Origin of the sequence: Micromonospora sp. NBC_00389, assembly GCF_036059255.1 — a bacterium.
Classification (GTDB): domain Bacteria; phylum Actinomycetota; class Actinomycetes; order Mycobacteriales; family Micromonosporaceae; genus Micromonospora.
On record NZ_CP107947.1, the window covers coordinates 1,761,038 to 1,817,699 of the forward strand.

Here is a 56,662-nt window from a genome sequence, read left to right on the forward strand (position 1 = left end):
CCGGTCGGGGTCACCCCGGTGGCCGGCGGCGACGTGCTGCGCGGCCACCGCGACGTGCACGGTGGGCCGGCCGCGGCGGGTGGTGGAGGCGTCCATCACGTCGTCGTGCACGAGCGCGAAGGTGTGCAGCAACTCCAGCGCGGCCAACGCGGGCAGCACCGGTGGCAGCGGTTCGGTGCCGCCGACCGCCCCGCGCCAGCCCCAGTAGGCGAAGGTGGGCCGGATCCGCTTGCCGCCGGCCAGGACGGCCTCCCGCGCGGCGGCCGCGAAGCCGCCCATCGCTGCGTCGATCTCGGCGAGCGAGTCGACCTCGGCGGCGAGGAAGGTGGTCAGGGTGTCGTTCACCGCAGTGGTCAGTTCCTGGGTGTACGCGGCCAGCACGGCGCGGACCGGATCGTCCCTGTCGCCCGGCCGGGTCGGCGCCAGGCGGATCGCGTTCCCCGCAACTGCGTCGTTGGCCATGCGGCCGAGCGTACCCTAGGCTACGAGTTGCGTCGATTGGTGCGTCGATAACCGAGGAGGCCCGGTGGACACTGATCTCACAGCTGCCTATGACCGGTGCCGTGAGGTACACAGACGTCACGGCCGCACCTACTATCTCGCCACCAGGCTGCTCCCCGCGTGGAAACGGCGACACGTACACGCCCTCTACGGGTTCACCCGGTACGCCGACGAGATCGTCGATCGCACCGAGGCCCTGCCGCCGCCCGAGCGGGCCGCCCGGCTCGACGACTGGGCCAGCCGGTTCATGGCCGGTCTGCACGGCGCGCCGGTCGACGACCCGCTGCTGCCGGCCGTGCTGCACACGATCGCCATCTTCGATCTCGACCGGGACGACTTTGCGTCGTTTCTGAAGAGCATGGCGATGGACCTGACCGTCACGGCCTATCCGACGTACGAGCACCTGCTCGACTACATGGAGGGCTCGGCGGCGGTCATCGGCACCATGATGCTGCCGATCCTGGGCAGCTCCGACCCGGCGGCGGCCCGGGAACCCGCCCGGCAGCTCGGCTTCGCCTTCCAGCTCACCAACTTCATCCGGGACGTCGCCGAGGATCTCGACCGGGGCCGCACCTACCTGCCGGACGAGGACCTGGCGAAGTTCGGCGTCACCCGCGACGAGCTGGCCAAGGCCCGTGCCCGGGGGCGTGGTACGCCCGGGACCCGCGAGCTGATCGAGTACGAGGTGACCCGGGCGCAGGCGCACTACGCCGCCGCCGCGCCGGGCATCACCATGCTCGCGCCAGCCTCGCAGGCCTGCATGCGCACGGCGTACGCGCTCTACGGCGGCATCCTGGACGAGGTGGCGGCGCAGGACTACGACGTCTTCGCCCGGCGGGCCCTGGTGCCGCAGCGGCGACGGATGGCGGTGGCCGCCCGCGCCCTGCTCACCTCGACCGGTACCCCGGTCACCGTCCCCGGACCGAGGCTCCACCCCGCGGCCCGGTGACCGCGAGCACCGCGGCGGGTCAGAGCACCGAGTGCAGCGCCTCGACCAGCTCGTCCACCCGGTCGTGCTCGGCCAGCCGGCCGGTCGCGTACGCGAAGGTGTAGCCCCGCTCTGGGTCGGCCCACGCGCTGCTGCCGCCGAGGCCGCCCATGCCCCAGCTGCCGTCCGGCTCCCACTGCATGCCCAGCGTCCACCGGGTCTGACGGTCCAGCAACAGATCCGGCCCGTCGTACTGGACCCGGGTCGCCTCCGCCACCAGCTCCTGGCTGAACAGCCGGATGCCGTCCAGGACACCACCGGCCAGCAGGCCGGCGTAGAGCCGGGCCAGGCCGGACGCGGTGGCGTGCAGGTTGACCGCCGGCACCTCGGCACCCCGCCAGAGCGGACTGTTCAGCACGGCCAGGTCCTGCCCGCCGGCCGGGTTGCCCATGGCCCGGGCCCGGAGTGAGCCCGGCTCGCCGAGTACGCGGGTGGGCCACTGCGGGTCGCCGTACCGCAGGTCCGCGCAGCGCCGTTGGTCCGCCTCCGACAGCCCGAAGCCGAGGTCGAGCCGCCACCGGCCGGCGATCTCCTCGGCCAGGAACCGGCCCACCGACCGGCCGTCCATCCGGCGGACCAGCTCGCCCACCAGATGCCCGTACGTCCAGGCGTGCTCCCCGGCCACCGAACCCGGCACCCACTCGGGATCGGCGGCGGCCAGGTCACCGGTGAGCAGCGCCCAGTCGGCGATCGCGGTGGACGGCCGGGGCACCGGGAAGGCCGGCAGCCCGGCGGTGTGCGACAACACCTGACGCACGGTGGCCGGGGTCTGGAACTCCGGCCAGTACCGGGTGACCGGCGCGTCGAGGTCGACCCGACCCCGGTCCACCAGCATGAGCAGGCAGAGTGCCGCCACCGGCTTGCCGACCGAGTAGACGTTGACCAGCGTGTCCGGCCGCCACGCGTCGTCGCTGGTCGGTGCGCCGGATCCGGCGTTGGTGCGGGAGCCGCCGATCAGGTCGACCACCGGGTGTCCGTCGTACCAGATGGTCAGGCTGGCACCGGTCTCCCGGCCGCTGGCGAGCAGGTCGTGGAAGCAGTCCCGGACCGGGGCGAAGCGTGCGTGCATCCGGTCACCGTAGGTGGAACGGTCCGGGAGCGCGTCGACTTTTCCCCGGACCCCGGTGGTCGGTGCGGGGCCGCTGGGGGATGCTGTCCAGGTGGCGGAGCCGGAGCTGGTGGATGTGGTCGTGGTCGGGCTCGGCGTTGGCGGCGAGGAGGTGGCCGGGCGGCTCGCCGAGGCCGGCCTGAATGTCGTCGGCATCGAGCGGGACCTGGTCGGCGGGGAGTGCCCGTACTGGGGCTGCATCCCGAGCAAGATGATGATCAGGGCGGCCAACGCGCTCGCCGAGGCGCGCCGGGTCGACGGGCTGGCCGGGACGGCACAGGTCCAGCCGGACTGGGCGCCGGTCGCGAAGCGGATCCGCGAGGAGGCCACCGACACCTGGGACGACACGGTCGCGGTGCGCCGGTTCACCGATCGGGGCGGCCGGTTCGTCCGGGGCAGCGGCCGGCTCGACGGGCCGGGTCGGGTCCGGGTCGGCGACCAGGTGTTCCAGGCCCGACACGGAATCGTCCTGGGCACCGGCACCCGCCCCTCGGTGCCGCCGATCGCCGGGCTGGCCGACACTCCGTACTGGACCAACCACCAGGCGATCGAGGTCGAGCAGCTGCCGGAGTCGCTGCTGGTGCTCGGCGGCGGCGCGATCGGGTTGGAGCTGGCCCAGGTCTTCGCCCGGTTCGGGGTCCGGATCACCGTGGTGGAGGCGCTGGACCGGGTGCTGGCCCTCGAAGAGCCGGAGGCGTCCGAGGTGGCCGCCGCGGCGCTGCGCGCCGACGGCGTGGAGATCCACACCGGGGTACGCGCCGAGCGGGTCGAGCACGACGGCAGCCGGTTCACCCTGCACGGCGCCGGTGGGGCGGAGTTCACCGCCGACCGGCTGCTGGTGGTGACCGGGCGGCGGGCCCACCTCGACGAGTTGGGGCTCGACACGGTGGGCCTGGACGCCGCCCAGCGCTACCTGCCGGTGGACGACCGGTTGCGCGTCTCCGATGGCATCTGGGCGGTCGGTGACGTGACCGGCGAAGGCGCCTTCACCCACATCGCCATGTACCAGGCGGGCATCGTGATCGCCGACGTGCTCGCCAACGCCCGGCAGGCGAAGGCGGGGCCGGACGCCAGCGGGACCGCGAGCGTGGTCGGCGGCGCGATGGGCGCGGCCAGCTCGTTGGGTGCCAGCGGGTCGAGCGGATCGGCCGGCAGCGTCCCGCGCGCCGACTACCGCGCGCTGCCCCGGGTGACCTTCACCGACCCGGAGGTCGGCGCGGTCGGGCTGACCGAGGGGCAGGCCCGGGAGCGCGGCATCAACGTGCAGGTCGGTTTCACCAAGCTCGGCAGCTCGACCCGGGGCTGGATCCACCGGGTCGGCGACGAGGGGTTCATCAAGCTGATCGCGGACGCCGACCAGGGTGTGCTGATCGGCGCGACGTCGGTCGGCCCGGCCGGCGGCGAGGTGCTCTCCGCGCTGGTGGTGGCGGTGCACGCGGCGGTGCCACTGAGCCAGCTCCGGCACATGATCTACGCCTATCCGACCTTCCACCGGGCCATCGAGGACGCGCTACGCGACCTGTCCTGACGGTGCCGGTCCACCGTCGTCGGGACGGCCGGCGGCGGACAGCGCACGGCAAGGATGAAGCAAACGGTCGGCACGTGGCTGTTCATTTCTTTCATTCTGATGACGTACGATTGCGGCCGTGACCAAGCGGTTGACTGAAGTTGCCAAGAAGGCGGGCGTCAGCGAGGCCACCGTCAGCCGGGTGCTCAACGGTCGGGACGGGGTCTCCGAGGCGACCCGGACGGCCGTGCTGACCGCGCTGGACGTGCTCGGCTACGAGCGGCCGACCAAGCTGCGCGGCGAGCGTGCCCGGCTGGTCGGGCTGGTGCTGCCCGAGTTGCAGAACCCGATCTTCCCGGCGCTCGCCGAGGTGGTCACCGGCTCGCTCGCCCAACGTGGTTTCACACCGGCGCTCTGCGCCCGCACCATCGGTGGCGTCTCCGAGATGGATTACGTGGAGATGCTCCTCGACCATCAGGTCTCCGGGGTCATCTTCGCCGGTGGCTCGTACGCGCTCGCCGACGCCCGGCACGACCACTACCGGCGGCTGACCGACCGGGGCCTGCCGGTGGTGCTGGTCAACGCGGGTGTGGACGAGTTGGGCTTCCCCCGGGTCTCCACCGACGACGCGGTGGCGGTGGAGCAGGCGTACGGGCACCTGCGCTCGCTCGGGCACGACCGGATCGGGATGGTGCTCGGCCCGGAGGGGCACGTGCCGTCCCGGCGCAAGCTGGATGCGATGGTCCAGGCCGCGGGCTGGGGCGACGACACGGAGTACGTCGAGCGCTCCAGCTTCTCCATGGAAGGGGCGCGGGTCGCCGCGACCAAGTTGGTCGAGCGGGGCGTCACCGGCATCATCTGCGCCAGCGATGTGCTGGCCCTGGGCACCATCCGGGCCGCCCGGCGGCTGGGTCGTGCGGTGCCGACCGATGTGTCCGTGGTGGGCTTCGACGACTCCGCGTTCATGACCTGCACCGACCCGCCGTTGACCACCGTGCGGCAGCCGATCGAGACGATGGGGCAGGCCGCGGTGGACCTGCTGGTCACCCAGATCGAGGGGGCCGGCGTGCTGCACGACGAGTTGCTGTTCGAGCCCGAGCTGGTGGTGCGTGGTTCCACCGCGCCCGCCCCCGGCCGCTGACCAGCGAGCTGGACACCGACTGACCGTCCCGGCCCCGGAGGGTCGCCTCCGTAGGTTCCGCTGAAACGACGCTTCGGCCGTCGACCGCCTCTCGCGGTCGACGGCCTTTTCGTCCTTGCCGGAACCGCGCAACGCCGGCCTGATCGGGCGTTCGTCCATAAGGGCTGAAAAGCCAACATCCCGGGCCTGTTTCACGATCTTGTCGTTATTTGCCGTTAGGAAGTCGTGTCCTTTCACAACCGCATCGATACCTTGCCGAAATGAGTCGGCCTCGTTACAGTGACTCCACTCACACCTGGCTCCGACGCAGCTACTGGGCGTCAGGTCGTATCACCGCAGATCACGAACGTCATGGAGACACCCGTTCCCGAAGGGATGGACAGATGTCCGTACCGCAATACCGAAAGGCTGCGGCGTTAGCGCTCGTGGCCGGCCTGGGGTTCAGCCTCACGGCGTGCTCCACGAAGAGCGACGACAAGGACACCAACGCAGGCGGCAAGGTCACCATCACGGTGGACTGCCAGCCGGTCGGCGCTCAGAAAGAGCTGCTGAAGAACTGGAACGACGACGTCGCCGAGTTCCAGCGGCAGAACCCCGACATCATCATCAAGAGCGTGAGCGTCGGCGAGCAGTGCAACAACCCGCCGGACTTCACCGCCCGCCTCGCCGGCGGCACCGTGACCGACGTGTTCTACGGGTACATGACCGATCTCCAGCAGGTGCTCGACTCCGGTCAGGCGATGGACATCTCCTCGTTGGCCAACAAGGACACAATCCCTACCTGGGACAGCGTCGACCCGGCACTCAAGGAGGTCTTCACCGACGGCGGCAAGCTCTACGCCGTCCCGGTGAAGAACTACTCGATGGGCCTGGTCTACAACAAGGTCCTGTTCCAGCAGGCCGGGCTCGACGTGAACAACCCGCCCAAGACCTGGGCCGAGGTCCGGGCCGCCGCCAAGAAGATCTCCGCGCTCGGCAACGGCATCGCCGGCTATTCCGAGTACAGCGCCGGCAACACCGGCGGCTGGCACTTCACCTCCCTGCTCTACTCGCAGGGCGGCCAGGTGCTGACCCCCGACGGCAAGAAGGCCGACTTCAACAACGCGGCGGGCAAGCAGGTCCTGCAGAACCTCAAGGACATGCGGTACGGCGACAACAGCATGGGCGTCCGGCAACTGCTGCAGTGGGGCGACCTGCTGACCAACGCGGGTGCGGGCAAGGTCGGCATGTTCATCGGCGCGCCCGACTCCACGCAGGCGATCGTCAGCCAGTTCCAGGGCAAGTTCCAGGACTGGGCGATGAGCCCGCTGCCCGGCCAGGACGGCGCGGCGAAGGGCACGCTCGGTGGTGGCGAGGGTTACTTCTTCAAGAAGGACCTCACTCCCGAGCAGGTCAAGGCCGGTCTGAAGTGGATCGCGTACCAGAAGCTGACGCCGGGCAAGGGCCAGTTCGACTACGTCCGGGCCAAGCCGCAGAACTACCCGGTCGGTCTGCCCCAGCCGCTGCTCTTCGCCAACGGCAGCGCGGCGCAGAAGCAGGAGCTCGAGCTGCGTAAGGCGAACGCGAACGTCGACACCGCGAACTTCGCGCTCTTCGAGGCGACCCCGGTAACGATCAAGGGTGAGCCGCGCAACGCGCAGGCGGTCTACGCGGTGCTCGACGCCGCGATGTCCGGTGTGCTGACGAACCCGAACGCGAACATCGACGCGCTGCTCAAGACGGCCGAAGAGAAGGTCAACCAGCTCCTCGCTGCCGAGAGCTGATCCGATGCTGTGGGGGCCGGTGCGCCGGCCCCCACAGCATTCGCGCCGCATCGTCCGGTCACTGAATCACCCAGGAGTTGCCTTGGCGATCACCACCGTCCCGGCCGCCAGAACACCGGGGCGCCCCACGTCCTCGTACCCGGGGCCGCAGCGTACGAGCCTCGGCCGCAAGGTACGGGACAACCTCACCGGTCACGCGTTCCTGATCGGGGCGGTGCTCTGCTTCGTTGTCTTCTCCTGGTATCCGATGATCCGCGGCATCGTGATGAGCTTCCAGCGCACCCGACGGGGCGAGACCACCTGGGTGGGCTGGGACAACTACTCCCGCATCATCGCCGACCCCAGCTTCTGGCCCGCCTGGCAGAACACGCTCTACTTCACCGTGCTCGCACTCGTGCTCGGGTACGCGGTGCCGTTCTTCGTGGCGATCCTGCTCAACGAGTTCCGGCACGCCAAGGGGTACCTGCGAATCCTGGTCTACCTGCCGGTGATGCTGCCACCAGCCTCGGCGCTCTTCCTCTTCAAGTTCTACGCGTACGACCCCAGCGAGGCGGGCCTCTTCAACGCCATCCTCAAGGCACTGCACCTGCCCACCTCGCAGTGGATGCAGTCCCCCGAGATGACGATGCCGGCGATGGTGATCGCGTCGACCTGGATGAACATGGGCGGCGCCGTGCTCATCTACCTGGCGGCGCTGCAGAACATCCCCGGCGAGCTCTACGAGGCGGCCGAGCTCGACGGTGCCGGCATCTGGCGGCGGATCGTCAACGTGACGATCCCGCAGACCCGGCTGATCCTCGCGCTCCTGGCGATGCTGCAGATCGTCGCCACGATGCAGCTCTTCATCGAACCGCTGATCCTCGCCAACGGTGCGGGCGCGGAGGACTCCGCGACCTCGGTGGCGTACCTCATCTACCAGCACGGATTCTTCCAGAACGACCTCAACGGCGCTGCGGCGCTCGGCGTGATCATGCTCGTGGTGCTGGCCGGCTTCTCCGCCGCCTACCTGCGTCTGAGCGCGAAACAGGACTAGGACGGGACGAGGAATGGCACAGGACTCCGGGACCCGGACCCTTATCTCGCACGCCCAGCTCAGCCGCGGGCGCGGCAAGGTCATCTACTGGACGCTGCTCGCCGTCGTCGTCGCGGGCTTCACACTCGTCTTCCTCGGGCCGCTCTACTGGATGGTCACCGGCGCGCTCAAGTCCGGCCAGGAGATCGCGCAGACCCCACCCTCGCTGTTCCCGCAGGATCCCGAGCCGCAGAACTACATCGATGCGTGGAACAACCTGGACCTCGCCAAACTGCTGTTCAACACGTTCTACTACGCGACGGGCGCGGTGCTGTTCCAACTCGTCTTCGACACCGCTGCGGCGTACTCGCTGTCCAAGCTTCGACCGATGTTCGGCAACGTGATCCTCGCCCTGATGCTGGGCACGCTGATGATTCCGGCGATGGTCCTCATCGTCCCGCAGTACGTGACCGTGATCGACCTGCCGATCCTGCACATCAACCTGCTCGACTCACCGTTTGCGATCTGGCTGCCGCTGGTCGCGAACGCGTTCAACATCTTCCTGCTGAAACGGTTCTTCGACTCGATTCCCGAGGAGTTGATGGCCGCAGCCCTGATGGACGGGGCGACGTCACTGCGCACGCTGTGGTCGATCATCCTGCCGCTGTCGCGACCCATCCTCGGCGTCGTCTCGATCTTCGCCGTGACGGCGGTCTGGAAGGACTTCCTCTGGCCGAAGCTGGTCATGCCGTCGCCCGAGACCCGGACGGTCAGCGTCGGCATCTACGCCTTCTCGGGTGGTACGCCCATGAACGTGGTGATCGCCGCGTCGGTCATCGCCGCGATCCCGACCGTCATCATCTTCCTGATCTTCCAGCGGAACATCATGTCCGGTCTGACCTCGGGCAGCCTCAAGGGATAGCCGGCAGCGTAACCTCCCGCGGCGAACAACGACTGTTCGCCCGACACATATCTAGGTCCGGCGAACCCGCCGACGTACTGACCCAGAAAGCAGGTGCTCGTGTCCACAGCAGACAGCGGTCCGTGGTGGCGTGGAGCGGTGATCTACCAGGTGTACCCACGTAGCTTCGCCGACGGCAATGGCGACGGCATCGGCGACATCGCCGGCATCCGGTCCCGGCTGAATCACCTGTCCGCGCTCGGCGTCGACGCGATCTGGTTCAGCCCCTGGTACCCCTCGCCGATGGCCGACGCTGGCTACGACGTGTCCGACTACCGCGACATCGACCCGGTCTTCGGCACCCTCGCCGAGGCGGAGGCGTTGATCGCGGAGGCACACGTGCTCGGCATCCGGACCATCGTCGACGTGGTGCCGAACCACTGCTCCGACGCGCACCCCTGGTTCCAGGCGGCACTCGCCGGCGGGCCCGGCGCGCCCGAGCGGGACCTGTTCTGGTTCCGGCCCGGCCGGGGCCCGAACGGCGACCAGCGGCCCACCGACTGGGTCGGCGAGTTCGGCGGCGAGACCTGGACCCGGACCACCAACCCGGACGGCACGCCCGGCGACTGGTACCTGCACCTGTTCGCCCCCGAACAGCCGGACTTCAACTGGGACCACCCCACGGTGCGGGCCGAATTCGAGGACATTCTGCGGTTCTGGTTCGACCGAGGGGTGGACGGCATCCGGATCGACTCGGCCGGGCTGCTGGTCAAGGACGGGACGCTGCCCGAGACCGTGCCGGGCCGGCCGCACCCGTTCCGCGACCTCGACGGGGTGCACGACATCTACCGCGCGTGGCGGCGGGTCGCCGACGAGTACCCCGGCGACCGGGCACTGATCGGCGAGGTGTGGATGCCGGACCGGCAGCGGTTCGCCAACTACCTGCGCCCGGACGAACTGCACGCGGCGTTCAACTTCGACTTCCTCGGCTGCGCCTGGGACGCCTCCGCCCTGCGCGAGAGCATCGACGGGACGCTGAGCGCGCACGCGCCGGTCGGCGCGCCGGCCACCTGGGTGCTCTCCAACCACGACGTCACCCGGCACGTCACCCGCTACGGCCGAGCGGACACCACGTTCAGCTTCGCCGCCAAGCGCGAGGGGACCCCCACCGACCTGGAGCTGGGCACCCGCCGGGCCCGGGCCGCCGCGCTGCTCTCGCTGTCACTGCCCGGCGCCGCCTACGTCTACCAGGGCGAGGAGCTGGGCCTCTACGAGGTCGAGGACATTCCGTTCGCGCTGCGCCAGGACCCGATGTGGGAACGCTCCGGCCGGGTCGACCCCGGTCGCGACGGCTGTCGGGTGCCGCTGCCCTGGGCCGGTGACGAGCCGCCGTTCGGGTTCAGCCCCGCCGGCGCCGCAGCGCCCTGGCTGCCCCAGCCGGCCGACTGGAAGGACCGGACGGCCCGGGCGCAGACCGGCGACGCGGCCTCGATGCTGGAGCTGTACCGGGCGGCGATCGCGATCCGGCGGGCCGAACCGGCGCTCGGCGACGGCGACCTGAGCTGGCTGCCCGCCCCGGACGGGGTGCTCGCCTTCAGCCGCGGCGGTGGGTTCCGCTGCCTCGTCAACCTCGCCGACTCGTCGGTCCCGCTGCCCGCCGAGGGGGAGTTGCTGCTGGCCAGCGGGCCGCTCGATGACGGTCTGCTGCCACCGGACACCGCCGTCTGGCTGCGTACCCCAGAGCCGGCGGAGGGGCCCGGCCTGGCCTGACCTGATCGCCGTGGAGCCGGCGGCCCGTCCCGGTCGCCGGCACCGAGCACCCACCCCGGCCCAGCGTGGGCCGTCGGAGGAAGGAGGAAAGAGGGGGGACCCGCCACGCCGCACGGATACGGGGGGACCTGGCCTGCCTGACGAAAGGGAGAGCGCAGCTCATGGCCAACCACACCACCGGCACCGCGCACCACCTCCGACACCCGACCCGGGCAGGGTTGGCCGCCATCGCCGCCACCCTGCTCGTCGCGACCTCGGTGACCGCCCTCGCGGTCACCGGCACCGCAACCCCAGCCTCGGCGGCCGGGCTGTCCCCCTTCGACATTCCCGGCCGGGGCGCCACCGTCCCGTTCGTCGAGCAGGAGGCGGAGAAGGCCGCCCACAACGGCACGAAGATCGGCCCGGACCGGCGCTACGGCACGCTGCCGTCCGAGGCGTCCGGCCGGGAGGCGGTCACCCTCGACTCCGTCGGCGAGTACGTCGAGTTCACCCTCACCGCCCCGGCCAACGCGGTCACCTTCCGGCACAGCCTGCCCGACAGCCCGGCCGGCACGGGCCGGGACGCCGCCATCGACCTGCGGGCCAACGGAACGCTGCTGAAGTCGGTCCCGGTGACCTCGAGGTACGGCTGGTACTACGGCGGCTACCCGTTCAACAACAACCCGGGCGACACCAACCCGCACCACTTCTACGACGAGACCCGGGCGATGTTCGGCAGCACCTACCCGGCCGGCACGAAGGTCCGGTTGCAGGTCTCCTCGACCGCCCAGTCGCCCACCTTCACCATCGACCTGGCCGACTTCGAGCTGGTCGGCGGGCCGATCGACAAGCCCGCCGGTGCGCTCGACGTGGTCACCGACTTCGGCGCCGACCCGAGCGGCGCGACCGACTCGACCGCGAAGTTCCAGGCGGCGGTCGACGCCGGTAAGGCCCAGGGCCGGGTGGTCTGGATCCCGACCGGCACCTTCACCCTCTGGGACCACGTGGTGGTCGACGGGGTGACCCTGCGCGGCGCCGGCCCGTGGTATTCGGTGCTCGGCGGCCGGCACCCCACCGACCGTAAGCGGGCCGCCGGCATCTACGGCAAGTACGTCCCCGGTGGTGGCTACACGGGCGGCGTCCGCCCGCACGAGGCCGGTGGTCCGAGCCGGAACGTCACGCTGCGGGACTTCGCCATCATCGGCGACATCCGGGAACGGGTGGACGACGACCAGGTCAACGCGCTGGGCGGGGCGATGACCAACTCGGTGGTGGACAACCTCTGGCTGGAGAACACCAAGGTCGGGGCGTGGATGGACGGCCCGATGGACAACTTCACCATCCGCAACAGCCGGATCCTGGACCAGACCGCCGACGGGGTGAACTTCCACACCGGCGTGACCAACTCGACGGTGACCAACACCTTCGTCCGCAACACCGGCGACGACGCGCTGGCGATGTGGGCGCAGAACGTGCCGAACGTCAACAACTCCTTCACGCACAACACCATCGGCGTGACCCTGCTGGCGAACCACCTGGTCAGCTACGGCGGCCGGGACATCAAGATCACCGACAACGTGACGGCCGACTCGCTGACCAACGGCGGTGGCATCCACGTCGCCAACCGCTACCCCGGCGTGCAGGGCGCCACCGGCGTCCAGGGCACCTGGACGATCGCCCGGAACACATTGATCCGCAACGGCAACTCGGACTACAACTGGAACTTCGGCGTCGGGGCGATCTGGTTCTCCGCGCTCAACGAGGCGTTCCTGCAGCCCACCATCAACATCACCGACACCGACATCCTGGACAGCTCGTACGCCGCCCTGCACTGGATCGAGGGCCAGACCAGCGGGATCAACCTGAACAACGTGCGGATCGACGGCGCCGGCACGTACGCGCTCCAGGTGCAGGCGCCCAGCCAGGTGTCGTTCACCAACGTGCGAGCCACCGGCATCGCGCAGAGCAACCCGATCCACAACTGCGTGGGCGGCGGCTTCCAGATCACCCAGGGCGCCGGCAACTCCGGCTGGTACACCCCGACCCCGTACTGCGGCCCGTGGCCGGACCCACAGTGGGGCGGCGGACCCACCACCCCGCCACCAACCACCCCACCGCCGACCACCCCGCCACCCACCACCCCGCCACCCACCACCCCACCCCCGACCGGGGGGAACCTGGCGCTGAACCGGCCGGCGACCGCCACCAGCACCAACCAGAGCTACAGCGCGGCCAACGCGGTGGACGGCAACGCGGCCACCTACTGGGAGAGCGCCAACAACGCCTTCCCGCAGACCGTGACCGTCGACCTGGGCTCAGCCCGGTCGGTCGACCGGGTGGTGCTCAAGCTGCCCGCCGGCTGGGAGCGGCGTACCGAGACCCTGTCGGTGCTCGGCTCCACCGACGGGTCGTCGTACGCCACCCTGGCGGCGTCCGCCGGTCGGGTCTTCGACCCCGGCGCGGGCAACACCGTCTCGATCGGCCTGCCCGCCGGTGACCGTCGCTTCATCCGCGTCACCGTCACCGGCAACACCGGCTGGCCGGCCGCCCAGCTCTCCGAGGTCGAGGTGTACGGCGGCACGCCCACCACCCCGCCGCCCACCACACCACCGACTACCACCCCGCCCCCGACCACACCACCGCCCACCGGCAACCTGGCGGCCGGGCGGCCGGTCACCGAGACCAGCCACTCCGACGTGTACGCCGCGCCGAACGTGGTGGACGGCAACCCCAGCACCTACTGGGAGAGCGCCAACAACGCGTTCCCGCAGTCGCTGACCGTGGATCTGGGCGCCAACCGGACGGTTTCCCGGGTCGTGCTGAAGCTGCCGCCGCCGTCGGCCTGGCAGACCCGCACCCAGACGCTGTCGGTGCTCGGCTCCACCAACGGGTCGTCGTTCACCACCCTGAAGGCGTCCGCCGGCTACACCTTCAACCCGGCCACCGGCAACACCGCCACCGTGACATTCGCGGCGACCAGTCAGCGGTACCTGCGGCTGACCGTCACCGGCAACAGCGGCTGGCCGGCCGGTCAGCTCAGCGAGTTCGAGGTCTATTCCAGCTAGGCCGGGCAGCCCCCTCCCGTCCGGGGCGGGGGCCACCCGGTCGGGCGGCCCGGCGCAGCGCAGCCCCGGGCCGGTCTGATCCCCCGTCTTGTCCACCGCACCGTCCCCCACCTGTCGCGGTACGACGGGCGTACCCCTGCACCCGTCGCCGGGCAACGCACCCACACCCCACCCCCGAAAGAGGTGTAGCGACGCCATGTCCAGATTCGGTACCAGACGAGGCACCCCGCCGACCGGCGCGCCCGATCCCACTCGCCGAACCACCCGTACCGGCCACCGACGGCTGCTCGCCGGCGTACTCGCCGGGCTGCTCCTGACCGCCGTGCCGGCCGTGACCCCCGCGACCGCCGCACCGGCGGCGGACCCCTCCGCAGCCGCCGCCCGCGCCGCCCTGCTCGCCGGGCTCTCCGCCACCATGACCGCCAGCAGCCACAACCAGAACTACGTGGCGAGCAACGCCAACGACGGCAACGCCGACACCTACTGGGAGAGCGCCAACAACGCGTTCCCGCAGTGGATCCAGGCCGACCTGGGCGCCACGGTCAGCGTGGACCGAGTGGTGCTCAAGCTGCCGCCGCCGTCGGCCTGGCAGACCCGCACCCAGACGCTGTCCGTGCTCGGCTCCACCAACGGCTCGTCGTTCACCACCCTGAAGGCGTCCGCCGGCTACACCTTCAACCCGGCCACCGGCAACACCGCCACCGTCAGCTTCACCGCGGCCAGCACCCGCTACGTGCGGGTGCAGGTCACCGGCAACACCGGCTGGCCGGCCGCCCAGTTCTCCGAGGTCGAGGTCTACGGCGCCGTCGGCAGCCCCGACACCCAGGCCCCCAGCGTCCCCGGCAACCTGGCGTACACCCAGCCCGCCAGCGGGCAGATCCGGCTCACCTGGTCCGCGTCCACCGACAACGTCGGCGTGACCGGGTACGACGTCTACGCCAACGGCGGACTGCGCGGCAGCGTCAACGGCTCGACGCTGACGTACACCGACAGCCAGCCGGACAGCGCCACCGTCTCGTACTACGTCCGGGCCAAGGACGCGGCCGGCAACCAGTCGGCGAACAGCAACACCGTGACCCGGACCGGCACCGGCAACCCGCCGACCGGCACCAACCTGGCGATCGGCAAGCCGATCACCGCCTCCGGGTACGTGCACACGTTCGTGGCCACCAACGCCAACGACAACAACGTGGCCACCTACTGGGAGGGCAACGGCAACCCGAGCACGCTGACCGTGCAGCTCGGCGCGAACGCCAGCCTCAGCCAGATCGTGCTGAAGCTGAACCCGGACTCGGCCTGGGGTGCGCGTACCCAGAACATCACCGTGCTCGGCCGGGACCAGGGCTCCTCGACCTTCACCACCCTGGTCGGTGCCGCGAACTACAGCTTCAACCCGGCCAGCGGCAACACGGTGACCATCCCGGTCTCCGGTGCGGCGGCCGACGTACGGCTCTCGATCGCCTCGAACACCGGTGCCCCCGCCGGGCAGGTGGCCGAGTTCCAGGTCTTCGGCACCCCGGCGCCGAACCCGGACCTGACCGTCACCGGCATGTCGTTCAGCCCGTCCGCGCCGGTCGAGACGAGCACCATCACGCTCTCGGCGACCGTGCGTAACGCCGGCTCGGCGGCCTCCGGCGCGACCAACGTCAACTTCTATCTGGGCTCCACCCGGGTCGGGACCGCGTCGGTCGGCGGCCTCGCGGCCGGCGCCTCGACCACCGTCAACGCCAACATCGGCACGCGTGACTCGGGCAGCTACCCGCTCAGCGCGAAGGTCGACGAGTCGAACACCGTCGTCGAGCAGGACGACACCAACAACAGCTACACCAACCCCAGCCCGCTGGTGGTCGGCGCGGTCGCCAGCTCCGACCTGGTCGCCTCCGCGGTCGACTGGTCGCCGGGCAACCCGCAGCCCGGCAGCACGGTGACCTTCTCCGTATCGATCCGCAACGCCGGCAACGTCGCCTCGGCGTCCGGTGCGCACGGCATCACCCTGACCGTGCTCAACGAATCCGGCACCGTGGTCCGTACCCTGACCGGCTCCCACTCCGGCGTGATCAACGCCGGCGCGACGGTCGGCCCGATCAACCTGGGCACCTGGACCGCCGCGAACGGGAAGTACACCGTCCGGGTGGTGCTCGCCGTCGACGGCAACGAACTGCCGGTCAAGCAGACCAACAACACCAGTGACCGCCCGCTCTTCGTGGGGCGCGGCGCCAACCTCGGCTACGACATGTACGAGGCCGAGGACGGCACGACCGGTGGTGGGGCCGGGCAGGTCGGGCCGAACCGGGACATCGGCAACCTCGGCGGCGAGGCGTCCGGACGTCGGGCGGTGACACTGAACAGCACCGGCTCGTACGTCGAGTGGACCACCCGGGCGGCGACCAACACCCTGGTCACCCGCTTCTCGATCCCGGACTCGGCCGGCGGCGGAGGCATCGACTCGACACTGAACATCTACGTCAACGGCACCCTGCACAAGCCGATCAACCTGACCTCCAAGCACATCTGGCTCTACGGAGCCGAGGCCAGCCCGAGTGACTCGCCGAGCGCCGGCCCGCCCCGGCACCTGTACGACGAAGCGAACGTCATGTTGAACTCGACCATCCCGGCCGGCAGCAGGATCCGGTTGCAGAAGGACCCGGCCAACACCACCACGTACGCGATCGACTTCATCAACCTGGAGCTGGTCGCACCCCGGGCCAACCCGGACCCGGCCCGGTACCGGGTGCCGACCGGCTTCAGCCACCAGGACGTCCAGAACGCGCTGGACGCGGTCCGGATGGACACCACCGGAAACCTGATCGGCGTCTACCTGCCGGCCGGCACCTACGAGACCGCGCAGAAGCTCCAGGTGTACGGCAAGCCGATCACGGTGGTCGGCGCGGGCATGTGGTACACCCGCTTCCAGACGCCGACCGGCCAGCAGAACACCGACGCGGGCTTCCGGGTGGAGTCCTCGGCCAGCGGGTCGTCCTTCTCGCACCTGGCCTTCTTCGGCAACTACACCAACCGCATCGACGGGCCGGGCAAGGTCTGGGGTGAGCTGAAGGACGTCGACAACATGACCCTGGACAGCGTCTGGGTCGAGCACACCGTCTGTGCGTACTGGGGGGTGAGCGTCAGCGGGCTGACCATCCGTAACAGCCGCTTCCGCAACACCTTCGCCGATGGCGTGAACCTGACCAACGGCAGCACCAACAACCTGATCACCAACACCGAGGGGCGGTCGAACGGCGATGACGCCTTCGCTCTCTTCTCGGCCACCGACCAGGGTGCGTCGACCTCCAACAACGGCAACGTGTTCGAGAACCTCTCGGCCACGCTGACCTGGCGGGCGGCCGGGCTGGCGGTCTACGGCGGCTACAACAACATCTTCCGCAACCTGTACATCGCGGACATGTTGACGTACTCGGGGGTCACCATCAGCTCGCTGGACTTCGGCTACCCGTTCATCGGGTTCGGGGCCAGCCCGCCGACCCAGTTCCAGAACATCTCGCTGATCCGGGCCGGTGGGCACTTCTGGGGATCGCAGACGTTCCCCGCGATCTGGGTCTTCTCCGCCTCGAAGGAGTTCCGCGGTATCCGGGTGTCCGACGTGGACATCGTCGATCCGACGTACACCGGGATCATGTTCCAGACCAAGTACAACGGGTCGCAGCCGGAGAACCCGATCACGGACACGGTCTTCACCAATGTCTCGATCAGCGGCGTTCGCAAGAGCGGTGACGCGTTCGACGCGAAGTCGGGCTACGCGATCTGGGCCAACGAGATGCCGGAACCCGGTCAGGGCCCGGCGGTCGGCTCGGTCACCTTCAACAACCTGCGACTGACCAACAACTACCAGGACATCCGCAACACCACGTCGACCTTCACCATCAACCGCAACTGATCTCGTCGGTAGCCGATGCCGCCGGGAGGCTCACCCCTCCCGGCGGCATCGCGCCGTGCCGGCCCTCGCCGCCGGCGAACCGGGCCGCACCGGCGGCCGCGTCGGCGGCCAGCGAGTCCATCCCGTACGCCAACTCGGTCGCCAGGGCCTCCGGCTCGGGCCGGCCCGCGCCGGCCAGCATCGCCGCCCGGTCGTTGCGCAGGCAGGTCTGTGGATGCCGGGCGATCTCCGCGGCCAGTTCCTCGGCTGCGGCCCGCGCCTGGCCGGGCGGCACCAGCCGGTTGACCAACCCCATCGTGTACGCCTCATCCGCCGGCACCGGCCGGCCGGTGAGGATCAGGTCCAGTGCGCGGCTCTCACCGATCAGTCGGGGCAGCCGGACCGTGCCACCGTCGATCAGCGGCACCCCCCAGCGGCGGCAGAACACCCCGAGCGTCGCGTCGGACTCGGCGACCCGCAGGTCGCACCAGAGCGCCAACTCCAGCCCGCCGGCCACCGCGTACCCGGAGATCGCCGCGATCACCGGCTTGCCCAACGTCATCCGGGTCGGACCCATCGGGCCGTCCCCCTCCGGCTCGACCCGGTTGCCGCTCGGGGTGCCGATCGCCTTGAGATCGGCACCGGCGCAGAACGTGCCGCCGGCTCCCCAGAGCACGGCCACCGCCGCGTCCGGGTCGGCGTCGAAGGCCCGAAAGGCGTCGGCCAACGCCCGAGCGGTCGGCCCGTCGACCGCGTTCCTGGCCGCCGGCCGATCCAGCACCACCGTGGTCACCGGCCCGGCGCGCTCCACCCGTACACCCATCGGCCCAGCATGCCCGCCGCGCTCCGCCGGGACAATCCTCGTCGATCTTGCACGTTTCGCTACGGGTTTAGTCACCGTCGACCGGTTTGCGACCGCGTTCGCCGGGAAGTCGGTACAGGTGCGAGCGCTATTGACGAAAGTTGAGCAGGCATCCCGGCTGGACCGGGCAGGTGACCGCCTGCAGCGGGTGGTCCTCGGCACGCTGCGTCCGCGGCGGCTGCGGGACCTGCTGCACGGGGTGACGCTGGGGCACCCGCTGCATCCGGCGATGGTGCAGGTGCCGCTCGGTTCCTGGACGAGCGCCGCGGTGCTGGACCTGATGCCCGGGCAGCACCGGCCTGCCACCATGCTCGTCGGCCTGGGCACCGTCAGCGCGTTGCCGGCGGCGGTCGCCGGGCTGAACGACTGGGCGGCGCTCTCCCGGGACCAGCGCCGGGTCGGCCTGGTGCACGCCGCGGCGAACACTGTCGGCGTGACGCTCTACGCCGGCTCGCTGGCCGCGCGGCTCGCCGGCCGGCACGGCGTCGGTCGTGCCCTCGGATATCTCGGGCTCTCCGCCGTGAGCCTCGGCGCGTACGTCGGCGGTCACCTGGCGTACAAGCAGGGGGCGCAGGTCAACCAGAGCATCTCCGAGCTGCACCGGATGAGCGAGGGCTGGCATTCGCTGACCGAGATGGCGGCGCTGCCGCAACGCACGCTGGTCACCCGGGAGGTGGACGACGTCTCGGTGATCCTCTACCGGCACGGTGAGGAGGTCACCGTGATGCTGGAGCGCTGCCCGCACCAGAGCGGGCCACTCGGCGAGGGCGACGTGCAGGAGATCGACGGCCACGCCTGCGTGGTCTGTCCGTGGCACGGCAGCGCGTTCCGGCTCAACGGCGGCGAGGTCGTGCAGGGGCCGTCCGGCAGCGACCAGCAGATCCTGCCCACCCGGATCCAGAACGGCGTGTTGCAGACCCGACTGCCCTGACATCCGCGCGAACGGTCGTCGGCCCGGTCGCCCTGGCTTGAGCGCGCCCCACCACCGACGCTCCGCGTCGCCAGGCCCGCGGCGTTTCAGGCGCGGCCGGCCACTGACGCCGCGTGCTGTGGGGTGGGTGGGTGTTGTTGAGCGTGGCGCGCCACCGACGGCACCGGCCGTCGGGTGGGTGGGCGATTGAGCGCGGCCTACCGCCGATGCTCCGCTCGGCGGGTGCGCGGCGCGCGTGGCCTTACCGCTGAGGCTCCAAGCCGCCAGGACATGTTGCTTCCGGCGACCGCCCGCCGCACGGACCTCCCCGCCCGCTCGCTCGCCGCCCGCCCGCGTCCGCTGCAAGGTCGCGCTCGATCCAGGATGTAGTGGTCTCGTTCGCGGCCGAGGCCACTACAACCAGGATCGAGCACGATCTTGGCGGCGAATGGCGATGTGAGCGCGGCGGTGTGAGCCGGGTGGGGTCAGGAGCGGGGTGGACCGGCCAGGTCGGGGACCGGGCGACGGGTGCGGTCGGCCCGGCGGCGTAGAGCCTCGGCTGCCGGGCGGGCCAGCAGCGGGGTGGCCAGCACGGCGACCAGGGCGCCGAACAGCACGCCCGCGGCCACGTCGTGCGGGTAGTGCACGCCCACGAAGACCCGGGAGAAGGCGGCCAGCGCGGCCAGCGGCAGCGCGACCAGTCCGAACCGGCGGGACAGCAGCAGCGTGGTGACCGCCAGCGCACCCGCCAGAGTGGCGTGGTTGCTGGGGAACGACCAGTCGCCCGGGGGTGGGCAGGCACCCGCGATGATCGCCGAGCCAATCGTCCGGCACGGGCGATCCTCGTCCACCACCGTCTTGATCCACTCGCTGCCCGCGTACGCCAGGAGGGTCGGCACCGGCGCGACCAGGGCGAGCGCCCGGTCGCGCTGGCCGCCGGACAGGCGGCTCAGCGCGGCCATCAGCAGCAGCGCGCCGAGCAACAGGATCACCCCCTCGGTGGCGTGCCCGACGAACCACTGCACCGGTTGCGGGCTGTCGGCCGCGACGTCGACGACGTCGCGGTACCACTCGGCGCTGATCTCCGGAACGTCCACGTTGCCGGTTTCCACCATGAATCACCTCACCAAATGTTCATACCCCGTTCATCTGGGAGAAAGCGTAGAAAGCGGCACTGGGTAGCGCAGGAGACGAAGGTCGGGACCGCCTCCCGACCTTCGTCCAGTGATCACACAGTCGGCTCTGCTTGTCTGATCAGGGACGTCAATGAGGGTGTGCCGTGCGGGATACCGGGCAGCCACGTCAGCCGCGTACGAGTGCCAGCCACGGTGAGCAGTTGCGGGTCACCGGCACCACGCCGGTCACCCGGCTGATGCCGCCGCTGCCCGACCCCCGGGCTCGAGCCGCAGTCACCGCCCGGTCGCCGCCCCGCCCATCGCTCGGCCGGCTGACCCGCCACGGTCCGCTCAGGTCGGCGCGGGACCGCCGGCCATCCGCTCGCGGACGGCCTCCAGCTCTTCGAAGGCGTACGCCCAGTTGTGGCACTTGAAGCTGCGCAGGCCCTCGATCGCGGTGCGACAGTCGGCGCAGCGGACGCCGGGGATGGCATCCGGCACCTCGGTGTTGACGTACTTGTGCTCGCCGAGGATGACGGTGGCGATCATGGCCTTGTCGTGCAGGCCGGAGAGCGCCGACGAGACGATGTCGTACCAGGTGACCCGCCGGCTGCACTTCGGGCAGTCCGGCTCGTCGCCGCTGACCCAGAGCGGGGCGCCGATGCTGCGCGCCGGCATGCCGAGCAGCTTCTCCAGCCGCCGGACGTCCGATTCCGGGGTGGTCCACCGGTGCCGGCCGGGCAGCGACGCGGGTGAGTCGTACACGGCGCGGAAAAGGTCGTGGTCGACCCGCACGGTTTCCCGCTGACTGGTCATCGGCGTCGCTCCTCGATGAGTCGGTGCCCCCACCGTGGTCGGCCGTGACCAGGGGCGCAGCCGGATCAACGACACGAGGGGTCAGCGGGTCGTCGTCCCGGGTGCTAGACATCGAGATCCGACCTTGCCGTCGAAGGGACTCCCTCGTGACCGACCAGCCGGCACCCGACCCGACCGACGTCAGCGCCCGACCCAACGTCGCCCGGATGTATGACTACTTCCTGGGCGGTAGCCACAACTTCGCCGCTGACCGGGCCGCCGCCGAACGGGTGCTCGAACTCTTCCCGGAGACCGGGGTCGCCGCCCAGACCAACCGGCACTTCCTGCGCCGGGCCGTCCGGTACGCCGCCGAGCAGGGCGTCCGCCAGTTCCTCGACATCGGTGCCGGGTTGCCCACCCAGGGCACCGTGCACGAGGTGGTGCAGACGGTGGCGCCCGACGCTCGGGTGGTCTACGTCGACTACGACGAGGTGGCCGTCGCGTACGCCCGGCAGTTGCTGACCGGCGCCCCCGGGACCGCGGTCGTGCAGGGCGACCTGCGCCGGCCGGACGAGCTGCTCGCCCACCCGGACGTGCGGGGCACCCTCGACCTGGACCGCCCGGTGGCGGTGCTGCTCCTCGCGGTGCTGCACTTCGTGTCGGACGACGACGACCCGTGGGCGGCGATCGCCCGGCTGCGCGACGCCACCGCGCCCGGCAGCCACCTGGTGCTGTCCCACCTGACGCTGGACGGCATCCCGCCGGAGCTGGCCGAGCGCGGGCAGGCCGTATATCGCAACAGCAGCGCCCCGCTGGTGCCCCGCACGCACGCCGAGACGCTGCGCTTCTTCACCGGGTACGACCTGGTGGAGCCCGGTCTGGTCGAAACCACCCGGTGGCGGCCGGACGGCGAACGGGAGGCCGTGGATTCGCACGGCTATGCCGGGGTCGGCATCCGCCACTGACCCGCTTTCGCCGCCAGCGGCCAATCCGGGATGGTACGAACGGACGCAGGGCGTGCCACCGGGAGGAGCGCCGATGGTGAGCAAGCCCGAACGGCTGCTGCGCGGAAAGGACGTGCCGCTCAGCGCCTCCTTCCTCGAACTCTTCTTCGACCTGGCGGCCGTCCTCGCCCTCAGTCAGCTGGCGCAGCACTTCCTCGCCGACCTCGGCCTGGTCGGTGGGCTGCGCACCGCGCTGCTACTGGCTGCGGTCTGGTGGATCTGGGTGACCACCACCTGGCTCGCCGACTGGTACGACCCGGAGACGCCGGCGATCCGAGGGCTGCTGGTCGGCGCCACGCTGGGCAGCCTGCTTGTCGGGGTGGCGATCCCGCAGGCGCTGGATGGGCGGGGCCTGCTCTTCGCTGGCGCGTACGTCGCGGTCCACCTCGCCCGGGGCGTGGTCACCGCCCACATGCTGCGCGGTCACCCCCGGCAGAGCCGGGCGCTGCGGATCCTCAACTGGTACGCCGTCTCCGCCGTACCGTGGCTGGTCGGTGCGTTCCTGCCGGAGTGGCGGGTGCCGCTCTGGTTGCTCGCCCTCGCCATCGACCTCATCGGGCCACGACTCGGCTGGCCGACGCCGTGGCTCGGTCGTGCACGGCAGCAGGAGCTGCACCTCACGGGCGAGCACTTCGCCGAGCGGTACCAGCAGATCATGATCATCGCGCTCGGTGAACTCGTCCTGGTCGCTGGTCTCACGTACTCCGGCACCCGCCTCAGCCTCCCGGAGACCGCCGCCTTCCTGCTGGTCTTCGCCACCGCCGTGTTGATCGGTCTGCTCTATGTGACGCCCGCCGGCCAGCGCCTGGGCCCCGCCATCGAGCGCGCCGATCCGTCCCGGCTCGGCGTCACCACCAGCTACCTGCACCTGGTGATGATCGCCGGGGTGGTGGCCACCGCCGTCGGGGCCGAGGTGAGCATCGCCCACCCCACCGAGATCGGCCACACGACCGCCGTCGTGGTCATCCTGGGCGGACCCACCCTCTTCCTCGTCGGGCGGATCCTGTTCTCCGTCGCGGTCCACCGGCGGCTCTCCTGGGCGAGGGTGGTCGGCCTGTTCGCCCTTGTCCTCGCGGCGGTCCCCCTTCGACTTCCACTGGTGGCGGTCAGCGCGGTCGCCACCGGGGTGCTGATCGTGGTGGCCGTCCTGGACCAGGCCGACATCTTCACCTTCCGCCGGCCCCGACCCCGTTGGCCGGACTCTGGTACTGCCCTGCTCCCGGCATCCCCACGCTCGATCAGGCTGGCGCCGCCAGCCGGCCCGCCGCCGACAGCCGCCGGACCATCGCCGCGTGCGGAACGGCGTGACTGGTACGACCGGCCACACCAGTGGTGGTGGTTGCCGTGAAGAGGGAGTTGAGCAGCGCTTCCTCGACCGAGTCCAGGACGGCGGCGAAGACCGGGTTGATCTCCCCGTCGGGGACGGGGCGCCGGTCCGGTGGTGCGGTGCTGAACGCGATCGCGTAGTCGCCGCTGCCGTTGCTGTAGGACGCCCCGACCCGGCCCATCGCGAAGACCGCCCGCCGGGCGAGCCGTCCGAGCTGCCGGGCGTCCAGGGGTACGTCAGTGGCCACCACGATCATGCAGGAGTTGCCGGGCGGTTCGCTCCGGTCGGCGTCTGGGATCAGCTCATCGACCGGCATCGGGACGCCGAGGACGGTCAGCTCTCCACCGAAGTTGGACTGGACGAGGGCACCGACCGTCGCCGGACGGTCGGCCACCCGTACCGTCCTCGACGAGGTGCCGATGCCGCCCTTGAAGCCCAGCGTCGTGGTACCGGTGCCAGCCCCGACGCAGCCCTCCGCCGGCGGTTCGCCGGACGCCCCCGTGATCGCGGCGAGCACGTGTCCCTCGTTGATCGGGCGGCGGCGGATGTCCGAAAGGTGGCCGTCGTTGGTCTCGCCGACCAGGGGATTGAACGACAGGCCCTCGGGGCGACGGTCCATCAGGTGACTCAGCAGCGCGTCCGCCGCCCGGAAGACGGACAGCGTGGCGGTCAGGACGATCGGTGACTCCAGTACGCCGAGTTCGTCCACCTGTGTCGAGCCGACGAGCTTCCCGTGGCCGTTGCCGGAGTACACGGCGGCCGGCAGGGTCCATCGTCCCGGGCCGAGTTGGCTCGGTACGACGGCGGTGACGCCGGTGTGCAGGTCGGCGCCGTCGTCGATGGTGGTGTGGCCGACCAGGATTCCGGCGACGTCGGTGATCGCGTTGTGCGGGCCGGTCGGCAGCGGCCCGACGACGACCCCGAGGTCGCGGGCGCGGCGGCGGCTCGGCTGGTCCATGCTGCTCCTGTTGTCGTCGGATGGTTCCGGCTAGTCGGGCGGTGAGGGCGGCTCGGGTGGGCGCCCTCTCGCGTGGGCGGCATCGGAGATGGCAACCCCGGCCAGGACCGCGGTGGCGGCGAGGGTGGCCACGAGCGATGGTACGAGGAGCATGACCGGTGCCAGGGCGGCCAACGCGAGCAGCCCGATCGGTCGATCCCAGGACACCCGGGCGAAGACTGCGTACTCGAAGCGGGCACGGCCGGCCAGGAACAGCGCGGGCCCGCCGAGGATGACCGCGATCCAGGCCGGTTGAGGGTGCCCGGTCGGATGGGCGATGACGAGTTCGGCGCCGACAGCGGTCACGACGACGCCGGCCACCATGACCAGGTGGGCGTAGAACGCCGACAGGCCGAGGCGGGCCGGGTCGGTAGATCCGGCGATGGCTGCGGCCGACACTTCCCCGGCGCGGTAGATGTAGATGCGCCAGAGCAGCACGGTGGTGGCGATCGACACCAGGAATGCCGTGGTCCGGTCGGGCGCGAAGCCCTCGCCGCCGAGGGTCGAAGCGGAGACCAGGATCAACTCGCCGAGCGCGATGATGAAGAACTGCCGGTGACGCTCGGCCAGGTGCTCGGCCGCGCTCGGCAACTCGGAGGCCGGCGAGTGGCCCAGGCCGGGTATGGGGTAGCGGAGTTTGCCGGCCAGGTAGTCAAGGGCCACCGCCAGCGTCCACAGTGCCTCGCGCGCGGCGCCGTGCACGAGCGCCCCCGCGATCCACGGCACGGCAGACACGCCGAACCAGACAAGCGTCCGTACGGCGCCGCGCTGCAGTTCGTGGCCCCGCAGGGCGATCAGAAGGCCGAGGCTGCGACCAACCTGAATGGCGACGTACGCGCCCGCGAAGACGAGGCCCTGCGCGTCGAACACCTCGGGTAGCGCGACAGCCATCACCAGGCTGCCGACCAGGGTCGCGATGACCAGCGCCTGTATCGCCGGCCGCTGCGGGTCGAACCTGTCGGGGACTGTCGCCGTGCTGCACCACACCCACCACACCGCCAGCAGCAACACCATCGTGTGGAAGGCGCCGCGCCACGTGAGATCCCGGCTGAGCACCTGCGAGAGCTGGGTGAGCACGTAGACGAAGGCCAGGTCGAAGAACAGCTCCAGGAATGTTGCCCGTTGCGGATCCCCGGGCTTCCGCAGCAGCTTGCCTGCCCTACTCGCCGTCATCGACTCGCCCGTTCTATGGCTTTTGCACGTGTCGAGGCATTCGTACCATGCGGCAGTGCTGATAGGCCCGGTCTGGTCGTTGGCCGAAGGCCCTGGATGGGCGGGGTGGTTCCCTCCCGCCCATCCAGGGTGGGTGCTGCTACGCGTTGTATTCGCTGACGACGTCGACGACCCAGACGACACCGAAGCGGTCCCGCAGCATCCCGTAGGCGGGCGCCCAGCCCGCCGGGCCCAGGGGAATCACCACGCTCGCCCCGGCGGAGAGCTTCTCCCAGTAACCGGTGACCTCCTCGATCGTCTTGCCCCGCAGGGAGACGAAGAAGGAGTTCTCTCCCTGGTCGTAGGCCATCCTGGAGGGCACGTCGTACGCCATGACGTGAAAACCGTTCTCGGCGAGCACCTGGCCCCACATGACCTGGTCGGCCTCGGACTCCTCCTGGACGTTGCCGGCGTCCTTGTAGGTGACGAGGGCGAGGTGGCCGTCGAACACGGACTGGTAGAACTCCAGCGCCGCGCGGGCGTCACCCCGGAAGTTCAGGTGGGTCGTGGTCGTGACGGACATGATGAGCTCCTTGCGCGTTCGGGTGGATGTCTGACGCTCGACAACCCTCACAGCGGAAGCGGCCAGGATGTGTCCTCTTCTGGGGGCAGAATGAGAAACATGCCGGGGTGCTGTTGCCGTCGGCTCCCTTCCGAGACATTTCTGTCGCGGGCCTTGTGGGCGGCGCGGCTTGTCCGGCGCGGGCATACTCACGCTCGTGGATCGCAGGAAACAGCAGATAGCGTCCGGCGTGGTGGTGCTCCTGGTTGTGGCGCTGGTGGGCGGCGCGTCGTGGGCGTTCCTCAACAAACTGGGGGGCCGGCTCGCGGACAAGATCGGCACTTCCGTTGACCTTCGGGAGAGCTCGGTCCACAAGAGCGCGGTGGCCGATGCTGCGGAGAAGGTCGACAGAGTCCTTTTCCGGTTCGAGTACGACCACCTCTACCAGGCTGACAAGTACGTGCACTCCGCAGGCCAGCACCCCGACGTCAAGGTCCTCGCGGTCAGCGGCGAGACGCACTGGCAGACCGGCGTGAGCCTGGTGCTCCAGGTGGTCGGTCATGGTGTGGAGATCGGCGCGGACGGCTCAGTGATCAAAGAACGCGACGAGCAGATCTGCTTTCGTATCCAGCTCGGCCCGGAGGACGACACCCGCGACGACGACATCGCCTGCCCGACGGAAGCTGCGGTACCGGTCACCAAGGACCCGTCGCTCGACGGCGTCGATGACCGTCTGAAGCACGCCCTCCAGTCCGCCGGCTTGAACGAAGCCGCCGTCCGCGCGGCGATCGTCGGCCTGCAGCTCGACCCGGCGATTCGCCAGGGCGTCGCCGCGCGGGACGGCACGGTTGGCGTCGCCTTGCGAGCCTCGCAGTACGACTGCATCCTGGCCCGCGTCACCTCGAAGGGAGCGGAGCTTTGGCGGCCCTCGCACACCCAGCTAGCCCCAGGCGAGATGAGCTGCACCGCCGAGGTCGCCTTGAGCAGCACTTTCGGGAAGCACCCGCACTGACGCAGAACCCAGGTCGGTGCGTGGCAAACTGACCGCGAATCGTAGCCGCGCACGGTGGACAAACCCGATGGTGCGTGACCACGCGGGTCTGGCACCCTGCTGGACGTGCCCGAGACCGCCTCCCCGCCGCGCAGCCTGTCCGAGCTGCGGGCGCTCATTGCCGCGGGCGGGCGCGTCAAGTACCTGTTCTTCTGGGGGCACCACCCCCAACCGGACGGCAGCATCGGATCGGGGTGCCTGAGCCAATGGTGGCCGGCCCCATTCATCGTGGACGGGATCCGGTACGCCACGGCTGAGCACTACATGATGGTCGGGAAGGCCCGCCTGTTCGGCGACGAGGCGATCGCCGCGCAGATGTTGACGGTGCCGCACCCGGGCGCGGTCAAGGCCCTGGGTCGGCAGGTCCGGGACTTCGACCAGGCCATCTGGGACAGGCATTGCTTCGACCTGGTCGTCGCCGCCAACATGGCGAAGTTCAGCCAGCACCCCGACCTCGGGCAGTACCTGTCGCGTACGAGCAACCGGGTACTGGTGGAAGCCAGCCCGGTGGATCGAGTCTGGGGCATCGGCCTGGCCGCCACGGACCCACGCGCGCACGATCCCGCCCAATGGCGTGGCCGCAACCTTCTCGGGTTCGCGCTGATGAACGCCCGCGCACAGTTCATCAACGGATGAACCTCAAGATCCGCACATATCAGGCACTGCTCGGTGCCGAACCGTACCGCGTCATCCGCCCAGCTACCTCAGTGACCGGCGCAGTGCTGAGCGACAACAACCCCTGGTTCGTTCTGGAGCTCAACGCCGATGCCGCGTTCACCATCGCGGGCCTGTGGATGCTGGCAGCCCGATCACGCCACACGCTCATCCATCTACCGCTGCGGGGCAACACGCCTGCGGAAAGATCTCTGCCCACCGTCACCGGTGAGCTCGACCTCGTACTGAGCCACCACCTCCTGCAATTTGCTCCGCACGAGTGGAAGCGCCTACGCCCCCGACTGGGAGTCGGGGCACCGCACACCATCTCCTGGAATCCGAACGACGTCCCCACGTGGGACGAGGTGCACGAGATAAACCGCCAAGCCCATCAGCGTTCCTCCCGCAGCGACAGGTTCCACCAACGCCTCCACAGCCACACCCTGTTCCTGGCCGGCAACGCGGTCGCGTACAGGCGCACGGCCCGGTACCTCCTCGACATGGCCCTCTGGCGCCCCGATTTCCGCCAGCCCGGCACTTACCACTCTTCGACACTGCACCCCGCGGACGGGCATTTCGCCACCACCTGCCAAGGCCTCTACCTCATCAGGCAGCGGTAGCGGCCACGCGATTCCGATTACATCCGTTCGGGAGTCCGGATGCCGAGCAGATACAACCCCTGCCGAAGCACCCGCGCGGTCAGGTCGCAGAGCACCAGCCGGCTTTCCCGGACCGGTCCGTAGGCCCGCAGCACCGGGCACCGCTCGTAGAACGCGCTGAACGCAGCGGCCAGCCGGTACAGGTACCCGGCCAGGTGGTGGAACTCCAGGTTCTCCGCCACCTCGCCGACCACCCTGCCGAAGCCGACCAGCTCGAAGGCGAGCGTGCGCTCGGCCGGCTCGGCCAGCGAAATCTCCGCCTCCGGCTGGGCCGCCACGCCGGCCCGCCGGAAGATCGACCGGATCCGGGAGTACGCGTACTGCAGGTAGGGCGAGGTGTTGCCGTCCAGCGAGAGCATTCGTTCCCAGTCGAGCACGTAGTCCTTGTGCCGGTCGCTGGACAGGTCGGCGTACTTGATCGCGCCGATGCCTACCGCCCGACCCACCTCGGCCGCCTCCGCCTCGCCCAGGTCTGGGTTCCGCTCCCGGGCCAGCGCGGTGGCCCGGGCGATCGCCTCCTCCAGCAGCCCGACCAGCTTCACCGACCCGCCAGCCCGGCTGCGCAGCATCCGCCCGTCCGGCCCGAGGATCGAGCCGAACCCGACGTGCTCGGCCCGGGCCGGCGAAGCCAGCCAGTCGGCCTGCGCGGCGGCGGCGTACACCATCTCGAAGTGCCGCCGCTGCGGCAGCCCGACCACGTAGAGCAGCCGGGTCGCGCCCAGCGTGCCGGTCCGATGCCGGATCGCCGCCAGGTCGGTCGCCGGGTAGCCGTACCCGCCGTCGGACTTGCGCACGATCAGCGGCAGCGGCTCGCCGTCCCGCCCGACCGAGCCGGGCGGAAACACGCAGACCGCGCCGTCGCTCTCCCGCAGCAGACCGAGCCGGTCCAACTCCTCGACCACCGGACCGAGCAGGTCGTTGTAGCTGCTCTCGCCGTGGAAGTCCCGCTCGGTGAGGGTGACGTCGAGCAGGTCGTACACCGTCAGGAAGTACCGCTCGGACTGCTCCACCAGAAGCCGCCACAGCCGCAGCGGCGCCGCATCGCCGCCCTGCAAGGCCACCACCCGCAGCCGAGACCGCTCGCGGAACGCCTCGTCGGCGTCGAACTTGACCCGGGCCGCCTTGTAGAACGAGTCCAGGTCGCCCATGGAGAGTTCCTGCGTGGCTTCGGCCTCGCCCAGGTCGACCAGGTGCTCGATCAGCATGCCGAACGGCGTGCCCCAGTCGCCGAGGTGGTTGGCCCGCAGCACCTGGTGCCCCAGCCACTCCAGTAGCCGGGCCGCCGCGTCGCCGATCACCGTCGAGCGCAGGTGCCCGACGTGCATCTCCTTTGCCACGTTCGGTGCCGAGTAGTCGACCACCACAGTCTCCGACTCGGCGACCACCGGCACACCGAGCCGCGGGTCGGTGGCCAGCGCAGAGAGCAGGCCGGCCAAGGCACTGTCGGCGATTGTCAGGTTGAGGAAGCCTGGCCCGGAGACCTCCGCCGTGCTGCACAGGTCGGTCAGGTCCGCGCGGTCCAGCACCTCGGCGGCGATGGCGCGCGGCGGCCGGCCGAGCCGCCGCGCCAGTGCCAGCGCCGCGTCGGACTGGAAGTCCGCGTGCTGGGAGCGCCGTACGACCGGGTCCACCGACACGCCGGCCACCGTCGCGAACGCCGGCGCCAGCCGGTCAGTCAGCAGTTTCTCCAGATCCATTGGGTACGCCGATCTCGCTCGGATCCGCCACGCGGATCACCGGATGAGGATGCGGGCGGACCGAGGACGATCGAGGGTGACCGGCGGCTCGATCCGCCGGTCGCAGGAGAGGAACACTCAGCGCAGGCGGTCGCGGGACCGCCGGCGTCGCAGCGCGCCGAACATGACGTCGGAGGACGCCGTCGGAATTGCCTGCGAGCTGGTCACGGCAGCAGCCTAACCGGCCGACCGGAGGGCTGCGCAACGGCATTGTCCAGGCCCACCAGTGCCCGTCTCACGTCGTGAGCGTGGCTCGCCACGCGGTGACCAACTCCACCACGTCGGAAGGTCGGTCTCCGGGTGTCGGTCGGGTGGCGTGGGTCGCGAGCCGGCCTTGGGCCGGGGAGCCTCGCCAGCCGTGTGGGGAGTCGAGCAGGTGCTGGATGGTGCGGCCAAGGGTGTACACCGTGGTCCGCTGGTCGATGACGGCACCGTGGACGAACTCCTCCGGTGCCATGTAGCGGCGGGATCCGGGGAGGCGGTCGGCCTTGAGGACAAAGGGGCCGGGCCGGTACTCGTCCAGGTCGATCAGCCACATCTGCCGACTGTCGAAGTCGTAGAGGAAACAGCCGTCGTACAGATCGACCGCGACGTGGCCGGCCGCCGCGATGGCCACGTGCGCGTCGAGGATCGTGGTGACAGCTGCCTCGACGTCCGGTAGGGGCAACTGCTGGAACCGGGCCAGTGCGGCCCGGTCCGAGCCGTGCGTGGTGGCGTGGTTGAGAACCGTGCCGTCGTGCCATGGGTAGACCAGCACTGGCCCGACCGGGCCATCGAGAACCTGCTCGGGGCGGATGATCGCTGGGTGCCGGACCGCGGTGTGAAACTGCGTGGCCCGGATCAGCGACAGGCGGGCCTGCACGGCGATGGCCTTCTTGACGAACCAGCGGCGCCCGGCATCCTCGACGCCGTACGACAGGCATCCCGAGTCTTGGTCGCTGAAGACTGCGAACGCGGACGCGAGCGGCGGGTAGGCGTTATCCCTCACCACGGGATGAAGTCTTCCACGCCGTACTGGGGCGCTGACGGGGCAGGAAGTCTCGTACGACTTCCCGGACGAACCCACTGCCCACTCGATGGTCGACCGGATGGTGGCCAGCTACTTCTCCGCGTTCTACTCCCTGGTGCGCTCCGGATGCATACCGCCGACCATGTCGTGCCCCGGCACCCGGATGCAGCTCGCCCCCGGCTCTGCACCGCACACCGGGCAGGCCCGCCAATCCTCGATCGAGCCCGGATCGTGCCCCAGTTCACGAGCCATGCGGCTGATCTCCACCGCCGCCTGGTGCAGACTGTCGTCCCGATGCCGGATGGCGGCCCGATGGACGTCGCGCACCGCATTTTCGCACGCTCCTCCATGGGCTCGGACATGGCAGCGTCGTTCCCGGGGGGCGCGACCTGAAACCGACCTAGCTGCCGGGCGGGTAGCGCTCAGCGACGGGTGTCTGCCCGGACGTGCACACCGCACCACGGCGGCAGGTCGGCTGCCTACACTCTGGCTACCTAAGAAAGACCGACCGCGCGGGGTGGTAGGGGCAGCTCGTCCGGCAGGCCGACGGCAAGCGTCCGCGCCTCCATGCTTCTGCTCAAAGCCGAGGGCTTGATCGACGGGCAGCAGGGCAAAGGCGTCTACGTCGCCAACCCGCTTCCCCCCGATAGGCCCCGGTGCATTCGCCGAGTTAGGACGCCTCGCTTACAAGGTCTGGGCGCGTCGTCCGGCCGGGTCCGTCCGCGTCTGCGACCTCGGGCGACTGTCCGCGTCCGGCCACTGCCGGCTGTCCTCGTCCCGGCCGGTTGCTGTCGCCGTTGCTGTCGACAGCTACCTCCGCTGCGACCCGGTCGGCTGGGACAGGCACGCCCGCAGTTCGTCCGACTCCCGTTCATCGACTGGTGCCGCTACCCTTTAGGCGTGGCCGGGATTCGCCTCGCGTGGCTCGCTGTGCCCTTGCTGGTCGTTCTTGTGCTGGTCGTCGTCGTGGCACGGGGGCGTCGACGCAGGGCGGCGTCCCTGGCGGACAGCAGGCAAATGGAGCTAGCTACTGCCCGCAAGGCGATCCGCCAGAGCGCCCGCGAAAGCCGCCGGCGTCGCCCCGGCAGTCTTCGAGGTAAAGGCGGCGGTGGTAACGAGGGCCAGGCTCTCGACGCCGGCGTGACAAGTGAGTCCGGCGGTATGCCATAGTTCGCTGGGTCGTCTGTGCGCCTGCTGCCGGATGCGCCCGGCCAGCCCGCCGCCCGTGACCCCGGTGCCGCTTGCACCCGCGCCCAAACTGACCGGCCAGGGGTCGGTGAGTTGAAGCGGAACTAAGAGCCGCTATCCCGCAACCAGCGGAAACGATGCTCGACGCCTGCTCATGCGGCGTCTCACGCTTCCATGGTTCGGCACTGGTTGACGACGTTTCACAGTGTCTTGTGCCCCCAGAGTGCCCCAGCGCACTCCCGCCAGCCCCGACAGGCATTGAACAGGCTGAGTAACATGAGTCCCGTGAGCGCCAAGCGACTGACTCCTCGGTCCGAAACCCGCCTACCCAGGCGGGGCAAGCCCTGGGAGTCAAGTTGCTTGAAGTCGGTTCGTCGATCGCTGGTGGCGCCGCGCCGTGGGCCCTTGCCGCCCTGGTCGTCGCTCCATGCGCCCGACTGCTGTTGATCTGGATCATCTCGCTGTGGTCCTTGAGGGCTGACGAGGTCGGGCGGGATTACGCGCTCCGTCTCCTCAAGCTGCTCCTCGCTAGCCGGGTCGGAACTGCCACTCGGAGCAGACGACAGCGTGATGGTGCCTAGCGGCTGCTCCACCCCCGGGACCCTGCCTGAGCGCACCAACAGTTCACCAACTACAGGTAAGACAGTCCCCAAGCCCCAGGCAGTCGCCTCCCTCATGGCCAGCTACCTGGGCAAACCCCGTCGCCAAGGGTCGACGGTGGTTGTCGTTGTGCAGCCCTTGACGGCCTGGCGACGGCCTAGAAGCAAGACAGACCCGTTCCTCTGTCCCGGAGGTTGGCGATGCCAGAGCTGCCGGATTTGCTGCTTCCTTCACTTCCCGTCCTTGGGACGTTGCTTGGAGTTGCGCTCGGAGCTTGGTGGCAGGGCCGCAGTTCGCTGAAGCTGCTTCGCGAGCAGTCCAGGGAGACATGGTCTACGCGAAGACACCAAGTGCGACACGAGCAGTCCATGCGGCTGTTCGACGACAGGCGCGTGGCATACCTCCAATCCCGCGTAACCACCCACGGACCGCAACCCGCCGACGGGTCTTCAACCATCTCGGAGCCCGAGCGCCCCCGCCGGAGGCGTAGTAACCGCAACCCCGCCACCGGCCGCCAGCTCGCCGACGCGGCCGGCGTGCGCTCCCCTACGCCGCGCGGGCTCGTGGCCGCGCGACCCGGCCGGCTGCCGGCCCACCACCACCCGGGTCAACCGCCTGTCGTTCTGCGGCGGCCCCCTTGGGCTTCCCGCTTCCGCGCCAGCCGCCGGGCGTGTTGCGTGTCCGGAGTCGGAGCGCCAGCGGAGCGACGGACGCGCGCCCAGGCGGCGGCGCGTGCGGTCCGTTCAGGGCCGCCTTGATAGACGTACAGAAAGTCCTCCCACATCGGCCGGCAGCCGGCGGCCCGCCTCCGGTGACATCACGGCGGGTTGACGTGTCGGCACCCGGTGCTACTCTGGCGCTCGTCGAGCACGCCAGCGCGGCCTTCTTGCCGGATCGCTGGACTCGATGTTGGAGATGCCGAGCGGCCTTTCTACCGCTGATGCGGGACACGTCCCGCCGGCTCTCAATCGCACCGGCCGCTGTGCCGGCTCCCCGAATTCGCTGAGCGGCCCAGTACGGCCTTCCCTGCCGTCCACGATGGCCCGAATTCGCTCCCAGCTCCACGGGTGGGGGCAGCCTCCGGCAACCCCCCGGATGCCGGCATTCCAGGCTCCCCACCCGTGCCACCCTCACTCATCAGGTCCACGAGCGCAAAGGACACCGCCCATCGGCGGAACGAATCCGCCCTCCGGCGTGAGCCGCCCTTCCGGCGGTGCCAGGAGACACGACGATCACCACCAGCGGACAGACGTCCACGGCTGGTGGTGCTTCGTCTTCCGTCCCTGCCACCCCGTGAGGAGAGCCGTGTCCACACCCCTCGACCTGTTCCGTCCCGGCGTTGCCAGCGGCCGTGACGCCCAAGCCTTGCACCGTGCCGCCACGCCTGAGTTTTCCGGCTGGCTGGAGCACACCCGCACCGCCGGCGGCTGCGCCCGCCCTGTTCGCCTCACCGGCACGATCGCCGCTGTCGAGCGGCAGACCGGCCGGGTCCTGGGCGAGCAGCACACCGACGAGCTGCCCGACGGGGCGCTCTACAAGGCGTGCGGCAACCGCCGCGAATCACAGTGCCCAGACTGCGCCTGGGTCTACGCCGGTGACGCCTACCAAGTCGTGCGCTGCGGCTTGACTGGCGGCAAGGGCGTCCCTGCCTCGGTAGGCAGACACCCGGTCGTCTTCGCCACCTTCACCGCACCATCCTTCGGCGTGGTCCACCACCGGTACATCCCGCGTCACACCTGCGCTACCCGGCAGCGCTGCGACTGCCGCCCGGCTCCCTGCCGTGCCCGCCACACCGCCGGCACCTGCCAGCACGGACAGCCCGCAGCGTGCTTCGCCCGTCACGACGCCGACGATCCGCGGCTCGGACAGCCGTTGTGCCTGGACTGCTACGACCACGGACACCAGGTCGTCTGGAACTACCTCTCGGGCGAGCTGTGGCGGCGCACCAAGCAGGCCATCGAACGGCACCTCGCCGCGCTCTGCCGGCGACGCGGCATCCCCTTCGTCCAAGTCGTCACCGACTCCGGCAAGGTGCGACGGGTGCCGCCGGTTCGGGTGTCGCACGGGAAGGTCGCCGAGATGCAGCGCCGGGCAGCCGTGCACTTCCACGTCCTGCTGCGCCTCGACGGCGTCGCCCCCGACGACCCAGGCGCGCTCGTGCCGCCGCCGGCCGGCATCACCGTCGACGACCTGGAGGAAGCCGTCCGCGTCGCAGCCTCCCGGATGACCCTCACCACACCCGCACACCCCGACCGGCCGCAAGGCTGGCTGGTGGCCTGGGGCGAGCAGGTCGACGTCCGCCGAATCAACAGCGCCGGCGGCGAGCCAACCGACGGCAAGGTGGCCGCCTACCTGGCCAAGTACGCCACCAAGGCGACCGAAGCCACTGGCCACCAGTCCACCCGACTCACCCCCGCCACCGTTGACGACTACGCCGACTCGGAAGGTGACCATCTCGCCCGCCTCATCGACGCCTGCTGGCACCTCGGACGGCCCGCCGGCACCGACACCACCAGCGGCGCCGCAACAGCCGGCGACGGTCAAGGCAGCCTTGACGCCAAACCGAACTTCTACGCCGGGCTGCGCCGCTGGTCGCACATGCTCGGTTTTGGCGGCCACTTCCTCACCAAGGCCCGCCGCTATTCCGTCACCTTCGGCCTGCTCCGCGACACCCGCGCCACCTACCGCCGCACCGAGGACGACGACACCACCGACACCATCACCGTCGGCACCCTCACCTACATCGGGGCCGGCTGGCTTACCGAAGGCGACGCACTCCTCGCCAACACCGCCGCCCGGCAGCGACGGGAGCGCACACGCATCGGTCGGGAAGAACTCGCGCACGAAGCCTGGCTCACCGGGGCCGCCGCATGAGCCGTGATTTCACCCCGCGCTGGTACTCGCCCGCTGAGGTCGCCGTCCTGCTCGGCTTCGGCATATCCAAGGTCAAGATGAAGATCGCTACCGGCGAGCTGCGCTCCATCAAGGACGGCAAGTACCGCCGCATCCTCCCCGAATGGGTCGACGACTACATCCGCGAACAGGTCGAACGTCAGGAGGCAGCCTGATGCCGGGACGTGCACGCGCCAACGGTGAAGGCTCGATCTTCGCGTACCGCAACGGCTTCGCCGCGTACGTCTGGGTCGAGAAGCCCGACGGCAAGCGGGGCCGGAAGTGGGTCTACGGCAAGACTCGAGAGGAGGTCCACGACAAGTGGATCAAGCTGCATGGGCAGGCCAAGGCTGGCCCGGTGGCGACCCGCTCTCCGACGGTGGGGGAGTACGCCGGCTACTGGCTGCGCGAGATCGTCAGACCGAACCTGGCCCCCGGCAGCTACGTCACCTACGAGGTGGTGGTCCGGCTTTACCTCGTACCGGGGCTGGGCCGGAAGCGCCTCGACAAGCTGCGGGTCAGCGACGTTCAGACGTGGATTAACGAGGTCGGGCGGACCTGCCAGTGCTGCGCCCAGGGGAAAGACGAGCGGCGGAAGCCCGCCCAACGTCGCTGCTGTGCCCTTGGTCGCTGCTGCCGGGATCTGCCCTCGGCGACCAGCGTCACCCACCTGCGGACCGTGCTCCGGACGCTCCTGTCCCAGGCGATCACCGAAGGGCTGATCAGCCGCAACGTCGCGTCCCTGGTGAAGCTGCCACCGGTACGGAAGCGCAAGCGGAAGGCGTGGGCGAGTGACGAGGCCCGGCGCTTCCTGGAGTCCGCCCGCGCCGACGATGACCCTCTCTACGCCGCGTACGTCCTGGTCCTGGTGCTCGGGCTGCGCAAGGGCGAGATGTTGGGGCTCACCTGGGCTGACGTCGACCTCGACGCGGGTGAGTTGACCATCGATCGGCAGCTCCAGCGAGTCGGTGCCGAACTGCTGCACCGGGAGACGAAGACGGCAGCCTCGGACGCCACTCTGCCGCTGCCGGACATCTGCACCGTGGCGCTCGACCGCCGCCGCGCCGCGCAGACCGCCGCCCGGGACACTGCCGGACCCGCATGGCAGCCGTCGGAACTCGTCTTCACCACCCGCTACGGCCGGCCGGTTGAGCCGCGCAACTTCAACCGCTTCTGGGACCGGCGCTGCGACGCGGCGGGAGTCCGGCGCATCACCGTGCGGGACGCCCGGCGGACCTGTGCCTCGCTCCTGGCTGACCTGGACGTGCATCCCTGGGTTGCGATGCAGATCCTTCGGCACGCTCAGTTCGCCATCACCATGGAGATCTACACGGTGGTTTCCTCGGCGGCCACCCGCGACGCCCTCAAGCGGCTCGGCAGCGCGCTGGACCGGTGAGGCGCTACTGCTGTACTTCGCTGCTGTACCGGCCGGAATTACGGCAACAGCGGCCCCGCAAAGGGCCGCTGACCTGCGGATAAGTGGGCCGCCAGGGACTCGAACCCTGAACCTATGGATTAAAAGTCCACAGCTCTGCCATTGAGCTAGCGGCCCGCGCGCTCAGGTTACCCGACGGTGAGCGCCAACGACTCTCGGCTTCCGGCCGGCCGTCGATGTCTACGGCTGGCTGATGCTCGCCGCACCTGATCATCACCAGATCGGCGACCCGGCGGTGTCCGACGCGCTGGATGGCCCTTTGTCGGGGATGTGGAGTGGATCAAGCCGCGCCGCGCCGGGCCGCGCCGGCGCCGCGCCGCGGTGGGTGGTTGGCGGGCGGCTGGGTGGGTACGGGGTCGGACATGCGGATCGTGGTGGTGGGGGCGAGCGGCAACGTCGGTACTGCGCTGCTGCGCCGGCTGGGCCGGGAGCAGGGCGTGGAGTTGGTCGGGGTGGCCCGGCGGCTGCCCGTGCCGGGGGCCGGCGAGCCGTACGACCAGGTGGAGTGGCACTCCTGCGATATCGGCGCGCCGGGCGCGGCCGGAAAACTCGGCGAGGTGTTCGCCGGTGCGGACGCTGTGGTGCACCTGGCCTGGCAGATCCAGCCCAGCCACGACCCGCGGGTGCTGCGCCGGACCAACGTCGACGGCAGCCGGGCGGTGTTCGACGCGCTGGTCCGGGCCGGCGTGCCGGCGCTGGTGTACGCCTCATCGGTCGGCGCCTACGCGCCCGGCCCGAAGGACCACCCGGTCAGCGAGCGTTGGCCGGCCACCGGGGTGCCCGGCTCGTCGTACAGCGAGCACAAGGCGGAGGTGGAGGCGCTGCTGGACGGGATCGAGCAGGACCACCCGACGCTCCGGGTGGTGCGGCTACGGCCCGGGCTGATCTTCCAGCGGGACGCCGGCGTGGAGATCACCCGCTACTTCCTCGGCCCGCTGGCGCCGGTGCGGCTGCTGCGCTTCGGCCGGATCCCGCTGGTGCCCACCAACCGCCGGCTGCGGATGCAGGCGGTGCACGCCGACGACGTGGCCGGCGCGTACACCCGGGCGGTGTTGGGTGACGCGCGCGGCGCCTTCAACGTCGCCGCGGACCCGGTGCTGACTCCGGAGCTGGTGGCTCGGCACTTCCACGGCTGGACGGTGCCGGTCGCCGCGCCGGTGCTGCGTGCGGCGGCGGCGTTGACCTGGCGGGCGCGGCTGCAGCCGGTCGACGCGGGCTGGGTGGAGCTGGGCCTGAACGCGCCGCTGATGTCCAGCGAGCGGGCGGAGGCCGAGCTGGGCTGGCAGCCCAAGATCGACGCGCTGACCGCGCTCAAGGAACTGTTCGCCGGGATGGCCGACGGTGGCCACACCGGCAGCCCGCCGATGTCCGGGGCGTCGGACCTCCCCGGCCGCCCGGCCGGCCTGCTCCGCGCCCGGACGGCCGGACAGGGCAACCCCTACTGAGGTACGCCGGGGTCAGCTCAGTTTGGAGCCGCTGACGGTGGGGTTGCGGGCGCCGAGGAAGAAGATGCCGGGGAAGCCGCGGGTCTCGAACTTGCCGCTCGGGTTGCGGCGCAGGGTGGACTTCTCGATCGCCATGGTGCCGGTGCGGTTGTTGCTGCCGAAGAAGATCGCGCCGCCACCCTCGTTGGCCTTGTTGTTCTCGATGATGGTGCCGGCGATCCGCACGGTGAACTCGTTGCCGTCGCAGTAGATCGCGCCGCCGCTGCCGCCGCCGGGCGTACCGGACTTGGCCGGGTTGGCGCCGCTGCCGATCGCCTCGTTGTGGCTGAGCACGCTGTTCAGCACCACCCAGGAGACACCGATGCTGCTCAGCGCGCCCCCGTTGGAGCAGGAGCCGCCCTGGCCGGCGGTGCCGCCGAAGGTGCTGCCGACCACGTACACCGGCTTGTTCTCGTACTGGCTGAGCACCCGGATGGCCGCGCCACCCAGGTCCGGGCCGGTGCGGTCGCAGCGGTTGCGGACGAAGCGGGAGTTGACCACCTTGAACCGCCCGCCGCGTACGAAGATCGCCCCACCGCCGCCGCCCTCGACCTTGTCCCCGGTGGAGTTGCCGTCGGCGAAGGTCAGGTTCTGCACGGTGAGCTGCGGGTGGTCCTGGTTCTGGCAGTGCGTGGTGGTCCAGCCCTGGGCGCTGTCGCAGGTGTTCATGTAGAGGATGCGGCGCTTCCCCTGCCCGCTGAGCGTGACCTTGCCGCCGCCGTCCAGCACCACCTTCGGCCCGTTGGCGTTGCGGACCTTCGCGGTGGCGGCCATCTTGATCGTCACCGGGGCCGGTCCACAGTCGAAGGTGATGACGCCGCCGGCGGCGACGGCCTTCACCACCGCTGCGGAGGTGCAGCTCGCCGGGGTTCCGGTGCCGATGGTCCGGGTCGGCTTCGAGGTGTCGACCGCCCGCCCCTCGGCCGGCACGGTGGCGTTGCCGTTCGGGTTGCCGGCCGCGAGCGCCTTGGTGGCGGGCTTCGGGCTCGCGCTGGCCCCGGGGCCGCCGAGGCCGTCCCGGCCCGCCGGCGCGACGCCCTGCTCGCCGGTCGACAGCGCCGCCGGCTGGGCCGACGAGTCGGGCGGCGAGACCGGTGCCGGGTCGTTGGGTGCGCAGGCGGGCAGGGTCGCGGTGGCGACACCGAGGACGAGCAGGGCGGCAAGCGACGTCATGCGCACCCCGTGATGCTAGGAGCCGGGACGGCGTCCGGCGAATTCGCCATGCCGGCTTAACCAGCTGCTAAAAGTCGGCGAAGAGGTACGGCACCCGGCGGGGGAAGATGCCGCGCAGCTCCGCGGCGGCGTCCACCGGCACCTCGCCCAGCCCGCGCAACGGCAGCTCGGCGGGATCCAGCACCCCGTACGCCAGGGCGGAGAGGCCGGCGGCGGTCAGCGTGGCGGTCGGCGCCGACCCGCCCGCGCCACCGATCAGCTCCAGCGACCCGGTCGTGCCGTCCAGCAGGTGGCTGCCGGCCAGCCACCGGTCACCGGTCAGCTCGATCCGGACCCGGCCCGGCCCGGCGGGCAGCCCGCTCAGCGCGTCCAGCGACAGGAGCCGGGCCATCGGGGCGGACGAGCCCGGTCGGGCCGCCCGCGCCTCGACGTGCACGGCCAGGTCGGTGAGCCACAGCTCCGGCAGCTCGTCGGGCGGGACCTGGACGGAGATCCGCTCGACCTGGTCGACGTGTCGAGCGAAGAACTGCAGCAGCAGGGCACGGGCGAGCGGGTCGGCGTACAGCAGCTCGTTGCCGATCAGCGTGCCGCCGTGGTCGTCGATCCGGTACGTGACCGCGCCGGTGACCGCGCCGTCCACCCGGGCGGTGAGCAGCCAGTACTCGTCCCGGTCGCGCAACCCGACGGCCCGGTAGTCGGGGAAGACCGAGAAGCCGTGGCGTTGTTGGAGGCAGAGCTCGGTGAACGCGTGCCATGCGGGGTAACCGGCGCGGATCCGCTCCCAGGTCACCTCGCCGGGCAGTTCGGCGCGGACCAGTGGCCCCAGGTCGGCGGGATTGAAGGTGACCGTGCGCGGCTTGGGCAGCCCGACGTAGCCGAACCGGGCGTAGAAGCTGGGCCGGAACGGGTAGAGCGCGCTGAGCGGGTGCCCCTCGTCGCGCATCTCGTCCAGGAGTTGGTGCAGCAGCGTCCGGACATGTCCCTGCCGGCGGGCCAGCGGATGGGTGGCCACGCCGGCGACGCCGGCCATCGGCAGCACCACTCCACGCAGGTTCTGCCGCATCGGGATGGCCGAGGCGGCGGCCAGCGTGCTGCCGCCCTCCTCGACGATCAGCGTCCGGTTGCCCGACTGATAGGGCAGGTAGTCGCGGAACTCCTCGGTGCGGGCCGCACCGAGCGGCGATGACTCGAAGGCGTACGCGGCCAGCGGGAAGCTGGTGGTCAGGCGTTCATCGGCGGTCACCCGGTGCATGGTCATCAGCCCATCCCAACCGGCGCCACCACCGGCCGCAACCGGATTGCGCGAACCCGTCAGCGGGCCATGACGTCGGAGACGACGACGGTGACGTTGTCCGGCGCGCCAGCGTGGTGGGCGAGCTTCACCAACTGCTCGCCGCACTGCTGGCGGTCGGCGTACATGCCCAGCGTCGCCGCGATGGCCTCGTCCTCGACGTAGTCGGAAAGGCCGTCGCTGCACAGCAGCAGCCGGTCGCCGGGCACGACGGTGAGCACGCCGACCGCCGGTGGGGTGTCGGCGCCCTGCACGGCCCGGGTCACCAGGGACCGCTGCGGGTGGTGCCGGGCCTGCTCGGGAGAGAGCGTGCCCTGGTCGACGAGCGCCTGGACGAACGTGTCATCCCTGGTGAGCTGGGTGAGCTCCCCGTCGCGCAGCAGGTAGCAGCGGGAGTCGCCGACCTGGGCCAGCACCAGCGTCTCCGCGGCCAGCAGCGCCGCGGTGAGCGTGGTGCCCATCCCCTCGCGGGCCGGGTCGACGGTGATGGCGGCGTGGATGCGCTGGTTGGCGGTGCTGACCACGGCGCGTAGGGCGTCGGCGGCTGCGTCGGGTTCGGTCGGCGGGGCCAACTCGTCCAGGATCCGGATCACGATCTCGCTCGCCACCTCACCCGCGGGTAGCCCGCCCATGCCGTCCGCGACGGCGATCAGGCGGTCACCGGCGAGGGCGGAGTCCTCGTTGTTGGTCCGGATCAGTCCGATGTCGTTGAGGATGACCGAGCGGAGGATGAGCGTCATGGGGTCAAGTTTGCCAAGAACACCCCACCGCCGTCTCTACGCACTACTACGTAGGGTTGAGAAATGATGCCGGTGTCCATGGTCGGACGCGCCGGCGAGCTCGCCGAGCTCGACCGGGCCTGGTCCGCCGTGGCGGCCGTCGGCCGGCCGTCGGCGGCCGTCGCGGTGATCACCGGCGCAGCGGGGGTGGGTAAGAGTCTGCTGGTCACTGCCGCTGTGGACGCCTTCACGCCGCGTCCCGCGGTGGTTCTCTCCGGCGCCGCCCGGGTGCACGGTCCCGCCCCGTACGACTGGCTGGCCGCTGTGCTGACCGGGCGGGACACCAGCCGGCTCGCCCTGCCGCCGGACGCGCTGGCCTGGTTGGCCCAGCAGCCCACCGCGCCCCGCGAGCGGTACGCGCCGGGCACCCTGCTCCGCCTCGCCGTGCGGACCGTCCAGTTGCTGATCGGTGCCGGCCCGGCCGTGCTGGTGGTGGAGGACCTGCACGCGCTCGACCCGGCCAGCGTAAATCTGATCGGCGAGCTGGCCACCGTTGCCGACCTGCCAGCCCTGCTGGTGGTGGCCAGTAGGCCGCCGGCCGACGCGGTGGCACCGGAGCTCACGAGCCGCGCGCTGGCCCGGCTCTGCGGGGTCCGCGGTGCCGTCCGCCAGCACCTCGGCCCGCTGCGCCCGGCCGAGGTCGCCGAGGTGCTGACCCAGGTGTACGCCGGCAGCAACCCGTCCGGTCGGCTGGTCGCCTCGGTCTGGCGGTGTACCGGCGGCAACCCGTACGCCCTGATCGAGCTGTTGGCCGCGCACGGCGGGGAAGGGCCGGAAGCGTTGTTCCGGCGGTTGCCCGGACCGCGTTCACCGGCGGCACCGGTCGCTCCGGTGTCGGAGGTCGTCCCATCGGTCGACCCGGAGCTGACCGGTCGGGAGGTCGAGGTGCTCGGCTGCCTGGTCGCCGGGATGTCCAACAAGCAGGTCGCGAAGGCGCTCGGCATCTCAGTGCGGACGGTGACCGTGCACGTGTCCAACCTGCTGCGCAAGACCGGCTCGGCATCGCGGACCGAGGTGGCGCTCTGGGCGGTCCGGCACCGGCTGCCGGGGCCGGCCCCGGTGGACCGCTGAGTCACCCTCGGCCGGGCCATGGCGGCCCCGGGGACGCGGTTCAGCGGCGTGGGTAGCGCAGTAGCAGGCTGGCGGCGACCTCCTCGTCGCCCACCGCCGTGTAGCTGTGCGGCACGTCGGAGACCCAACGAAGGTGACCGCCGGCCGGGGCGGTCAACGGCGCGTCGGCCGGGCCGGCACGCAGCACTCCGGCGAAGACGGTGATGTGCTCGGTGACCCCGGGGTGGTGGGCGGGGGAGAGCTGCCCTGGCCCGGGCGCGACCCGGATCCGGTACAGCTCGTAGGTCGCGTCGGCGTCGGTGAACACCTCCAGCAGGGTGGCGCTGACGGCGCTGCCGTGCATGGTGGGCGCGGCGGCCGGCTCGGCCAGTACGGCGGTCAGCGGCACGCCGAGCTGCGCGGTGACCGCCCAGAGCGTCTCCAGGGTCGGGTTGCGGGTGCCGTGCTCCAAGCCGGAGAGCGTTGCCTTACCGACGCCGGCGAGCCGGGCCAGTGTGGACAGCGAGATCCCCCGCTCCTCGCGCAGGGCGCGGACCCGGCGGCCCACGACGGCGGGATCCACGTCGAGGCCGGGACGGCGGGTTGGTGGTGGGTGCGGCATCCAGCTATCGTGCTACACGCTGTCGTTCCGTAAACGGAACAGTCGGGGGGATCGGATGGCTGGACGGGTGCAACCGGTGCTGGCTGGCGCGGTGACCGCGCTGGTCGGCTTCGCCAGCTCGTTCACCGTCGTGTTGGCCGGGCTCCGGGCGGCCGGCGCGTCCGACGCGCAGGCCGCCTCCGGGCTGTTGGCGCTCTGCGTGGCGTGCGGCCTGGCCGCCGCCTGGCTGGGCTGGCGGCACCGGGTGCCGATGAGCGTGGCCTGGTCCACGCCGGGCGCGGCGCTGCTGGTGGCGACGGGGCCGCCGCCGGGCGGGTGGCCGGTCGCGGTGGGCGCGTTTCTCGTCTCCGGGCTGCTGATCGTGGCGGCCGGGTTGTTCCCGCCGCTCGGCCGGGCGGTGGCCGCCATCCCGAAGCCGGTGGCCGGCGCGATGCTCGCCGGGGTGCTGCTACCGCTGTGCACCGCGCCGGTCCGCGCGCTGGTCGAGTTGCCTATGGTGGCCGGCCCGGTGGTGGTCGGCTGGCTGCTGCTGCACCGGTTCGCCCGCCGCTGGGCGGTGCCCGGCGCGCTGCTGGTGGCGGTGGCGGCGATCGCGCTGACCGCACCGCCGGCCGGTCTGACCGGTGCCGCGCTGACCCCGTCGGTCACCCTGACCGCGCCGGCCTGGAACGCGTCCGCGCTGGTCGGGCTCGCCCTTCCGCTGTTCCTGGTCACCATGGCCGCGCAGAACGTACCCGGGATGGCGGTGCTGGTCGGCTACGGCTACCGCCCGCCCTTCGGTGCCGCGCTGCGGGCCACCGGCCTGGCCAGCCTGCTGGCCGCACCGGCCGGCGGGCATGCCGTGAACCTCGCGGCGATCACCGCCGCGCTGGCCGCCGGCCCCGACGCCCACCCGGACCCGGAGCGCCGGTGGGTCGCCTCGGTCACCGCCGGCGTCGGCCTGGCCCTGCTCGGGCTGGGCGCCGGCGTGGCCACCGCGCTGGTCGCGGTCGCCCCGCCGATCCTCATCGAGGCGGTCGCCGGGCTGGCGCTACTGGGGGCGCTCGCCACCGCGCTCGCCTCGGCGGTGGCCGATCCAGACGCCCGGGAGGCCGCCGTGGTCACCTTCGTGGTGACCGCCTCGGGGGTGACGCTGATCGGTGTGGGCGGCGCATTCTGGGGGTTGGTCGCCGGCTGCGTGATGCTGCTGCTCTTCCGCCGTCGCCCACCCGCCGCAGAGAGATCTACTCGGGCCAGGACGGCCGTGGATCACTCCTCGGGCGGCAGGTCGGCCACGCCCACGGCGAGGAGGACCCGGCCGTCGGCCACCGACCCGATCCGGTCGGCCGGTACGTAGACCGCCCCGGTGCGGGTCAGCTCGGTGGAGACCTTCAGATAGCCGCTGTGCAGCAGCCGCGCCGCCAGATCGGCCGGAACACCCGGCTCCTCGACCGCGGTCGCCTCGATCAGCTCGTCGAGGCTGCTGCCCGGGTCGGCGGTCGGCGCCTGCACGGTCACCGCGTACGGGTCACCTCGCTGGACGAGGTCCACGGTCCCGACCTCGGTGCCGGCGGCGTCGATCACCGGCATCCCGGTGGTGATCCGCGAGATGGTCGCCTGCTGCTTGTCCTGCTGGTCCATCCCACCGCGGTTCCCGGGGCGGTACGCCGCTAAACGCCGTCGCCAACCCGCCCCACGCTCAGCCAGTCCGGCGGCGGCAGCGCACGGGGGCGATGGGCCCGGAGAGCGTGATGACTCTGAGGCATATGCCTCAGAGTCATCACCGTCGAAAGCAGTACCGCCTCCAGGGCCCGGGAGTGACGGTGGCGGGCGACCGACCGCGACGCCAGAGGGCGCACCGCACCCGGCGGCCCGTCCAGACCGTCCGCCCACTCAGCTGTTCGGGAGGGTCCAGCCGCCGGGCGGGCGCGGGGAGAGCTCGCGCCAGGCGTCCGGGCCGTCGAGCAGGGCCCGGACCGTCTCCTCGGCCTCGTCCGCACTGCCGTACTCGTAGAACCGGGAGATGCCCTCGGCGCCGCCGGCCCGCTGCTCGACGTGCCACCGGTCGGCGTCCACCCGGAGGAACACGTCCCGCCGGGCCAACCGCCCCCATTTCCCGTTCCACCAGTGCTTCCGCTGCTCCATGGGCGGACTCTATCGAACACACGTACGAGAAGGTGCGGCCCCTGCGGGAATCCCGCAGGGGCCGATGCGCATCCGTCGGTCAGCGCGGCGCCGGCGGCTCGGTGCGGCGACCCAGCACGTCGTCCAGCGCTCCGCGCTGCTGGCCCGGAGTGGCGTGGCCGGCGGAGACCAGCGCGTCCCGGATCTCGGTCAGCAGCTTGACCTCCTCGCTCGGCGCCGCCGGCGGCGGCTCCTCGCCCCGCCTGCGCCGCTCGGCCAGCTTGTTCATCGGGAACACCACGAGGAAGTAGAGCGCGGCCGCGGTGAGCAGGAAGGTGATCAACGCGTTGAGGAAGCTGATCCAGTCGAATTCGACACCACGGATCGTCCAGGCGGCTCCTGCGAGACCGTTGTCCTTGCCGGTGATCAGCAGCACGAGGAGCGTGATCAGCGGCTTGAGGAACGCGTTGGTCAGCGACGTGACCACCGCTGTGAACGCGGCGCCGATGACGACACCGACCGCCAGATCGACGACGTTGCCGCGCATGATGAAGTCTTTGAAGCCCTTGAACATCCGTACTCCCGACGTGTCCGGTTTTCCGTCGGGGACAACCTATGCCCCGGGAGTGGGCTCCAGAAAAGCGCCGGCTTCGATCGCCGCCAGCGCCGGGTCGCCGGCCCGGATCGCCTCGACCAGCCGGGTGTGGTCGACGTAGCGCTCGGGTGTGAGCACGTCCCCCATCGCCTGCGCGACGGTGCTGCGCAGGGCGGCACCGACCGAGGCGTACAGCTCGGCGAGCATGGGGTTGTGCGCGGCGGCGACCACCGCGGTGTGCAGCGCCGCGTCCGCCTCGACGAACGCGTCCACCCGGCCGCCGCGCCAGGCCGCCTCGCGCTCGGCGAGCGCGCCGTCGAGCGCTGCCAGGTCGATCGGGGTACGCCGCAGCGCGGCGAGCCGGGCGGCCTCCACCTCGAAGGCGCGCCGCACCTCGATGACCTCGGTCATCCGGTCGTCGCCGAGTTGGCGGGCCACCACCGGCGCCAGTTCGTCGGTGGACACCACATACGTGCCGGAACCCTGCCGGCACTCCAGCACACCGGCGTGCACCAGGGCGCGGACCGCCTCACGGACCGTGTTGCGCCCGACGCCCAGCGCGGAAACCAGCTGTGGCTCGGTGGGGATGCGCCCGCCGACCGGCCACTCGCCGCCCAGGATCCGGGCACGGAGCTGCTCGATGGTCTGCCGGACGCGGTGGCCGCGGGGCGGCACCGGCGGCGCGGAGGGGGAATCGACCAACGGTGGCACTGGTTACATCACCGGTCCCAAATTCATCCCATGATTGTAGGTTAGAGGTCATGACCCCGCCACCGACCGCCGCTCCGGCGCCTCCCGCCCCCGTCGCTCCCGGCCCGGCGCACGACCCCGGTGCGGGCCGTCGGACCCACCCGGCGACCGGCGGTGCGCTCGTGCTGGTCGGGATGCTGCTGGTCGCGCTCAACCTGCGCGCCGCGGTCACCAGCCTCGGCGCCCTGCTCGACGAGATCCGCGACGGGTTGGGGCTCTCCGGGACCACCGCCGGCCTGGTCACCACCCTGCCGACCATCGCGTTCGCCGGCCTCGGCGCGCTCACCCCGTGGCTGGTCCGCCGGGTGGCGCCGGCCCGGGTGCTGGTGATCGCCATGCTCGCCCTCGCCGTCGGTCAGGTGCTCCGGGTCACCACCGACTCGACCTGGGTCTTCCTGCTCACCAGCGCGCTGGCACTGGCCGGCATCGCGGTGGCGAACATCCTGCTGCCGATGCTGGTCAAGCAGCACTTCCCGCACCGCACCGGCCTGGTCACCGGGGCGTACACGATGGCGTTGACCGTGGGCACGACGGTGGCCGCGGCCTCGGCGGTGCCGATCGCGCACGCCTTCGGGTCCTGGCGGGCCGGGCTCGGCGTCTGGGCCGGGCTGGCCGCGGTGGCCGTACTCCCGTGGGTGCCGCTGGCGCTGCGGGCCAGGGCGGCCGCGCGGCGGGCGACCCCGACGGCGGCCGTCGCCACACCGACGCGGGTCCGGCCGGCGCGGACCCGGCTGGGCTGGGCGATGGCCATCTACTTCGGCGCCCAGTCGCTCAGCGGGTACGCGATCATGGGCTGGCTGGCCCAGCTGTTCCGGGACGCCGGCTACCAGCCGGAGTCGGCCGGGCTGCTGCTCGCCGGGGTGACCGCGCTCGGCGTGCCGATCGCGCTGGTGATGCCCACCCTGGCCGGCCGGCTGGCCACCCTGCGCCCGCTGGTGCTCGGGCTGACCGCCGCGTCGACGTTGGCCTACCTGGGGTTGGCACTCGCTCCGCAGGGCGCTGCGCTGCTCTGGGTGGCCCTGCTGGCCATCGGCCAGGGCGCGTTCCCGATGATCCTGACCACCATCGGTCTACGCGCCCGCACCGCCGAGGGGACCGTCGCGCTCTCCGCGTTCGCACAGAGCACCGGGTACGTGATCGCCGCCCTCGGCCCACTGATGGTCGGCATCCTCTACGAGGTCACCGGCGGCTGGACCGCGCCGATCGGGTTCCTGCTGGCCGCGCTCGCCGTGCAGACGGCGGCGGGCCTGGCGATCGCCCGTCCCCGCTACGTCGAGGACGAGTGACGAGCGGCAGCGGTTAGGAGGAGGTCGGCGTCGGGTCGCCGGCGACGGCCTGCTCCACCGTCGGATAGGTGTGCAGCACCTCGACCAGGCCGCTCACCTCGAGGATGCGCAGCACCCCTCGCTGCGGTGCGGCCAGCCGCACCACGCCGCCAGCCTCGTCGCAGCTGTTCTTGGCGCGGACGAAGACCGACAGACCGGTCGAGTCGCAGAACGAGACATCCGCCAGGTCGAACACCAGCCGGTTGCGGCCCTTGTCGAGCAGATCGGTGATCTGGTCCTGCAACTGCGGTGCGGTCGCCATGTCCAGCTCGCCCGCGACCGACACGACGACCACGTCGTCGCGCTGTTCCGTGTGCACCGTCAAGGACATTTGCAGACCTCCTGTTATCGGGGGAACGGTATCCCACGGACGGGGTCCGACACAGATCGGGAGCCGTGATCCGGTGGTCGTCATCATTCCGTTGCTACGTGGCAAGTAGTTGATCGGTTTCCGGTGATAGAGTCCGGCCCGTTCCAGGTCGAGGGGGGTTTCGCAATGGCGTTGAGCGCCGAGGAAAGTGATCGACTCGCCGCGTTGCTGGGTGGGCACGCCGAACGGGTCACGCAGCGGTGGACCGAGATCGTCGCCGGTTCGTTGCGCGGCCGGCTGAGCCAGGCGGAGCTGCGCCGACAGGTTCATGACCTGCACCACGCCATCGTCAGCACCGGCGAGCAGGGCGTCATCGACCTGTCCGCCGAGAACGCCGCCGAACTGCGCGCCACGCTCTCCGAGCTGTCCCGTGGCCGGGCACGGCAGGGCTTCTCCGCCACCGAGACCGCGATCAGCATCTTCGCGCTCAAGGACGTGCTGGCCGACCTGGTGCAGGAGGCCGGCGGCGACAAGGCCCTGCACGACTACGTCGCCTTCTCCAGGCTGGTCGACGAGCTGGGCCTGTTCACCTTCGAGAGCTTCGTACGCACCCGGGAGAGCCTGATCGCCGACCAGGCCGAGCAGCTGCTCGAGCTCTCCACGCCGGTAGTCAAGCTCTGGGAGGGCGTGGTCGCCGTCCCGCTGGTCGGCACCCTGGACTCGGCCCGGGCCCAGGTGGTGATGGAGCGGCTGCTGCAGACCCTGGTCGACACCAGCTCCCCGTACGCGATCATCGACATCACCGGCGTCCCGGCGGTGGACACCCAGGTCGCCCAGCACATCCTGAAGACCGTGGTGGCCGCCCGGCTGATGGGCGCCGACTGCATCATCTCCGGCATCCGCCCGCAGATCGCGCAGACCATCGTCGCGCTCGGCATCGAGTTCGGTGACATCGCCACCAAGGCGAGCCTCGCCGACGCACTGCGCCACGTGCTGCGGCTGACCGGTGTGGAGAACTCCCGCCGACAGTCACGCCGGGACGCCTGATGGAACGGGTGCCGATCCTCAAGATCGGTGACATCCTGCTCGTCTCCATCCAGCTCGACATGTCCGACCAGACCGCGGTCGCGCTCCAGGAGGACCTCGCCGAGCGGATCGTGGCCACCGGCTGCCACGGCGTCATCATCGACATCACCGCGCTGGACATCGTCGACTCCTTCGTCGGGCGGATGCTCTCCACCATCGCGTCGATCTCCAAGGTGCTCGACGCGGAGACGGTGGTGGTCGGGATGCGCCCCGCCGTCGCCATCACCCTGGTCGAACTGGGGCTGTCGCTGAACGGCATCCGTACCGCTCTGAACGTCGAGCGCGGCATGGAGCTGATCGCGGCGGCGCGTCCAGACGAGCTCGATGACCAGCTCGCCGACGATCCGGACGCCGAGACGGCCACGCTGTGACCATGGGTATCGACCTGGGCCACCCGCAGGCGCAGTCGATCCGGAGTGACGAGGACGTGGTGCGCGTCCGGCAGCTGGTCCGTGCCGTGGCGGTGGCCGTCAAGCTCTCCCTGGTCGACCAGACCAAGGTGGTCACCGCGGCGAGCGAGCTGGCCCGCAACACCCTGGTGTACGGCGGCGGCGGCACGGTGGAGGTGACCACCGTGGACAACGGGCGACGCCGGGGCGTCCAGATCGTCTTCACCGACTCCGGGCCCGGCATCGCCGATCTCGACATGGCCTTCACGGACGGCTACACCACGGGCGGCGGCCTCGGGCTCGGGCTCAGCGGCGCCCGGCGACTTGTCGACGAATTCCAGATCGAAACGTCCGCGGAGACCGGCACCCGCATCGCGGTCACCAAGTGGTCCCGGTGAACGGGGACGCGGTCACCGACAGCGGCATCTGGTTCCGGGTGGAGGCCAGCAGCGCGGCCAGCGCCGTCCGGCGTGCCGCCGAGCGCCTCGGTGAGCAGGTGGAGCTGGGCCAGCCGCGCATCGCCGACCTGGCCATCGTCGCCGCCGAGCTGACCAGCAACCTGGTCAAGCACGCCGACGAAGGCGCTCTGCTCCTGCGGCCGGTACGCCGCGCCGGGGAAGCAGGCGTGGAACTGGTGGCCATCGACGCCGGGCCCGGCATGGCCGACCTGACAGCCTCGTCCCAGGACGGGCACTCCACCACCGGCACGCTCGGCATCGGTCTGGGCGCCATCGTCCGGCAGGCCAACTGGTTCGACGCGTACTCGCTGCCCGGCCGGGGCACCGTCCTCGCCGTGCAGGTCTGGCAGGCCGAGCCGGCCCGACCGTCCTGGGCCGGCGCCCTCACCCGGCCGTTGACCGGTGAGACGGTCAGCGGCGACGGATACGCCGTCCGGATCGCGGATGGGCGGCACCAGGTGCTGGTCAGCGACGGCCTGGGGCACGGCCCGCTGGCCGCCGCGGCCACCCAGGCTGCGCTGGCCGCGTTCCGTGACGCCCCGGCCGGCCCACCGGCAACGGTGGTCAGTCACCTGCACCGGACCATGTCGCACACCCGCGGCGCGGCGCTGGCGGTCGCCGAGCTGGTGCCGGAGGACGGCGTGCTGCACTACGCCGGGCTGGGCAACATCGCCGGCGTGGTCGTCGAGGGCGACGGCAAGCGCCGAGGGCTGGTGTCGCTGCCCGGCATCGCCGGGCACCAGCGGCCGACGGTCCGGGGATACGACTACCCGTTCGGTCCGGGCGCCCGGCTCGTCATGCACAGCGACGGAGTGGTCGACCGCTGGCGGTTGACCGACTACCCGGGCCTCGCGGAACGGTCCCCGCTGGTGATGGCGGCGACCCTGCTGCGCGACGCCGGAGTACGGCGCGACGACGCCTGCGTGCTGGTCGCGAGGTCCTGGGCATGACCGGGGAGCCGGCCGCGCTGCCGCTGCTGCAGATGGCGCTGCGAGTCGAACAGGACATCTTCGTGATCCGCCAGCGGGGCCGCGAGGTGGCCGCGGTGGTCGGCCTGGAACACCAGGACCAGATCCGGATCGCCACCGCGCTCAGCGAGGTGGCCCGGGACCTGCTGCGGACGGTGGGGGGCGCGGAGGTCTCCTTCCACATCGATGCGGGCACCGACGGCCGGTTCCACCTCCGCGCCGACTTGGCCCCGATGGCCCCGCTGCCGGACGGCCGGTACGAGCCGCAGTCCGGCGCGGTGTCCCGACTGGTCGACACACTGGGCGTGTCGACCGTCGCGGGGGTTACGGTCGTGAGGATGTCCCGACGAGTCCCGGCCAACGCGCCGACGCCCACCCCGGAGCGGCTCGCCGAGTTCCGTGCCGAACTCGGCCGTACCGCGCCGGCCAGCGCCCTGGACGAGCTGACCGTCCAGAACGGGCAGCTCATCGCGGCGCTCGACGAGGTACGCAGCCAACGCGACGACCTGGCCGTGCTGAACGACGAGCTGGCCGAGACCAACCGCGGCGTGCTGGCGCTCTACAACCAGCTCACCGAGGAGCTGGAGGAGACCAACCGGGGTGTGGTCGCCCTCTACGCCGAGCTGGACGAGAAGTCGGCCCAACTGCGGGCGGCAAGCGAGTCCAAGAGCCGGTTCCTGGCCAACGTGAGCCATGAGCTGCGCGCCCCGGTCACCGCGATCATCGGGTTGGGGCGGCTGCTCTCCGACTCCGCCTCCGACCCGCTCACCGCCGAGCAGGCCCGCCAGGTCGATCTGATCCGGTCCTCGGCGGCCGACCTGCTCGGGCTGGTCAACGAACTGCTGGACCTGGCCAAGGCGGAGTCCGGCCGGATCGAGCCGGACTGGGCGGAGGTGGACCTGCGCCCGATCTTCGGTCAACTGCGCGGCACGCTGCGCGCGCTGGCCACCCGCCCCGAGGTGGAGCTGGTGGTGGAGGAGCCGCCCGCGCGCGCCGTGTTGCGGACCGACGAGGTGCTGCTCGGCCAGGTGCTGCGCAACCTGCTGCACAACGGGCTGAAGTTCACCGAGAGCGGCGAGGTGCGGCTGCGGGCCGTGCAACGCGATGACCGGTGGATCATCTCGGTCAGCGACACCGGCCCAGGCATCGCCCCCGAGCTGCACGAACGGATCTTCGAGGAGTTCTACCAGGTGCCCGGGGCGACCCGGGTCGGCGGCACCGGCCTCGGCCTGCCGTACGCCCGGCGGCTGGTGACGCTGCTCGGTGGAACGCTGGAGCTGACCAGCGAGCCGGGCCGGGGCAGCACGTTCACGGTCTCCCTGCCCGTGGGCGGAGCGTGACGGTGGACGGCGGGCCGGCGACCATCCTGGTGGTCGATGACAGTCGTACCAAGCGCTACCTGCTGGTCAGCTGGCTGACCCGGGCCGGGTTCACCGTGCTCGAGGCGGAGAACGGCGCAGAGGCGCTGGCCCGGGTCGAGGTGGACCGGATCGACCTGGTGGTGCTCGACGTCCGGCTGCCCGACCTGAGCGGGTACGAGGTCTGCGAACGGGTCAAGGCTGCGCACCCGGCGATGCCGGTGATCCACGTGTCGGCGCACGCTGTGGACGTGGCCGACCGCGCCCAGGGGCTGACCCGGGGCGCGGACGCCTACCTGACCGAGCCGATCGAGCCCGAAGAGCTGATCGCCACCACCCGGGCGGTGCTGCGCTACTACCAGGCCCGGCAGCGTGCCGAGCTGCTTGCCGAGCGGCTGCTCGTGCTGGCCGACACGACGGTGGCGGTGTACGCCGCGCCGACCTTCGCCCGGCTGCTGGAGGCCGCCGCCGAGGGCGCCGCGCAGATCTTCAAGAGCCCGGTGGCGGTGGTCGCCGAGACGTTCGACGGCGACTGCCTGGCCGGGATCGCCGCTGGGCCTGGTACCAGGGCCACGCTGGTGCCGTGGGTCGTCGACGACAGCGGGGTGCCGACCGGCGCGACGGTCCGGGTGGAGGACCCGGCGAACTGGGGGCTGATCGAGTGGCCGGCGGGCTCGGTGACGGTGGCCGCAGCCCGGCTGCGGGAGGACAGGGCCCCGTTGTACGTGGTGGTCCCGACCGCCACCCAGACCGCCCGGACACCGGTGCTGGTGCAGCTCGCCCAGGCGGTGGCGGCGGCGGTGGAGGCGCAGCGCTCGTTCGACGAGGAGCACCGGATCGCGGTCACCCTCCAGCGCAGCCTGCTTCCGCGCCGGCTGCCCGACGTGGCCGGGCTGGACCTCGCGGTGCGCTACGAGCCGGCCAGCGCACAGACCGAGGTGGGCGGCGACTTCTACGAGCTGGTCATGCTCGACGGGCACCTGCTGCTGGCGATCGGCGACGTCGCCGGCCACTCGCTGCACGCGGCGACGGTGATGGCCGAGCTGCGGCACGCGGTGCGGGCGTACGCGGTCGAGGGGCACCAGCCCGGCGAGATCCTGCACCGGGTCAACGAGCTGATGCGGACCCTGCTGCCGGCCGAGATCGCCACACTCTGCGTGCTGCTGCTGCACCCGCCTACCGGGCGGGTCCGGCTGGCCAGCGCCGGTCACCTGCCGCCGGTGCTCAGCCTGGACGGCAAGGTGGAGTTCGTTCAGCATCTGGCACCGCTGCTTGGTGTCCGTGCACCCCGCCCGGCCGACCTGGAGTTCGTGCTGCCGGCCGGCGCCACGCTGGTGTTCTACACCGACGGGCTGATCGAGCGCCGGGACGCCACCATCGACGAGGGGCTGGCCGCGCTCGCCGCGCTGTCCGGCACCGTGGACGAGGACCTGGACCAGTTCTGCGCCCGACTGCTGGTGGAGCTGGCCCCACCGGAGATCCAGGACGACGTCGCCGTGGTCGTGCTGCGTCGCCGCTGAGCCGGCGCCGAAGCTGCTCGTCGCGGTGCGGGCCCGCCAGTCCCGGCCTCAGTGGACCGATCGGGCGTACGCGGCGGGCGACACGCCCGCGACGGCGGTGAAGTCGCGGACCAGGTGGGCCTGGTCGCTGTAGCCGAGGTCGGCGGCGAGGCCCGCCCAGTTCAGCGGCCCGCCGGCGGCCTGCTCGACGGCCTCCTGGAGCCGGTAGCGGCGGATCACCCACTTCGGGCCGACCCCCACGTACTCCGTGAAGAGCCGCTGCAACCGGCGGACCGGGACGTCGTGCCGCGCGGCGAAGTCGTCGACCCGCAGGACTGCCCGGTCCGTCCGGATCGCCTCGGCCAGCCGGACGGCCTCCTCGGCCGCCGGGTCCGGCTCGGGCGCCCACGTGGTGAGCAGGGCGTCCAGCGCGCGGCGGCGATCGTCGTCGGTGACCGCGCACACCCGACCGTCGGGCAGCGCCAACCGGCCGGTGGGCAACGGCAGCCGGCGGCCGGTCAACTCGGCGACCGGTCGACGCCAGAACGGGTGGAAGCCGCCCGGGCGGAACTGGATCCCGCAGACCCGGCCGGTGCCGACCAGCGTGGTCCGGAAGAGGTGGCGGCCCACCCCGGCCACCTCGCCGGTCTCCGGCCCGTCACCGTTGCCGTCGCGTCGGAAGACCACGTTCACCGCCGGGTGCGGCACGACCCGCTGCTCGAACGGTGCGCTCAACGCCCAGTCGATCAGCCAGTAGTGCTCGACCCAGGCGCGCAGCGACTCCGCCGGCAGGTGCCGGCGGAAGTGGACCTCGCGCAGCAACCGGCCCGGGTCGAGAATTCCCCGGCTGTCGCCACGCGGTCGCTGTCGCATTTTTTCAAGACCACCCTCATACGCTGGCCCTATGACCACACAGACTAGCGATCTGCTGGCGGCAGCCGCGCCGCGAACCGTCGACGTGGTGCGCGGCATCGCCGACGACCAGCTCGACCTGCCCACACCGTGCCGCGACTACACGGTCCGCGACCTGCTCAACCACCTGTTCGAGGTGGTGGTGAACTTCCAGGACCTGGCCGAGAAGCGGGACGTGGAGTGGTCCGACAAGCCCGACCACCTGGCCGACGGCTGGCGGGACCGGTTCGAGACGGAGACCGGCCGGCTGATCGCCGCCTGGGCGGACCCATCCACCCTGGAGGGTGTGTCGCCGGGCATGGGCATGCCGCAGACCGTCATCGGCGGCATGGCGCTGCTGGATCTGACCGTGCACGGCTGGGATCTCGCCGTCGCCACCGACCAGCCGTACCAGCCGGCTCCGGAAGCCGTGGCCGAGCTGCACGGGCTGGTCGAACAGTTGGCGCCGACCGCCCGCAAGATGGGCGTCTTCGCCGACCCGGCCCCGACCCCGACCACCCAGGACCCTCGGGACCTGCACCATCTCCTGGCCCACACCGGCCGCAACTCGACCTGGCCTTCCACCCCGTGACCCATTCTCTGGCGGTCAGCAGGGTGTGATGGCCCCCGGGGACCGGGCCAGAGCGCATCTTGACGCGTTTGTCGACATTGGTCCGCGATTAGCAGCCTTGACTGACAACCGTCGATGGGATAGATTCCCATGATCGCTCGGGATAGAGGTCTCAATTGCGGGGGTAAGGTGCGATGAAGAAGCGGGCTTTCTTGCTTGCGGCGGTCGCCACGGCATCGGTTCTCGTAGGCGTGTCAGGGGCCGCCCAGGCCGCACCGACCGGTTGTTCGGCGACCGCCGTCGGTTACGGCTCCGGCGCATACTGCAGCGGCGGCACCGGAGAGTTCCGGGCAAAGACGCGGTGTGACAAGCCGTGGGCCCCGGACTACGACCGTTACGGCGC

Annotated in this window: 50 protein-coding genes, 1 tRNA gene and 1 pseudogene (1 of these 52 only partly in view); 30 read left to right on the forward strand and 22 right to left on the reverse strand. The window is 71.0% G+C overall.

Translation table 11 applies throughout. The features are described 5' to 3' along the window. Positions 1 to 462: the beginning of a polyprenyl synthetase family protein gene (locus tag OG470_RS08440; RefSeq protein ID WP_328422402.1), read on the reverse strand. It extends 681 nt beyond the left edge of the window; only the first 462 of its 1,143 coding nucleotides appear in the window; it begins with the start codon at positions 460 to 462; its stop codon lies beyond the left edge, outside the window. A 64-nt stretch (positions 463 to 526) separates the two neighbouring features. On the opposite strand from OG470_RS08440, the gene OG470_RS08445 reads away from it, so the two are divergent. Beyond that, positions 527 to 1,450: a phytoene/squalene synthase family protein gene (locus OG470_RS08445; protein WP_328422404.1), complete on the forward strand. Its 924-nt coding sequence runs from the start codon at positions 527 to 529 to the stop codon at positions 1,448 to 1,450. Between the two features lie 19 nt (positions 1,451 to 1,469). Here the strand turns inward: OG470_RS08445 and OG470_RS08450 are convergent, their stop codons facing one another. After that, positions 1,470 to 2,558: a serine hydrolase domain-containing protein gene (locus OG470_RS08450; protein ID WP_328422406.1), complete on the reverse strand. Its 1,089-nt coding sequence runs from the start codon at positions 2,556 to 2,558 to the stop codon at positions 1,470 to 1,472. A gap of 91 nt (positions 2,559 to 2,649) precedes the next feature. Between OG470_RS08450 and OG470_RS08455 the strand changes: the two genes are divergently transcribed. The 8 genes from OG470_RS08455 to OG470_RS08490 all read left to right on the forward strand — a co-directional run bounded on the left by OG470_RS08455 (position 2,650) and on the right by OG470_RS08490 (position 17,630). Further along, complete coding sequence (locus tag OG470_RS08455) at positions 2,650 to 4,125, forward strand: dihydrolipoyl dehydrogenase family protein (RefSeq protein WP_328422408.1); 1,476 nt, start codon at positions 2,650 to 2,652, stop codon at positions 4,123 to 4,125. A 118-nt stretch (positions 4,126 to 4,243) separates the two neighbouring features. Continuing rightward, complete coding sequence (locus OG470_RS08460; RefSeq protein WP_328422410.1) at positions 4,244 to 5,245, forward strand: LacI family DNA-binding transcriptional regulator; 1,002 nt, start codon at positions 4,244 to 4,246, stop codon at positions 5,243 to 5,245. 383 nt (positions 5,246 to 5,628) lie between these two features. Continuing rightward, the gene (locus tag OG470_RS08465; protein ID WP_328422412.1) at positions 5,629 to 7,008 is read left to right on the forward strand and encodes an ABC transporter substrate-binding protein; all 1,380 of its coding nucleotides are present in this window, start codon (positions 5,629 to 5,631) and stop codon (positions 7,006 to 7,008) included. A gap of 82 nt (positions 7,009 to 7,090) precedes the next feature. Continuing rightward, positions 7,091 to 8,041 carry a carbohydrate ABC transporter permease gene (locus OG470_RS08470; protein WP_328422414.1) on the forward strand — a complete coding sequence of 317 codons (951 nt, stop codon included), beginning with the start codon at positions 7,091 to 7,093 and terminating at the stop codon, positions 8,039 to 8,041. Positions 8,042 to 8,054: 13 nt separating this feature from the next. After that, positions 8,055 to 8,942: a carbohydrate ABC transporter permease gene (locus tag OG470_RS08475; RefSeq protein WP_328422416.1), complete on the forward strand. Its 888-nt coding sequence runs from the start codon at positions 8,055 to 8,057 to the stop codon at positions 8,940 to 8,942. Positions 8,943 to 9,041: 99 nt separating this feature from the next. Next, positions 9,042 to 10,691, forward strand: coding sequence for a glycoside hydrolase family 13 protein (locus OG470_RS08480; RefSeq protein ID WP_328422418.1), 1,650 nt, complete (start codon positions 9,042 to 9,044; stop codon positions 10,689 to 10,691). A gap of 161 nt (positions 10,692 to 10,852) precedes the next feature. After that, complete coding sequence (locus tag OG470_RS08485; RefSeq protein ID WP_328422420.1) at positions 10,853 to 13,735, forward strand: discoidin domain-containing protein; 2,883 nt, start codon at positions 10,853 to 10,855, stop codon at positions 13,733 to 13,735. Between the two features lie 196 nt (positions 13,736 to 13,931). Beyond that, complete coding sequence (locus tag OG470_RS08490; RefSeq protein ID WP_328422422.1) at positions 13,932 to 17,630, forward strand: discoidin domain-containing protein; 3,699 nt, start codon at positions 13,932 to 13,934, stop codon at positions 17,628 to 17,630. Here the strand turns inward: OG470_RS08490 and OG470_RS08495 are convergent. Next, the gene (locus tag OG470_RS08495) at positions 17,617 to 18,432 is read right to left on the reverse strand and encodes a crotonase/enoyl-CoA hydratase family protein (RefSeq protein WP_328422424.1); all 816 of its coding nucleotides are present in this window, start codon (positions 18,430 to 18,432) and stop codon (positions 17,617 to 17,619) included. The genes OG470_RS08490 and OG470_RS08495 overlap by 14 nt on opposite strands. Positions 18,433 to 18,550: 118 nt before the next feature. Between OG470_RS08495 and OG470_RS08500 the strand changes: the two genes are divergently transcribed. Further along, on the forward strand, positions 18,551 to 19,402 hold the full coding sequence (locus OG470_RS08500) for a Rieske 2Fe-2S domain-containing protein (protein ID WP_328422426.1): 852 nt from the start codon (positions 18,551 to 18,553) through the stop codon (positions 19,400 to 19,402). Positions 19,403 to 19,866: 464 nt separating this feature from the next. Here OG470_RS08500 and OG470_RS08505 read toward each other — a convergent pair whose 3' ends face one another. Further along, positions 19,867 to 20,496 (reverse strand): phosphatase PAP2 family protein, encoded by a 630-nt coding sequence (locus OG470_RS08505; protein WP_328422428.1) that lies wholly within the window; start codon positions 20,494 to 20,496, stop codon positions 19,867 to 19,869. 351 nt (positions 20,497 to 20,847) lie between these two features. After that, on the reverse strand, positions 20,848 to 21,312 hold the full coding sequence (locus OG470_RS08510; RefSeq protein ID WP_328422430.1) for a hypothetical protein: 465 nt from the start codon (positions 21,310 to 21,312) through the stop codon (positions 20,848 to 20,850). Positions 21,313 to 21,458: 146 nt separating this feature from the next. Between OG470_RS08510 and OG470_RS08515 the strand changes: the two genes are divergently transcribed. Together OG470_RS08515 and OG470_RS08520 are read left to right on the forward strand one after the other, a co-directional pair. Beyond that, positions 21,459 to 22,256, forward strand: a complete 798-nt coding sequence (locus OG470_RS08515) for an SAM-dependent methyltransferase (RefSeq protein WP_328422432.1) — start codon at positions 21,459 to 21,461, stop codon at positions 22,254 to 22,256. A gap of 73 nt (positions 22,257 to 22,329) precedes the next feature. After that, positions 22,330 to 23,643 carry a low temperature requirement protein A gene (locus OG470_RS08520; RefSeq protein WP_328422434.1) on the forward strand — a complete coding sequence of 438 codons (1,314 nt, stop codon included), beginning with the start codon at positions 22,330 to 22,332 and terminating at the stop codon, positions 23,641 to 23,643. Here OG470_RS08520 and OG470_RS08525 read toward each other — a convergent pair. The 3 genes from OG470_RS08525 to OG470_RS08535 all read right to left on the reverse strand — a co-directional run bounded on the left by OG470_RS08525 (position 23,534) and on the right by OG470_RS08535 (position 26,354). Beyond that, positions 23,534 to 24,580 carry a P1 family peptidase gene (locus tag OG470_RS08525; RefSeq protein ID WP_328422437.1) on the reverse strand — a complete coding sequence of 349 codons (1,047 nt, stop codon included), beginning with the start codon at positions 24,578 to 24,580 and terminating at the stop codon, positions 23,534 to 23,536. The two genes, OG470_RS08520 and OG470_RS08525, sit on opposite strands and share 110 nt — an antisense overlap. 30 nt (positions 24,581 to 24,610) lie before the next feature. Next, entirely contained in the window at positions 24,611 to 25,792 is a 1,182-nt protein-coding gene (locus OG470_RS08530) for a low temperature requirement protein A (protein ID WP_328422439.1), read from the reverse strand. A 139-nt stretch (positions 25,793 to 25,931) separates the two neighbouring features. Further along, positions 25,932 to 26,354 carry a VOC family protein gene (locus tag OG470_RS08535; protein ID WP_328422440.1) on the reverse strand — a complete coding sequence of 141 codons (423 nt, stop codon included), beginning with the start codon at positions 26,352 to 26,354 and terminating at the stop codon, positions 25,932 to 25,934. A gap of 229 nt (positions 26,355 to 26,583) precedes the next feature. Between OG470_RS08535 and OG470_RS08540 the strand changes: the two genes are divergently transcribed. The 3 genes from OG470_RS08540 to OG470_RS08550 all read left to right on the forward strand — a co-directional run bounded on the left by OG470_RS08540 (position 26,584) and on the right by OG470_RS08550 (position 28,658). Further along, entirely contained in the window at positions 26,584 to 27,345 is a 762-nt protein-coding gene (locus OG470_RS08540; RefSeq protein WP_328422442.1) for a hypothetical protein, read from the forward strand. Positions 27,346 to 27,450: 105 nt separating this feature from the next. After that, the gene (locus tag OG470_RS08545) at positions 27,451 to 28,020 is read left to right on the forward strand and encodes an NADAR family protein (RefSeq protein ID WP_328422444.1); all 570 of its coding nucleotides are present in this window, start codon (positions 27,451 to 27,453) and stop codon (positions 28,018 to 28,020) included. After that, the gene (locus OG470_RS08550; protein ID WP_328422446.1) at positions 28,017 to 28,658 is read left to right on the forward strand and encodes a hypothetical protein; all 642 of its coding nucleotides are present in this window, start codon (positions 28,017 to 28,019) and stop codon (positions 28,656 to 28,658) included. Before OG470_RS08545 ends, OG470_RS08550 begins: the two co-directional genes overlap by 4 nt. Before the next feature lie 17 nt (positions 28,659 to 28,675). On the opposite strand, the gene argS is transcribed toward OG470_RS08550, so the two are convergent. From argS to OG470_RS08565, 3 genes are all read right to left on the reverse strand, one after another. Next, complete coding sequence (gene argS, locus OG470_RS08555; RefSeq protein ID WP_328422448.1) at positions 28,676 to 30,394, reverse strand: arginine--tRNA ligase; 1,719 nt, start codon at positions 30,392 to 30,394, stop codon at positions 28,676 to 28,678. Between the two features lie 274 nt (positions 30,395 to 30,668). Next, the gene (locus OG470_RS08560; protein ID WP_328422450.1) at positions 30,669 to 31,424 is read right to left on the reverse strand and encodes a serine/threonine protein kinase; all 756 of its coding nucleotides are present in this window, start codon (positions 31,422 to 31,424) and stop codon (positions 30,669 to 30,671) included. Positions 31,425 to 31,547: 123 nt separating this feature from the next. Then, the gene (locus tag OG470_RS08565) at positions 31,548 to 31,769 is read right to left on the reverse strand and encodes a zinc finger domain-containing protein (protein WP_328422452.1); all 222 of its coding nucleotides are present in this window, start codon (positions 31,767 to 31,769) and stop codon (positions 31,548 to 31,550) included. A gap of 228 nt (positions 31,770 to 31,997) precedes the next feature. Here OG470_RS08565 and OG470_RS08570 point away from each other — a divergent pair. The 4 genes and pseudogenes from OG470_RS08570 to OG470_RS08585 all read left to right on the forward strand — a co-directional run. After that, a pseudogene (locus OG470_RS08570) lies at positions 31,998 to 32,084 on the forward strand (GntR family transcriptional regulator); the annotation flags it as partial. A 2,451-nt stretch (positions 32,085 to 34,535) separates the two neighbouring features. Next, complete coding sequence (locus tag OG470_RS08575; RefSeq protein ID WP_328422454.1) at positions 34,536 to 36,104, forward strand: replication initiator; 1,569 nt, start codon at positions 34,536 to 34,538, stop codon at positions 36,102 to 36,104. Continuing rightward, positions 36,101 to 36,298 carry an excisionase family DNA-binding protein gene (locus tag OG470_RS08580; RefSeq protein ID WP_328422456.1) on the forward strand — a complete coding sequence of 66 codons (198 nt, stop codon included), beginning with the start codon at positions 36,101 to 36,103 and terminating at the stop codon, positions 36,296 to 36,298. Before OG470_RS08575 ends, OG470_RS08580 begins: the two co-directional genes overlap by 4 nt. Beyond that, the gene (locus tag OG470_RS08585) at positions 36,298 to 37,518 is read left to right on the forward strand and encodes a tyrosine-type recombinase/integrase (protein WP_328422458.1); all 1,221 of its coding nucleotides are present in this window, start codon (positions 36,298 to 36,300) and stop codon (positions 37,516 to 37,518) included. The genes OG470_RS08580 and OG470_RS08585 overlap by 1 nt, the downstream gene beginning before the upstream one ends. Before the next feature lie 84 nt (positions 37,519 to 37,602). On the opposite strand, the gene OG470_RS08590 is transcribed toward OG470_RS08585, so the two are convergent. Further along, a tRNA-Lys gene (locus tag OG470_RS08590) sits at positions 37,603 to 37,674 on the reverse strand. A gap of 245 nt (positions 37,675 to 37,919) precedes the next feature. Between OG470_RS08590 and OG470_RS08595 the strand changes: the two genes are divergently transcribed. Then, a complete protein-coding gene (locus tag OG470_RS08595) occupies positions 37,920 to 39,002 on the forward strand; it encodes an NAD-dependent epimerase/dehydratase family protein (RefSeq protein ID WP_328422460.1) in 1,083 nt (360 codons plus the stop codon). Positions 39,003 to 39,014: 12 nt separating this feature from the next. Here the strand turns inward: OG470_RS08595 and OG470_RS08600 are convergent, their stop codons facing one another. The 3 genes from OG470_RS08600 to OG470_RS08610 form a co-directional block, all read right to left on the reverse strand. Further along, positions 39,015 to 40,214, reverse strand: coding sequence for a hypothetical protein (locus OG470_RS08600; RefSeq protein ID WP_328426226.1), 1,200 nt, complete (start codon positions 40,212 to 40,214; stop codon positions 39,015 to 39,017). Between the two features lie 67 nt (positions 40,215 to 40,281). Further along, the gene (locus OG470_RS08605) at positions 40,282 to 41,472 is read right to left on the reverse strand and encodes a GNAT family N-acetyltransferase (protein WP_328422462.1); all 1,191 of its coding nucleotides are present in this window, start codon (positions 41,470 to 41,472) and stop codon (positions 40,282 to 40,284) included. Positions 41,473 to 41,525: 53 nt separating this feature from the next. Continuing rightward, positions 41,526 to 42,245, reverse strand: coding sequence for a PP2C family protein-serine/threonine phosphatase (locus tag OG470_RS08610; protein ID WP_328422464.1), 720 nt, complete (start codon positions 42,243 to 42,245; stop codon positions 41,526 to 41,528). A gap of 63 nt (positions 42,246 to 42,308) precedes the next feature. Here OG470_RS08610 and OG470_RS08615 point away from each other — a divergent pair, with 63 nt between their 5' ends. Beyond that, the gene (locus OG470_RS08615; protein WP_328422466.1) at positions 42,309 to 43,355 is read left to right on the forward strand and encodes a LuxR C-terminal-related transcriptional regulator; all 1,047 of its coding nucleotides are present in this window, start codon (positions 42,309 to 42,311) and stop codon (positions 43,353 to 43,355) included. A gap of 40 nt (positions 43,356 to 43,395) precedes the next feature. On the opposite strand, the gene OG470_RS08620 is transcribed toward OG470_RS08615, so the two are convergent. Beyond that, positions 43,396 to 43,956: a helix-turn-helix domain-containing protein gene (locus tag OG470_RS08620; RefSeq protein WP_328422469.1), complete on the reverse strand. Its 561-nt coding sequence runs from the start codon at positions 43,954 to 43,956 to the stop codon at positions 43,396 to 43,398. Between the two features lie 55 nt (positions 43,957 to 44,011). Here OG470_RS08620 and OG470_RS08625 point away from each other — a divergent pair, with 55 nt between their 5' ends. Then, positions 44,012 to 45,292, forward strand: a complete 1,281-nt coding sequence (locus OG470_RS08625; protein WP_328422470.1) for a benzoate/H(+) symporter BenE family transporter — start codon at positions 44,012 to 44,014, stop codon at positions 45,290 to 45,292. Here OG470_RS08625 and OG470_RS08630 read toward each other — a convergent pair. The 4 genes from OG470_RS08630 to OG470_RS08645 form a co-directional block, all read right to left on the reverse strand. Beyond that, positions 45,205 to 45,576 carry a hypothetical protein gene (locus OG470_RS08630; RefSeq protein ID WP_328422471.1) on the reverse strand — a complete coding sequence of 124 codons (372 nt, stop codon included), beginning with the start codon at positions 45,574 to 45,576 and terminating at the stop codon, positions 45,205 to 45,207. The genes OG470_RS08625 and OG470_RS08630 overlap by 88 nt on opposite strands. Positions 45,577 to 45,828: 252 nt before the next feature. After that, positions 45,829 to 46,080, reverse strand: coding sequence for a hypothetical protein (locus OG470_RS08635; protein WP_328422473.1), 252 nt, complete (start codon positions 46,078 to 46,080; stop codon positions 45,829 to 45,831). A gap of 79 nt (positions 46,081 to 46,159) precedes the next feature. Then, complete coding sequence (gene mscL, locus OG470_RS08640) at positions 46,160 to 46,633, reverse strand: large conductance mechanosensitive channel protein MscL (protein ID WP_328422475.1); 474 nt, start codon at positions 46,631 to 46,633, stop codon at positions 46,160 to 46,162. A gap of 39 nt (positions 46,634 to 46,672) precedes the next feature. Continuing rightward, on the reverse strand, positions 46,673 to 47,365 hold the full coding sequence (locus OG470_RS08645; protein ID WP_406077667.1) for a FadR/GntR family transcriptional regulator: 693 nt from the start codon (positions 47,363 to 47,365) through the stop codon (positions 46,673 to 46,675). A gap of 50 nt (positions 47,366 to 47,415) precedes the next feature. On the opposite strand from OG470_RS08645, the gene OG470_RS08650 reads away from it, so the two are divergent. After that, the gene (locus OG470_RS08650) at positions 47,416 to 48,690 is read left to right on the forward strand and encodes an MFS transporter (protein ID WP_328422479.1); all 1,275 of its coding nucleotides are present in this window, start codon (positions 47,416 to 47,418) and stop codon (positions 48,688 to 48,690) included. A 13-nt stretch (positions 48,691 to 48,703) separates the two neighbouring features. On the opposite strand, the gene OG470_RS08655 is transcribed toward OG470_RS08650, so the two are convergent. Then, positions 48,704 to 49,060, reverse strand: a complete 357-nt coding sequence (locus OG470_RS08655) for an STAS domain-containing protein (protein WP_328422481.1) — start codon at positions 49,058 to 49,060, stop codon at positions 48,704 to 48,706. Between the two features lie 165 nt (positions 49,061 to 49,225). Here OG470_RS08655 and OG470_RS08660 point away from each other — a divergent pair, with 165 nt between their 5' ends. The 6 genes from OG470_RS08660 to OG470_RS08685 are packed head-to-tail and all read left to right on the forward strand — an operon-like array spanning position 49,226 to position 54,818. Continuing rightward, a complete protein-coding gene (locus OG470_RS08660; protein WP_328422483.1) occupies positions 49,226 to 50,086 on the forward strand; it encodes an STAS domain-containing protein in 861 nt (286 codons plus the stop codon). Next, positions 50,086 to 50,496, forward strand: a complete 411-nt coding sequence (locus tag OG470_RS08665; RefSeq protein WP_328422485.1) for an STAS domain-containing protein — start codon at positions 50,086 to 50,088, stop codon at positions 50,494 to 50,496. The genes OG470_RS08660 and OG470_RS08665 overlap by 1 nt, the downstream gene beginning before the upstream one ends. Continuing rightward, entirely contained in the window at positions 50,493 to 50,912 is a 420-nt protein-coding gene (locus tag OG470_RS08670; RefSeq protein WP_328422487.1) for an ATP-binding protein, read from the forward strand. Before OG470_RS08665 ends, OG470_RS08670 begins: the two co-directional genes overlap by 4 nt. Further along, complete coding sequence (locus tag OG470_RS08675; RefSeq protein WP_328422489.1) at positions 50,909 to 51,922, forward strand: SpoIIE family protein phosphatase; 1,014 nt, start codon at positions 50,909 to 50,911, stop codon at positions 51,920 to 51,922. The genes OG470_RS08670 and OG470_RS08675 overlap by 4 nt, the downstream gene beginning before the upstream one ends. Beyond that, positions 51,919 to 53,280, forward strand: a complete 1,362-nt coding sequence (locus OG470_RS08680) for a sensor histidine kinase (RefSeq protein ID WP_328422491.1) — start codon at positions 51,919 to 51,921, stop codon at positions 53,278 to 53,280. The genes OG470_RS08675 and OG470_RS08680 overlap by 4 nt, the downstream gene beginning before the upstream one ends. Positions 53,281 to 53,282: 2 nt before the next feature. Beyond that, on the forward strand, positions 53,283 to 54,818 hold the full coding sequence (locus OG470_RS08685; protein WP_328422493.1) for a SpoIIE family protein phosphatase: 1,536 nt from the start codon (positions 53,283 to 53,285) through the stop codon (positions 54,816 to 54,818). Between the two features lie 48 nt (positions 54,819 to 54,866). Here OG470_RS08685 and OG470_RS08690 read toward each other — a convergent pair whose 3' ends face one another. Continuing rightward, positions 54,867 to 55,670 carry an AraC family transcriptional regulator gene (locus tag OG470_RS08690; RefSeq protein WP_328422495.1) on the reverse strand — a complete coding sequence of 268 codons (804 nt, stop codon included), beginning with the start codon at positions 55,668 to 55,670 and terminating at the stop codon, positions 54,867 to 54,869. A gap of 31 nt (positions 55,671 to 55,701) precedes the next feature. Between OG470_RS08690 and OG470_RS08695 the strand changes: the two genes are divergently transcribed. Then, entirely contained in the window at positions 55,702 to 56,280 is a 579-nt protein-coding gene (locus OG470_RS08695) for a TIGR03086 family metal-binding protein (protein ID WP_328422497.1), read from the forward strand. Positions 56,281 to 56,662 lie beyond the last annotated feature (382 nt).

What these genes read in the sequence shown, in the direction of transcription:
- OG470_RS08610 (WP_328422464.1), bottom strand. Translation starts at nt 42,245, where the DNA reads ATGACGCTCATCCTCCGCTCGGTCATCCTCAACGACATCGGACTGATC.
- OG470_RS08550 (WP_328422446.1), top strand. Translation starts at nt 28,017, where the DNA reads ATGAACCTCAAGATCCGCACATATCAGGCACTGCTCGGTGCCGAACCG.
- OG470_RS08510 (WP_328422430.1), bottom strand. Translation starts at nt 21,312, where the DNA reads ATGACCAGTCAGCGGGAAACCGTGCGGGTCGACCACGACCTTTTCCGC.
- OG470_RS08520 (WP_328422434.1), top strand. Translation starts at nt 22,330, where the DNA reads ATGGTGAGCAAGCCCGAACGGCTGCTGCGCGGAAAGGACGTGCCGCTC.
- OG470_RS08450 (WP_328422406.1), bottom strand. Translation starts at nt 2,558, where the DNA reads ATGCACGCACGCTTCGCCCCGGTCCGGGACTGCTTCCACGACCTGCTC.
- OG470_RS08490 (WP_328422422.1), top strand. Translation starts at nt 13,932, where the DNA reads ATGTCCAGATTCGGTACCAGACGAGGCACCCCGCCGACCGGCGCGCCC.
- OG470_RS08655 (WP_328422481.1), bottom strand. Translation starts at nt 49,060, where the DNA reads ATGTCCTTGACGGTGCACACGGAACAGCGCGACGACGTGGTCGTCGTG.
- OG470_RS08600 (WP_328426226.1), bottom strand. Translation starts at nt 40,214, where the DNA reads ATGACGTCGCTTGCCGCCCTGCTCGTCCTCGGTGTCGCCACCGCGACC.
- OG470_RS08580 (WP_328422456.1), top strand. Translation starts at nt 36,101, where the DNA reads ATGAGCCGTGATTTCACCCCGCGCTGGTACTCGCCCGCTGAGGTCGCC.
- mscL (WP_328422475.1), bottom strand. Translation starts at nt 46,633, where the DNA reads ATGTTCAAGGGCTTCAAAGACTTCATCATGCGCGGCAACGTCGTCGAT.
- OG470_RS08620 (WP_328422469.1), bottom strand. Translation starts at nt 43,956, where the DNA reads ATGCCGCACCCACCACCAACCCGCCGTCCCGGCCTCGACGTGGATCCC.
- OG470_RS08625 (WP_328422470.1), top strand. Translation starts at nt 44,012, where the DNA reads ATGGCTGGACGGGTGCAACCGGTGCTGGCTGGCGCGGTGACCGCGCTG.
- OG470_RS08465 (WP_328422412.1), top strand. Translation starts at nt 5,629, where the DNA reads ATGTCCGTACCGCAATACCGAAAGGCTGCGGCGTTAGCGCTCGTGGCC.
- OG470_RS08475 (WP_328422416.1), top strand. Translation starts at nt 8,055, where the DNA reads ATGGCACAGGACTCCGGGACCCGGACCCTTATCTCGCACGCCCAGCTC.
- OG470_RS08535 (WP_328422440.1), bottom strand. Translation starts at nt 26,354, where the DNA reads ATGTCCGTCACGACCACGACCCACCTGAACTTCCGGGGTGACGCCCGC.
- OG470_RS08615 (WP_328422466.1), top strand. Translation starts at nt 42,309, where the DNA reads ATGATGCCGGTGTCCATGGTCGGACGCGCCGGCGAGCTCGCCGAGCTC.
- OG470_RS08505 (WP_328422428.1), bottom strand. Translation starts at nt 20,496, where the DNA reads ATGGTGGAAACCGGCAACGTGGACGTTCCGGAGATCAGCGCCGAGTGG.
- OG470_RS08665 (WP_328422485.1), top strand. Translation starts at nt 50,086, where the DNA reads ATGGAACGGGTGCCGATCCTCAAGATCGGTGACATCCTGCTCGTCTCC.
- OG470_RS08485 (WP_328422420.1), top strand. Translation starts at nt 10,853, where the DNA reads ATGGCCAACCACACCACCGGCACCGCGCACCACCTCCGACACCCGACC.
- OG470_RS08630 (WP_328422471.1), bottom strand. Translation starts at nt 45,576, where the DNA reads ATGGACCAGCAGGACAAGCAGCAGGCGACCATCTCGCGGATCACCACC.
- OG470_RS08585 (WP_328422458.1), top strand. Translation starts at nt 36,298, where the DNA reads ATGCCGGGACGTGCACGCGCCAACGGTGAAGGCTCGATCTTCGCGTAC.
- OG470_RS08605 (WP_328422462.1), bottom strand. Translation starts at nt 41,472, where the DNA reads ATGACCATGCACCGGGTGACCGCCGATGAACGCCTGACCACCAGCTTC.
- OG470_RS08595 (WP_328422460.1), top strand. Translation starts at nt 37,920, where the DNA reads ATGCGGATCGTGGTGGTGGGGGCGAGCGGCAACGTCGGTACTGCGCTG.
- OG470_RS08690 (WP_328422495.1), bottom strand. Translation starts at nt 55,670, where the DNA reads ATGCGACAGCGACCGCGTGGCGACAGCCGGGGAATTCTCGACCCGGGC.
- OG470_RS08635 (WP_328422473.1), bottom strand. Translation starts at nt 46,080, where the DNA reads ATGGAGCAGCGGAAGCACTGGTGGAACGGGAAATGGGGGCGGTTGGCC.
- OG470_RS08525 (WP_328422437.1), bottom strand. Translation starts at nt 24,580, where the DNA reads ATGGACCAGCCGAGCCGCCGCCGCGCCCGCGACCTCGGGGTCGTCGTC.
- argS (WP_328422448.1), bottom strand. Translation starts at nt 30,394, where the DNA reads ATGGATCTGGAGAAACTGCTGACTGACCGGCTGGCGCCGGCGTTCGCG.
- OG470_RS08680 (WP_328422491.1), top strand. Translation starts at nt 51,919, where the DNA reads ATGACCGGGGAGCCGGCCGCGCTGCCGCTGCTGCAGATGGCGCTGCGA.
- OG470_RS08495 (WP_328422424.1), bottom strand. Translation starts at nt 18,432, where the DNA reads ATGGGTGTACGGGTGGAGCGCGCCGGGCCGGTGACCACGGTGGTGCTG.
- OG470_RS08650 (WP_328422479.1), top strand. Translation starts at nt 47,416, where the DNA reads ATGACCCCGCCACCGACCGCCGCTCCGGCGCCTCCCGCCCCCGTCGCT.
- OG470_RS08660 (WP_328422483.1), top strand. Translation starts at nt 49,226, where the DNA reads ATGGCGTTGAGCGCCGAGGAAAGTGATCGACTCGCCGCGTTGCTGGGT.
- OG470_RS08530 (WP_328422439.1), bottom strand. Translation starts at nt 25,792, where the DNA reads ATGACGGCGAGTAGGGCAGGCAAGCTGCTGCGGAAGCCCGGGGATCCG.
- OG470_RS08695 (WP_328422497.1), top strand. Translation starts at nt 55,702, where the DNA reads ATGACCACACAGACTAGCGATCTGCTGGCGGCAGCCGCGCCGCGAACC.